A 57,671-nucleotide genomic window follows, 5' to 3' on the forward strand; every position below is an offset into this window, starting at 1 on the left:
AGTATCTCGCCATGCCAAGAGCATACGCCCGGCGGCCGCCCGGACGGCCACTGCGGAGCCCGTCAGCCGACCCGAACGCCCCGCGGTGGAGCAGGGCCGGCCGCTGCTTGTGCACAGACAGTTCTGTCTGATACCTTCGTTCCCGATGTAGACAAACCTGTCTACACCCCACTCATGCAGCTTTGCGGCAACGAACACCGAGAGCGAGAACCGAATGCTGTCAATGGCAGGAAAGACAGTTCTGATCACCGGAGGCACCGGCGGGATCGGCAAGGCCACGGCTCTGGGTCTGGCCGCCCTGGGTGCGCGGGTTGCCATCACCGGCCGCAACGCTGACAGGGCATCTCGGGCAGCTGAGGAGATCCGCGCTGTGGCGTCGGCCCCCGTCGAGGTGTTCACCGCCGATCTCTCCTCCCAGCGGGAAGTCCGCAGGCTGGCCGAGGAGGTGCTGAATACCTTGGACCGCCTCGATGTGCTGGTCAACAATGCGGGCGGATTCTGGAACACCCGCCGCGTCACCGTGGATGGACTTGAGTACACCTTCGCCCTTAACCACCTTGCTCCTTTCCTGCTCACCAACCTGCTCCTTGAACGGTTGAAGGAGAGCGGACCGGCGCGGATCGTAACGGTCTCGTCCGGCGCCCAGGCCATGGCCCGGATGGACTTCGCGGACCTGCTGGCCGAACGGTCCTACTCGGGGCAGCGGGCGTACAACCAGTCGAAACTGGCCAACGTCTTGTTCACTTACGGACTCGCCGCACGTCTCTCCGGCACCCGCGTCACCGCAAATGTGCTCCACCCCGGAGTCGTGGCGACGGCGTTCGGAGCCGAAGATCCGGGCCGGCTGCAAGAGTTCCTGACACCGCTGGTTCAGCGGTGGATGAAAACCCCCGAGCAGGGCGCCCGGACCTCCATCTACCTTGCCTCGGCGCCGGAGCTCGAAAACGTCACCGGCCAGTACTTTGCCAGCAGCACTCCCAAGAAATCATCAAAACGCAGCTACAGCCAGTCCGATATTGACCGCCTCTGGCAGGTCAGCTCGGCTCTGGTCGGCCTCGAATCCGACTCTGAAAGAAGCACGAACCTTCCATGACCCCACAGCGCACACTCGTCCTTGTTGCCCACCCTGACCTGGAAAGCTCGCGGATCACCGCGCACCTCACCTCAGCCATCATGGACCTGGAGCACGTGACGGTGCATGACCTCTCCGCCGCCCACCCGGACCGGCGGTTCGACACCGCCCGGGAACAGGAGTTGCTGCGCGGGCACGACACCATCGTCTGGCAGTTCCCGTGGCACTGGTACTCCGTCCCGGGGGTCCTGAAGGAGTGGATGGACCAGGTGCTCACATACGGCTTCGCGTACGGCGCCGGAGGCGACGCCCTCCACGGAAAGCGGCTCCAGCTGGTGCTGTCGACCGGCGGCCCTGAATCCTCCTACGCGCCGGCAGGACACAACCGCTTCACGATGGAGGAGCTCCTGCGCCCCCTCGACGCGACTGCGCACTTGTGCGGCCTGGAGATGGCCCGGCCACTCATCCTGCATTCGGCACCCCGGGTGGACGCCGACGAACTCGGCCGGCACGCCGCCCGGTACCGCGAACTGCTGGCTCCCGCGGCGGTCGCCGCGCGGTAGCCGGAATCCGGTGCGTCGGATCCGAAGCAACTGGGGGAGCGGCGGTCAGGCGGCCTGGGCAGCGAACATGAAAGCAGACCCGCCGGCCCGGCTCCTCGTAGGCTTTGCCCGGCCGAGTAGCCCGTTGCCGCGAGCAGCAGCACCGCCGGCGTCCAGCGCAGGGCCTCGTCCGCCGTCATGGCCACACAGTCACAACTGCTCGTCGTGGTGGATCCGTTCGCCCAGCTGCCGCAACGGCTCCCCGCTGCCGCTCCACTGTTGGGCGATGAACTCTGCCGCGATGGACACCGCCGTTTCCTCCGGGGTGCGGGCGCCCAGATCCAGGCCGACAGGACTGTGAAGCCTGGACAACTCGGCCCCAGTCAGTCCCGTCTGCCGAAGCCGTGCCATCCTGTCCTCGTGCGTGCGCCGGGATCCCATGGCGCCGATAAAGGCCACGGGGCTGCCGCGCAGGGCCACCTCAAGGACGGGGATGTCGAACTTCGGGTCGTGGGTCAGGACGCAGAGCACAGCCCTGGAATCCAGCAGCCCTTGGGCAAACTGCTCGCTTAGGTACCGGTGTGGCCACGCGTTGACCACCTCGGCGGCGTCAGGGAATCGCGCGGGCGTCGCGAAGACGGACCGCGCATCGCAGACGGTCACCCGGTAGCCCAGGAACGCGCCCAGCCGCGCCAGCGCCGCGGCGAAGTCAATGGCGCCGAAGACGAGCATGCGCGGCGGCGGTGCATAGCTGGCAAAGAAGACGCGCATGCCGGTGTCCAGCCGCTCGCCGTCCACGCCGTAGTTCAGGATGCCCGTCCGGCCGGCGGCGAGAAGACCCTGGGTGTCGTCGCCGACGGCGCGGTTGGTCCGGTCCGAGCCCAGGTCACCCGCGCAACCGTCCGGCCTGACAACCAGGTGCCGCCCCACACGGCCGGCATCCGGGTGTTCGATGACCGTGGCGACGCCCACGCGGCGCCCGGCGGTGATGTCCTGGGCGACGGCGTCGAGTTCGGCAAAGTGTTGCCGGGAGACAGGTTCGACGAAGATGTCGATGATTCCACCGCAGGTCAGGCCCACGGCATAGGCGTCGTCGTCGCTGATCCCGTAGCGCACCAGGGCCGGCTCGCCGTCGTCCTTGACCTGGGTGGCGAGCTCGTAGACGGCGCCCTCGACGCAGCCGCCGGAGACGGAGCCCACGGCCTCGCCGCCGGCCGTCACCAGCATGGCGGCCCCGGGGAGCCGGGGCGCAGATCTGAATGTGCTCACAACGGTGGCCAGGCCTGCCGTGGCACCGCTTCGCCAGTCGGGCAACATGGCCGCGAGGACATCACGCATCGGCGCTCCTCAGAGCCTGCCGCACAGCCGGAGCAGCCGGAACGCCGAACGCCGGCCGGCCCAGTACGCGATGCACGCCACGACGGCGATAACGCCGAGGACCTTCACCGGGCTGGACAATTGCTCCGCCGCGATTCCCTTGGCGAGGCTCAGCGCATCCAGGCTGCCGTCCGGCGCGGCCGCCGCCGATACAGGCACAGGGACCGGTTCCGGCGCCGCCGCCGCCGAGACAGGCACAGGGACCGGTTCCGGCGCGGCCGCCGCCGACGCGGGGACCGGAGCCGGGGTGGGTTCGGGGACCGCCGCAGGGGTCGGTCCCGCAGGGGCTTCCTGCGCAGGGGGTGCTGCCTCAGTGAGCATGGCCTGCAGATTCTTCGCGAAGAGCGACATCATCTGCTCCGTGACGCCGCCGATCACCCCCTTGCCCATGGCCGCTGCCTTGCCGGACAGCGCCAGGTCTGCGCTGACGGAACCCCGTGTGGCCGCTCCGTCCTCGGCCAGCACCAGGGTGACGGTGGCCTCGGCGGTGCCTTGTCCGCGGGTCTCCTGGGCCTTGCCGCCAAGGACCGCACGATGTTCCGGGGCGTTTCGTTCAATGACGTTCAGCAGGCCCTTGTATTGCATCGTGACCGGGCCGAGCTTTACCGTCATGCCCACTTGGTAGGCGTCGTCCGAGAGCTTGTTCAGGATCCTGGCCCCCGGAAGGCAACCCGCCACCCGTTCAAAGTCCATCAGCGTGTCCCACACCTGGCTTATTGGTGCGACCACCGAGAACGTGCTGTCAATGTGCATGGGCTGGTTCCTTGCCTCTCGCTCGTTCGTGCGTGTCCTGTGAAGGCGGCCCCTCACCGCGAATGGCGGCAGCCACCTGCGCCAAGGCCCGGTAGCTGTGGCCGCTGACGAAGGCGTCGCAGTAGGGCAGGGCCGCCGCCATGCCGCCCACGAGGGGCCGGTACTGCGGGGCTGCCTTGCGCGGATTCACCCAGATGATCCGGTGGGCGAGCCGGCGCAGGCGCGCCATCTGCGCCGCGACCTGTTCCGGATCCTCGTAGGCCCAGCCGTCCGAAAACACCACCACCACAGCGCCCCGCGCCAGTCCGCGGCGGCCGTGCTCGTCGACGAAGCGCCGGAGGCATTCGGCGATCCGGGTTCCGCCGGCCCAGTCCGGCGCGGAGACAGCGGCGCGGGCCAGGGCCCGGTCCGGATCACGCAGGGCCAGTTGCCGTGTCAGCCTGGTCAGCCTGGTGGAGAAGACAAAGGCTTCCGCCCCGGCCCGGGTCACGGCGCCCTGCAGGAAGGATACGAAGACCCGGGAGTAGGGTTCCATCGATCCCGAAACATCGCAGAGCAACACCAGTTTGCGGCGCTGCTCGCGCCGGCGGGCATAGAGCAGCAGCGGGGCGTCGGTCCCGGACCGGCGGGCAGCGCGCACTGTCGCCCGGACATCCAGGCTCGCCGTGCTGTGGGCCGACGTGCGCGTGCGGCGGCTCAGGCGCAGCGGCGTCGCGAGCTGCAGCGCCGCCGCCAGCCGCCGGACCGCCGCTACTTCATCGGCGGAAAGCTCGGCGAAGGATGTCACCTGCAGGTGTTCGTCTGCGGAAACCATGGCAAGGACGGCCTCCCGGTCAGTGCGGCCGTCCTCCGCGGAGCCGTCCCGGCCGGGGAAGGCCAGGCGCGGCCGCTGCGGCGTGCCGGGGGCCGGGCCCGGCGTCTGGCTCCCTGGCGCTGCGGGCCTGGTCCGGAGCGCCGGTGCGGGCGGCGCCGCTGCCGCGCCGGGCACGCTGCCCGGCTGGGCGGGACCGGCGTTCCCGCGGAACACGGCCGCGAAGACGGCATCGAACACGGGCACTTCTTCGCGGGCGGACACGAGCACCACGCGGCAGGTCCAGTAGAGCTGCTCAAGCCGGGCCGGGGGGATCAGGTGGAGCGCCTCGGCGAGCCGCGCCGCCCGGTCCGGCGAGGTCGCCAGGCCGGCCCTCCGGATGGCCGTGACGAACGCGGCGGACAAGGCGGCCGCCTCGACCAATGGCGGCTGCGGCGGCTGATCGGTGGCACTGTTGTTCTGGGCGGGGCCGTGGTCTTCAGCCATCGGTGCCGTCCACGAGCCAGGCCGCGCCGCGGGAGCCGACGAGTTCGAGGTCATCGCGGTTCTTGACGATGGAGCCCCACGTCTGCTCGGTGGTGCCGGGGTCGATCCGCTCCACCCCCAGCACGGCCAGGGCCGAGACCCAGTCGATTGCCTCGGAGATCCCGGGCGGCTTGGCGAGGTCCAGGGTGCGCAGCCGGGTGATGACGGCAGCGGCCTGGAGGGCCAGCGGGCCGCTGCTGGCAGGAACCCGGCGGCGCACGATCTCGGCAATCCGGGCGGGTCCCGGGTAGTCGATCCAGTGGTACAGGCAGCGGCGGGTCAGGGCGTCGTGAAGGTCCCGGGTCCGGTTGGAGGTCAGGATCACGATGGGGGGATGGGTGGCGCGGATTGTGCCCAGCTCCGGGATGGTGACGGCGGATTCGGCCAGCAGTTCAAAGGTGAAGGCCTCGAATTCGGCGTCGGCGCGGTCGATCTCGTCCAGGAGCAGCACGGCAGGCCGCGGGCCGGGATGTTCCAGCGCCTGCAGGAGCGGGCGCCGCAGCAGGTACTGGGAGGCAAACAGGTCCGTTTCCGTGACCTCGGTGTCGCGGACTTCGGCCAGCCGGATGCCGAGCAGCTGGCGCTGGTGGTTCCACTCATAGAGGGCCTCACCGGCGTCGATTCCCTCGTAGCACTGCAGCCGGTACAGCGGGGTGTCGAGGAGCTCGGCCAGCGCCTTAGCGGCCTCCGTCTTTCCGACCCCCGCCTCGCCCTCGAGCAGGATGGGCTGCGGCAGGCGGACAGCCAGGAACAGGGCCGTCGCCAGTCCGACGTCGGCCAGGTAGTTGGCCCGGTCCAGCGCGGCCATCAGCGATCCGACATCCGGGACCCGGCGCCGCACGTCCTCCTCCGCGCCAGCCCGCGCCGCCGCCGTCATAGGGCCCCCAGCAGCCCGGCAAGGAGGCGCCGGTAGTCGTCTTCGGTGTCGACGTCCGGGGGGACGGGGCCGGCTGTGCGGACCTCGACGACGTCGTCCGCCCGCTGTGCCAGGAGCTTCCAGACGGCTTTGTCCCCGTGCAGGGCGGCCAGGTCCGGCAGCAGGCGCCGGGCAAACGCCATCGGGTGGCCCACGCCGTCGTCGTAGCGGCACACCGCGATGCCGGCAGTGTGCGCAGGAGTGGGCTGCAGGGCGCCAAGCACTGCGCGGACGCTCGCGGCCCGGACACCGGGCTGATCGCCGAGCAGCAGGACGACGGCGCTGGTGCCCGGATGGAGGGCGGCGAGCGCCGTGGCGATCGAGGACGCGCACCCTTCGCCGAAGTCCGGGTTGAGCACCACATCGCAGCCGCTGGTGTCCACAGTGCGCTCCACGTCGGCCGCTACGCCGCCCAGGGCCAGCACCGTCTGGCCGAAGCCACAGTCCCGGGCAGTCGCCAGGACGGCATCGAGCAGCACTCCGGCGCCGTAGGGCAGCAGCTGCTTCGGCCGGCCCAGTCGCCGGGAACCGCCCGCGGCCAGGATGATGCCGGCGGTCCGGGGCCCGGGGCTTTCTGCCGCCGGCAACGGGTCAGGTCGTAACGGCATAGCGTTCCGGATCTTTGCGGAAGGCGGCCCGGCAGCCGGGCGAGCAGAAGTAGACGGCGGCCCCTTCGTGAACCAGGTGCAGGGACGATTCGAGGGCCGGGACAGACATGCCGCACACCGGGTCGACCGCGCTCGCCGGCCCCGGTGGTGCCGGCTCGGATGGAACTGGCTCCGATGGTACTGGCTCCGTGCCGAAGCTCGTGGCGGCCGCGGCAGCGGACGCCAGGGGCGGGGCGGCGCGCCGCGCCCTGGACCGTTCACCGACCAGCTGGGCGAGGATGGACAGGGCGATCTCCCCGGGGGTCCGGGCGCCGAGTTGCAGCCCGGCCGGTGTGAAAACCCGCCGCCGCAGGGCGTCGTCGACGTCGAGGGATTCCAGGACGGCGGCGCCGCGGGTTCTACTGGCCACGAGGGCAACGTAGGGGACGCCGGCCCGCAGGGCGGCTTCCAGGGCACGCTCTTCCGCTTTTCCGTGCGAGGCGACAATCAATGCCGCGTCGTCCCCGCGGGGATCTGCGGATTCGCCGTCCGTCAGTTCGACTTCGAGGCCGACGCCGGAGCCGAGCGTTTCCAGGGCCTGCGCCACCGGCGTCGTGCCCACCACCACGACACGGGGCGCCGGAATCCGCGGCTGGAGGAAGATCTCGATCGCCCCGCCGCTCAGGCACGGGTTGGTGACCTCGACGGCGCCTTCCTCCGCGGTGCGGGACGGTTCTCCGGGCAGCACCCGCAGCAGGAGGGGTTCCTGGGTGGCCAGGACCTGCCGGCTGTACTCGCGCACCGACTCCTCCACGCAGTTTCCGCCCACAAAGCCGTGGATCTCTCCGCCGGGCAGCACCAGGGCGGTGTCCCCGGCGTGGGCGCTCGTCGGATGCTGGGCGCGGACCACCGTGGCATGGACGAACGGCTCGCGGCGGCTGGCGAGTTCATCGGCCCTGGCGGCCAGGGATCCTGCGGTGGAGGCCATCAGATCGGCGGCCGGGCCCGGCCCTGCATGGCAGCCCAGACGCGGGCCGGGGTGCAGGGCATGTCCATATGTGTGACGCCGAACGGCGCCAGGGCATCGACAATAGCGTTGACGATCGCCGGCGGTGAGCCGACTGTGGCGGACTCGCCGATGCCCTTCGCCCCGATCGGGTGGTGCGGGGAGGGCGTGACAGTGAATCCGGTTTCCCAGTCCGGCACTTCCATGGCCGTGGGGATCAGGTAGTCCATGAAGGACCCGGCGAGGCAGTTGCCGTCCTCGTCGAACTCGATGATCTCCATCAGGGCCATGCCCACACCGTCCGTCAGCCCGCCATGCACCTGGCCTTCGATGATCATCGGGTTGATCCTGGTGCCGCAGTCATCCACCGCGATGAAGCGCCGCACTTTGACCTGCCCCGTGCCGGGATCGATGTCGACGACGCAGATGTAGGCGCCGAACGGGAAGGTCAGGTTCGGCGGGTCGTAGGTGACCTCGGCGTCGAGGTTTCCGTCCACGCCCTCAGGCAAGGCAACGGTGCCGTGGGCGCCCATGGCGATCTCGGCCATGGTCTTGCCGACGCTCGGATCGCCTTTGACGAACCAGCGGCCCTTTTCCCATTCGAGGTCCTCGGGGCGGGTCTCCAGCATCGCCCCGGCGATCAGTTTCGCCTTCTCGCGCACCTTCCGGGCTACAAGGGCCACGGCGCCGCCGCTGACCGGCGTCGAACGGCTGCCGTACGTGCCCAAGCCGAACGGCGTCTGGTCGGTGTCCCCGTGCACCACCTCGATGTCCTCCGGCGGGATGCCGAGTTCTTCCGCCACGATCTGGGCGAAGGTGGTCTCGTGGCCCTGGCCCTGGCTCTGCACCGAGATGCGCACCACGGCCTTGCCAGTGGGGTGGACGCGCAGTTCAGCGCCGTCGGCCATGCCGAGGCCCACAATGTCGAAGTGCTTCCTTGGCCCGGCTCCGACGACTTCCGTGAAGAAGGAAACCCCGATGCCCATGAGTTCCCCGCGTTCGCGTTTCTCGGCCTGCTCGCGGCGGAGGTCCTCGTATCCGGCGAGCTGCATCGAGAGGCGCATGGCGGCCTCGTAGTTGCCCGAGTCGTAGACCCAGCCGGTCTTGTTGGCATAGGGGAACTGCTCCGGCTTGATGAAGTTCTTCAGCCGCAGTTCCGCCGGGTCCATGTCCAGCTTGCGGGCAAGGATGTCGACCATCCGCTCCACGAGGTACACGGCCTCGGTAACCCGGAACGAGCACGCGTACGCGACCCCGCCGGGCGCCTTGTTGGTATAGACGCCGGTGACGGAGCAGTGGGCGGCCGCGAGGTCGTAGCTGCCGGTGAAGATGGAGAAGAATCCGGCCGGGTTCTTGGTGGGCTGGGCCGTGGCGTTGAACGCGCCGTGGTCGGCCAGCACGTGGGTGCGCAGGGCGAGGATCTTGCCGTCCCTGGTCGCCGCGATTTCGCCCTGCATGATGTAGTCCCGGGCGAACGAGGTCGACATCAGGTTCTCGGAGCGGTCCTCCACCCACTTGACCGGGCGGCCGGAGACGATCGAACCGACGACGGCGAGGATGTAGCCGGGATAGATCCCGACCTTGTTGCCGAAACCGCCGCCGATATCGGGGGAGACGATCCGGATCTTGTGCTCGGGGATGCCGGCGACGATCGCGAACAGGGTCCGGTGCGCGTGCGGTGCCTGGGTGGTCTCGTAGAGCGTCAGCTTGCCGTTGACGGCGTCGAAATCGGCGACGGCGCCGCACGTCTCCATCGGTGCGGGATGGACCCGCGGGTAGACGATCTCCTGGCTGACCACAACATCCGCGGAGGCGAACACCGCATCAGTTTCGGCCTTGTCGCCCATCTCCCAGTCGAAGATCCGGTTGTCCGTCCGGCCCTCGATCTCATCGCGGATCACCGGGGCGTCCGGGTCCAGTGCCTTGCGGGCGTCCACCAGCGGGGGAAGGACTTCGTATTCGACGTCGATCAGCTCCAGGGCGTCCCGTGCGGCGTAACGGTCCTCGGCCACGACAAACGCGACTTCCTGCCCCTGGAACCGGACTTTGTCGGTCACCAGCACGGCCTGGACATCCGCCGATAGTGTCGGCGCCCACGCGAGCTTGAGGCCCAGAAGGTCCTTGCCGGTGATGACTGCGACCACTTTCGGATGCGCGAGGGCGTTGGTGGTGTCGATGGACACGAGCCGGGCGTGCGCCACCGGAGCGCGCAGGATGGCGCCGTGCAGCATCCCCGGCAGCACGATGTCGTCCACGTAGTGCCCCTTGCCGCGCACGAAGCGCGGGTCTTCCTTCCGCTGGATGCGGCCATAGCCGATCGGACGGTCCTCATCGCCTGCGGCCGGGTTTGACGGCCGGTCATGGATGACGGTCATGCCTTCACCTCCGTGTCTTCTGTTTCCGCCGTGACATCCGGGACGCGGGCATCCGGGACGGCGGTGTCCGTGTCGGCCAGGCCTTCCTCGGCTGCCGGCGCATCGTCCGCGCCGCCGCCGGCCGGGTGGGCGGCGGCCCACTGCACCGAGCGGACAATCGTGGCGTAGCCCGTGCACCGGCAGATCTGCCCGGAAATAGCCTGCCGGATCTCGGCGTCGTCCGGGTGCGGATTCTTATCCAGCAGCGCGCGGGCCGTGAGCATCATCCCCGGGGTGCAGAAGCCACACTGCAGCCCGTGCTCTTCCATGAAACCCTGCTGGACGGGGTCGAGGGTGCCGCCGCTGGCCAGCCCCTCGACGGTGCGGATGTCGTGCCCCGCGGCCATGGCGGCCAGGACGGTGCAGGACTTCACGGGCTGTCCGTCCATCAGGACCACGCACGTCCCGCAGTTGCTTGTGTCGCATCCCCAGTGCGTACCGGTGAGGCCCAGGACCTCGCGGATGTAGTGGACCAGGAGCACCCGGGGCTCAATCTCGCTCGTGACGTCGGTGCCGTTCACGGTCATGCTGATCTGCATCGGCTTCAGCCTTCCTGCATCTGGGCGGCGCGGGCACAGGCCCGCCGCAGTACCCGTTGGGTGAGCTCATCGGCGAGATGCCGCTTGTAGTCGACGGGGCCGCGCTGGTCAGCCACCGGATCGCAGGCCTCCGCTGCCAGCCTGCCCGCCTCGGCGAACAGCTCCTCCTCCGGATGCCGGCCGCGGAGCACGGCGGCGGCCCCGGCCAGGGGGTGGTCGAGGCCCAGGGCGGTGAGCCCGACGGCGGCGTCGTCGACAGTGCCGTCCGCGGTGAGGGTGACAGCGGCACCGGCGGCACCGACTGCCCAGTCTCCGACCCGGCGTTCGACCTTTTCATAGGCACTGCCCGACCGGGGGCGGATGCCGAACCTGAGTTCGCAGAGCAGTTCATCGTGCCCGACCGCGGTTTCATAGGGTCCGCGGTGGAACTCGGACATGGACAGGATGCGCTCGCCGCCCGGTCCGCGGATCACTGCCTCGGCGCCCAGGACATCACACACCGTGGAGAGGTCCTCGGCCGGGTCGGCCTGGCAGAGCGAGCCGCCAATGGTGCCGCGGTTGCGGACCACGGGGTCGGCGATCACCCGCTCGGCGTCCCGAACGATGGGGAACAGCCCGGCCACCTCGTCCGACTCGAGCAGGGTGGTGTGGCGCGTCAGGGCGCCGACCCTTAGCTTGTTGCCGTCACGGAGGATGAAATCGAGCTCGTATAAGTCATTGATGTCGATCAGCCATTCGGGCCGGGAGAGGCGGAGCTTCATCATCGGCAGGAGGCTATGGCCGCCGGCAACCACCCGCGATTCGGGTCCGTACCGGGCAAGGAGTTCCAGTGCGTTCTCCACCGTAGTGGCGCGCACGTAGTCAAATGGAGCCGGAATCTGCATAGTCCCTACCTCACTCCGAAAGGCCGGCGGCGTGGAGTAGCAGCTGCCTGGCGCCGGATTGAGGTCAGTCTTGCCCCGGCCTGACAGGGCTGTCAATATCGTCATAAGCGAAAGGTTATGAAGCCGTGGCGATGACATTGGGACAGTTGCGGACGTTCGCCCTGGTGGCCAAGCTGGGTTCCCTCCATGCGGCCGCCGTCCAGCTCGGAGTCAGCGAACCGGCAGTATCGACGGCGCTCGCCGCACTCAGGCAGGATCTGGGCGACCCGCTCTTCGTGCGCGCCCATGGCGGGATTGCGCTGACTCCCGGCGGCCGGGCGCTCGCCGAACATGCCCAGGACATCGTGGGACTGGCGGACCGGGCCCGGTGGGAGGTGGCACATGCCCAGACCGAGACCGGGCGCCTGAAAATCGTGGCGACGGCGCCGTTTGCCGAGCACGCGGCGGGGCGCCTGCTCGACCTTTTCACCCGCCGGGTTCCCGGGGCCTCCGTCGATGTGGTGGTGGAGGAGGCCGAGGACATCGCCTCGCTGATGCGGGAACGCGTCTATGACATCGCTTTGGGGGCCAGGCCCGCCGCCCGCAACGGCTCCCTCGCCAACGGTACTGGCGACGTCGGCATCGACTCCGTCCCGTTCCTGCGGTACCAGCGGATCGTCGTGGCGGCCGCCGGGCATCCGATCGCCGCCCTCCACGGGCCGGTCGCGCCGGCCGAACTGGTGCGCAGACCCTGGTTTGCCGGCCCCGCCGGCATTCAGGCGGCCAGCGAGGAGGGCCGGTGGCTGGCTGCCCAGTCGGTGGCGCCGGAGATCGTCCGGTTGAGCAGCGAAACGGAGGCCCTGGCCGCCGTCAGGGCCGGAGAGGGAACCATGCTGGCGCTGGGGCATATTGTCCGGGCTGAAATCCGCAGCGGTTCCCTGGTCCGTGTGCCGGTAGCCGGAACGCCGATCTCCGGACTCTGGTGGGCCAGTACCCTGGACCGCGGCCGGGCCACCACCATGGCGCGGACCCTCCAACGGTTTGCCGGCACCGCCGACGCCACCGCGGCCATGGTGGCCCCCGGCGGTTCCCGAGGGCTGGAACGGCGGGGATCCAAGTTCCACGTGGCGCTCTGGAGCTGAGGGGCCGCCTGCGTGCCACCTGCCGCCTGCCGCTGTGTCGCGTTGCGCAACGCCGGGGGCGGGTGCTACCCCTTGAGGGTTAGACGATCCATTCACCCTGCGAGAAGGAGTAGCAATGACGTTGTCCCGAGACGAAGACAGCTCGCTGCGGCATTGGAGCAGCCGGCTGATCCAGGCGCTGCAGATCCTCGACCTGGAAGTCGACCACGAAAAGATCGTCCAGGTGGCGGAGGAATCGGTCAAAGCCGTCGGGCCGCATGCGGACGCGATCAGTGCGTTCATCGTGGGCTACGCGGCGGGTACTGCGTCCACCAAGGGCCGCAAGGGCACGCAGGAGGCTGTGCACGCCGCGTCGAACAAGGTCATCGAGCTCTGCGAACATGGCGAGTCGGGCGGCCCGGACGAAGAAGGCTGGACCAAGAGGGCCCAGTAGCCCGCCCCGCGAGCACCCTGGAAGCACGCCGGACCTGATGCACAGGGATCACGCCATGCGCGCGGTCCGCAGCCACTGGACATGCTCCGCGGTGGGGGGCGGGCATGGGCATGTTGGTGTTATGTCCACTCGCCGTGGCCGGGGCGGGGCATGTCCGGTGGTGCGGACTGGCCCGGCCCCGGCTGACGGGTGCCTAGCGTGAGGCCACCCGGGCAGGGGCTGTTGCCGCGCCGTCGGGTGTCTGGTCCAGGCTCGGCTCGAGCCGGACGATGACTGCCTTCGAGACTGGCGTGTTGCTGCCTTCGGCCGTGTGGTTCAGCGGCACCAGCACGTTGGCTTCGGGGTAATAGGCAGCAGCGCAACCGCGTGCCGTGGGGTACGACACCACACGGAACTTGCGCACCACGCGTTCCTCACCGTCGTCGTATACGCCGCGGACGTCCACATATTGCCCGTCCGCAAGGCCGAGTTCGGCGATGTCGTCAGGGTTCACGAACACCACATGTCGGCCCTTCTTGATGCCACGGTAGCGGTCGTTGTGCGAGTAGATGGTGGTGTTGAACTGGTCGTGGGAGCGCATGCTCTGCAGGATCAGGGTTCCCTCCGGCCGTTCGACAAGTTCAAGATCATTGGCTGTCAGCACGGCCTTGCCGGTGGGCGTGGGGAAAGTGCGGGAGTCGCGGGGACCGTGGGCGAGGACAAACCCGCCTTCCTGCCGGATCCGCTGGTTGTAGTCCTTGCAGCCGCCCACCACGCGCGAAATATGGTCCCGGATGAGGTCGTAGTTCTTCTCATAGCCGTCCCAGTTGGCCCTGATCTTGTCGCCCACCAGGAGTTTGCCCAGCCGGCTCACGATGGCCGGCTCCGAGAGCAGATGGTGGGACACCGGCTCGACGCTGCCCCAGGACGGGTGCACTGCGCAGACGGTGTCCTCCACCGACACGAACTGGGGACCGGATTCCTGGATATCGATCTCGGTCCGGCCCATCGTGGGGAGGATCAGGGCCTCGCGGCCCGTCACAGTGTGCGAGCGGTTCAGCTTGGTCGAGATCTGGACCGTCATCTCCGTGTTTTGCATGGCAGCCTCGGCGGCGTTCGTGTCCGAGATGGCACCCACCAGGTTGCCGCCCAGGGCGACGAATACCTTGATCTCGCCCGCGCGCATCTTGTTGATGGTCTCGACGGCGTCCGCGCCGTGTTCGCGGGGCGGCTCGAAGTCGAACTCCTCGCCGAGGGCCTCCATGAAGGACTGCGGCATTTGCTCCCAGATGCCCATGGTCCGGTCGCCCTGCACATTGCTGTGCCCGCGGATGGGGGAGGCGCCGGCGCCTGGCTTGCCGATATTGCCGCGCAGCAGCAGGAGGTTGATGATCTCCTTGATGGTGGCAACACCCTTCTTCTGCTGGGTGATGCCCATGGCCCAGGTGATGATGACTTTCTCGGCCTTGAGGTAGCGGGCGGTCAGCTCATCGATGTCCTCGCTGCGCAGGCCCGTGGCCTCAAGCACTGTGCCTTCATCCAGCCCGGCGAGGTGTTCCTTGAGCTCCTCGAGCCCCTCGCAGTGTTCGGCCAGGAAGGCGTGGTCCAGGACCGTCCCGGGGTTCTTGGCCTCGGCGTCGAGCACGCGCTTGGACACGGCCTGCAGCAGCGCCATGTCCCCGCCGATCCGGATCTGGAGGAACTGGTCCGCGATCTGGACGCCGTGACCGACGACCCCGTTGACCTGCTGCGGGTTCTTGTACCGGCGCAGGCCCGCTTCGGGGAGGGGGTTGACGGCCACGATCTCACCGCCGTTGCGCTTGCACGCCTCGAGTTCGGTCATCATCCGGGGGTGGTTGGTGCCGGGGTTCTGGCCCATGATGATGATCAGGTCGGCTTTGGCGTAGTCGTCGAAGCTGACCGTCGCCTTGCCGATGCCGATGGTCTGGCCCATGGCCCAGCCGGAGGATTCGTGGCACATATTGGAGCAGTCCGGCAGGTTGTTGGTGCCGTAGCCGCGGACCATGAGCTGGTAGAGGAAGGCAGCCTCGTTCGAGGTCCGGCCGCTCGTATAGAACGCCGCCTGGTCGGGGGAGTCCAGACCCTTGAGCTTGTCGGCCACGAGCCGGAGCGCCTCGTCCCAGCTGACCCCCTTGTAGTGGTCCTCGCCGGCGGCCTTGTACACCGGTTCGGTCAGGCGGCCCTGCATGCCAAGCCAGTACTCGGTCTGGCTGCGCAGGTCGCTGACGGCATTCTCGGCCCAGAAAGTTTCGGGAACCACCACCGGGGTCGCTTCCCAGGTCACCGCCTTGGCCCCGTTCTCGCAGAACTCGAATGCCTTGCGGTGGTGGGGATCCGGCCACGCGCAGCTCGGACAGTCGAAGCCGTCCTTCTGGTTCATCGCCATGACGGTCTTGCGGGTCCGGTTCAGCCCCATCTGTTCGATGGCCGGCTTCATGGAGTGGTACACGCCCGGGACGCCGGCTGCCCAGCTTTTCGGCCCGTCTCCGACGACGAGATCCTTTTCGGACGGTTCCTCGATGTGAGGAGTCTTGCGAGTCACGTGAACTTCCCTTCTGCAACCACCACCCGGATGGGGCGGCGTGCTGATCTGCCACTCTGCACCTTACCGTCAGGCCTATCAGCTTGATCGGAGCGCCGCAAGCAATTGCCCGGCACACGTCCATGCACTGCGCGCGCCCCCATTAGCAGCACCACCTTGGCGCAAGCTGGGGATCTGCTGTGCACCGGCCTCAGGTAGCGGAGGCCAAAAAACGGGTCCTCGGGGGGTATCCGTTACTCGGCTGTTATTCGTCGACAGTGCGCCCGTGCAGTCGTTCCCGCGTAGGCTGCGGCGGCGCCGTCGAGCACAGGGCGAGTGGCCTAAAGCGTCTGCGCACGTAGCCCCAGAGCATGGTCCGGGTAGCCAGGGGCCACGGATAGCACCGGACTGCGGTCCGGATCGTCAGTTACCGGCCGGTTCCAGTTTTCTCCAAGGAATCACCCAGCACTCTTGCACCATCACTCACTCTAAGAGGCAGGTGTGCAATGAATTTGTTCGCATGCAGGAAGGTCGACGGCCAAAGACGTGTCTTTAGTCGGCCAACCCGCGCAGTAGCCGCAGGGACAGCGATGACCCTGCTCAGTTTCATCGGACTCACCACCACGGCGCTTGGCGCCAACGCCGCACCGGCACCCGTCGGCGCAGGCTTCACCGTTACCCCGGCCGACCTGGCCTACATCCTCAAGCAGATCAAGATCGCCGAGGCCCACGTCGCCAACACGACGTCGGCCACGGGCCCCTGTGGGGCGCTTGTGGGAACAGGCCCCAACCAGATTCCCGACGCCCTCACCTCGTACGGTCTCCGCACGGTTGACGGCTCCTGCAACAACCTGATCAAGGGCCGTGAAACGTTTGGCGCCGCCGATCAGGTTTTCCCGCGTCACACGACGCCGTCGTTCAGCAGCGCGGATAGCGTCCCGGCCGGTTTCGGCCCTGCCGGGACTTCCTCCTACGCGCAAAAGTCGGGCAATGTGTTCGACTCCCAGCCCCGCCAAATCAGCAACCTGATCGTGGACCAGACGGCCACGAATCCCGCCGCTGTGGCCGCTGCCGGGTTCCCGGTCCGGACCCAAGGCAATCCGGGGCTGTTCCCCTGCACCACCGATCCTGATCCGTTGGCGGTACCGCCGGTCGAGGCTGTGCCGGCCGGCTGTGTCCCCACCGGAGACACGCTGTTCATTCCGAACGTCACCACCGACGTCGGACTCTCCCCGCCGTACAACTCGCTGTTCACCCTGTTCGGGCAGTTCTTCGACCACGGTGTGGACCAGACGGTCAAGGGCGGCGGAACGGTGTTCGTTCCGCTCAAGGCCGACGACCCGCTGATCACGGTGGGCCCCGACGGCAAAGCCGGCACGGGCGACGAAGTACCCGCCAACAGCCCCAGCGCATTCATGGTCCTCACCCGGGCACAGAACCAGCCCGGCACCGACGGCATCCTGGGCACCGCGGATGACGTGCAGGACGCCGCCAACACGGACTCGCCCTATGTGGACCAGTCCCAGACGTACACGTCACACCCCTCCCACCAGGTGTTCCTGCGGGAGTACATCAACAACGCCGCGGGCAGGCCTGTCTCCACCGGCAAGCTGCTCGGCGGTCCTGCCGGCCCCACCGCCGGCGGCATGTCGACGTGGAAAGACGTGAAGTCGCAGGCGGCGATCTTCCTGGGCCTCCGGCTCGAGGACAAGGATGTCACCAACATCCCGATGATCGCAGCGGACCCGTACGGCAAGTTCATCCCCGGTCCCGCCCGCGGCCTGCCGCAGTTCGTCACCCAGACCGGCCTGGTCGAGGGCAACACTGCTGCCCCCGTTCCAGTGCCGGCGAACGTGCGGCACTTCGACACGCCGTTCCTGACCGACATCGCGCACAACGCGGACCCGGGAACCGTGGGGCCCTGCACAACTGCCATCGGCGTAACGCCCCGGGTCCCGGCCGGTTGCCTGAGCCCGGACGCTGACACCACGGCGTCGGCAGACTTCGCCAGCCAGCCCGCCGGGACTTACGACGACGAAATGCTCAACGCGCATTTCTGCGCCGGTGACGGGCGTGTCAATGAGAACATCGGCCTGACCGCCATCCACCAGGTGTTCCACTCGGAGCACGACCGGCTCGTGGCGGATATCGAGAACACCCTCACCAACGACACTTCGACCACCGGCGTTGCCGCGCTGGCCGAGTGGAAGCTGGCCGCGGGTGCCAACGGGTGGAACGGCGAGCGGCTGTTCCAGGCAGCCCGGTTTGTCACGGAAATGGAATACCAGCACCTCGTCTTCGAGGAGTTCGGCCGCAAGGTCCAGCCGGCAATCCAGCCCTTCCACGTCTACCACACGGAAATCAACGCGGCGATCCGGGCGGAATTCGCCCACGCGGTCTACCGGTTCGGGCACTCCATGCTGACCGAGACCATCGCCCGTACCAACCCGGACGGCACCGAGAACAACGTCTCCCTGCTCAACGGCTTCCTGAACCCGCCCGAGTACGTCAACAACGGCACTCCTGCCGGGATGACCTCGGAAGAAGCCGCAGGCAGCATCGTCATGGGCATGAGCGACCAGGTCGGCAACGAACTGGACGAGTTTGTCACGGACACGCTGCGCAACAACCTCCTGGGCCTGCCCCTGGACCTGGCGACGATCAACATGACGCGCGCACGGTCTGAAGGCGTGCCGCCGCTCAACGAGCTGCGGCGCCAGATCAACAACGATACGGGCGATGCCCAACTGGCTCCCTACACGAGCTGGGCGGACTTCGGGCAGAACCTCAAGCACCCGGAATCGCTGGTCAACTTCGTTGCCGCCTACGGCACCTACCCGACCATCACCAGCGCAACCACGCTGGCGGCCAAGCGGGCAGCGGCCAAGACGATCGTTGATCCGGGCACCCTGGCAACTCCTCCCACGGCCGACATGTCGGACTTCATGAACAGTGCCGGACCGTGGGCGACGCAGGAGACCGGCCTGAACAAGGTCGACCTCTGGGTCGGCGGCCTGGCGGAGAAGACCAACCTCTTCGGCGGGCTCCTCGGCAGCACGTTCAACTACGTGTTCGAGAACCAGATGACCGACCTGCAGAACGGCGACCGGTTCTACTATCTCCTGCGCACCCCCGGCATGAACCTGCGGGCGCAGCTGGAGAGCAACTCCTTTGCCGAGATGATCATGCGCAACACCGACGCGAACTCGCTCAAGGCCGATGCGTTTGCCACCGCCGACTGCAAGTTCCAGCTGCGCAACCTGGCCGGTACTCCGGCGGGCTACACGGCATCGGGGGCCACAGTCGCGGATGACACGACCACCGAATGCCAGGAGAACCTGCTGCTCCTGCGCAAGCCCGACGGCACCATCCAGTACATGGAGAAGAACACAGTCGATCCCAGCGGCATCAACGGCCAGTCCGTTTACAACGGCACTGCCAGCGACGACCGCGTCACCGGCGGCAATGACAACGACACGTTTCTCGGCAACGAAGGCAACGACGTCATTGAGGGCAACGGCGGTGACGACATCGCGCTCGGCGGCATCGGCAACGACAGGATTACCGACCTGTCCGGCGCCGACGTCCTCAAGGGCGGTCCGGGCAACGACTACCTCAACTCCGGCATCGGCGATGACATCAACATGGGCGGCGACGGCCAGGACTTCACGAACGGCGGCGCGAACGACAACGAAACGTTCGCCGGTGAAGGAAATGACTTCGTGCAGTCCGGTGACGGCGCGGACGCCACGTTCGGCGACGGCGGTGATGACTGGATCCAAGGCGGGTCCGGCCAGGACCTGCTGATCGGCGATCACGGCGCCCCGTTCTTCGATGACCCGGCGCAGACGAAGCCCGGCAACGACATCTTCGTCGGCCAGGTGGGTGAAAACGACTACGACGCCGAAGGTGGCGACGACATCATGACCAGCAATGCCGCCATCGACCGCTACGCCGGTGCTGCCGGCTTCGACTGGGCCACGCACCAGTACGACACGGTGGCAGCCGATGACGACATGAAGATCAACAACAACCTGATCGGCGTCCCGCTCCCCGTCGTGGTCAACCGCGACCGCTGGCAGGAAGTGGAAGCCAACTCCGGTTCGAAGTTTGACGACGTCATCCGGGGCGACGACGCAGTGCCCAGCACCGTAGGTGGTGCAGGCTTCAGTGGCTGCGACGTCCTCGACCAGACGGGCATCAACCGGATCGCCGGCCTGCAGGCCATCCTGCCGGCACCGACCACCCCGCTGGCACCCGTGGCCGCACTCTCACCGATGGGCGTCTGCCCGCTGACCGGCCAGGTCTGGGGCGACGGCAACATCCTCATCGGCGGCCTTGGCAGTGACAAGATCGAAGGCCGTGGCGGCAACGACGTCATCGACGGCGACCGGTACCTGAAGATCCGCATCAGCGTGCGGAACGACGCAGGCGTCGAGATCGGCACCACCGACCTCATGGAGCGCCAGTACCAGACAGGCAACCCGCTGACCCTGGCAGCTGCAGTAGCGGCCGGCGTCGTCAACCCCGGGAACCTGGTGGCTGTCCGCGAAATCGTGACCCCCACCGCCCTCGAAACCGCGGGCAACCGGGACGTTGCGATCTTCGCCGGACCGCGGGCCAACTACACCGTCACCACCACCGGCGGCAACGGCACGATCGGTTCGGCGGGCTCGACCACCACGGTGGTCGACAACGTCGGCGTCGACGGCACGGACACGATCCGCAACATCGAGTTCCTGCGGTTCTCCGACACCGTACTGCCAGGCGCTCCGGTCATCGGCACTGCAACCGCCGGCCCCGGGCAGGCAACGGTTCGCTGGACGGCACCGGCGGTCGGCCCTGCCGATGCCTTCTCTGTGAAGGTGCTCGACGTGACGACGAACCCGGCCGGCGTCCAGGTCGGTGCCCTGCGCACCGCTCCGGCAGGCGCCACCAGCCTGGTGGTAACCGGTCTGACCAACGGATCCCAATACCGGTTCCAGGTGCTCGCCAGCAACGCCCTCGGTGACAGCCCGTTCTCGGCACTCTCCAACACGGTGAGCCCGACGACGGCAACCGTACCGGGAGCGCCCACCATCGGGACGACCACGGCAGGGAATGCCTCGGTGACCGTGAGGTGGACCGCTCCGACGAACACCGGCGGATCGCCCATCACCGGCTACTCGGTGCGGGCCTTCGCCGGAACTGCCCTGATCAAGACGCAGGCAGTCACCGGAAACGTCGGAAGCGTCCTCGTGACGGGCCTGACCAACGGGACGGCGTACACGTTCGACGTCGCCGCAGTCAACGCAGTGGGTACGGGCGGATTCTCAGCCCGCACCGCAGCGGTGACACCACGTACCGAATTCGTGGCTCCCACCCTGACAGCGCGGACACCGGCATCCGGTGCCCGCTCCGTGAGCCAGACGGCGAATGTGACGGCGACTTTCAGCGAGGCGGTGACGGGAGTCAGCGGAACCACGTTCCAGTTGCGGCTCGGCACCACACTGGTTCCCGCCGTCGTGTCCTACAACGTGCTCACCCGGGTTGCGACTCTGGACCCGAGCATCACGCTGACGGCAGACCGGGTGTACACGGCTACCCTCTCGGGGATCCGTGACGTTGCGGGCAACACGATGGCGACGAGCACGTGGCAGTTCACCACGGGCCCGGCGCCCACTGTCACTGCCAGGACTCCCGTCGCGGGAGCCAGGGGGGTGCTGCGCAACAGCAACGTGACCGCCACGTTCAGTGAGGCCATCACCGGGTTCTCGTCGACCACAGCTTGGCTGACCAATCCGGCCGGGGCTCGGGTGACAGCGACCGTCACGTTCAACTCCGTGACAAGGATGCTGACTATCGACCCATCGGCCAGCCTGACCGCGAATACGCAGTACCTTGTCCACCTACAAGGTGGCACCGCCGCGATTCGTGATTTGGCAGGTAACCCGCTGGTCAACATCGGGTGGACATTCACCACGGGAACAGCACTGTAACAGCAGTCTGAGAACGCCGGCTGGCGGGGCCGCTACGGTCCGCCAGCCGGCTTCCTCACTTGTTGGAAAGCCACTTTCCGACACGGTATACAGCACTATTGCCCACTTGGAGGGGCCATGACTACACGACGAGAAATTTTCAAACTGGGCGCTGTCGGCGCCCTCGGCCTTGCCGGTTTCAAAGGCGGCGACGACGACATCCCGACGACGGGCACCACCGCGCCGGCCGCGACGCCGGTCACCGCCAGCCTTCTTGCACCGCAGAACATGCCTGTTCCCTATGCGGGAGTATTCCGCCGGCCGCCGGAACTGGTCCCCTTTCAGACGGGCTTCGACGGCGGCGACCCGGCCCGTCCTTTCGCCCGGTACGCCCTTACCCAGAAGCTCGGCCAGGCCCACTTCCTGCCCGGACTGAACACCACCGTCGCGGGCTACAACGGCATCTTCCCCGGCCCAACCATCCGGGCCACCCAGGGCACCCGGATCGAGGTGCGGATCCGCAACGCGCTGCCCGCCGCCGGGCTGGTTCAGCCGGCCCGCTTTGATACCGTCACCCACCTGCACGGCTCAGCGTCGCTGCCGCAGTACGACGGCTACGCCAACGACATCACCGTCCCGGGAAACGTCAAGAACTACCGGTACCCCAACTTTCAGACGGCTCGGACCCTCTGGTACCACGACCATAAGCACCACATCACCGCCCAGAACGTGTATTCGGGGCTCGCGGCCTTCTATCCACTGTCCGACAAGTTTGAGCGTGCCCAACTGCCGCAGGGCGAATTCGACGTACCACTCATGATCTCGGACGCCATGTTCAACGCCGACGGATCCCTCGCCTACAACGACAACGACGTCAAGGGACTCTGGGGCGACATCATCATGGTCAACGGCGTGCCGTGGCCCACCATGAAGGTCAAGCCCCGGATCTACCGCTTCCGGGTGCTCGACGCCTCGATTTCACGGTCCTACCGGCCCACGTTGTCCACCGGAGACCCCATCTACGTGGTGGGCACCGACGCCGGCATGACGCCCAAAGTGGAGGCCGTGAAATCGTGGCGGCAGGGCACAGCGGAACGCTATGAGGTGCTGATCGATTTCCGGAAATACCGGACCGGCCAGTTGATCGAGCTGCGGAACCTCAGCAACAAGAACAACATCGACTTCGCGAACACCAACAAGATCATGCGCTTCCAGGTAGTGGCCGACTCCGGGTCCGGGGCCGGCTCCATTTCCAGCATCCCGGCCACCCTGGACGACGGCGGCTCCGTCAACGCCTCCAAGGGGGGCATCCCCACCATGAGCCTCACCCCGGCGATGGCCAAGGCGAAGCGCGAGCTGAAATTTTTCCGGGACCACGGACAGTGGACCGTCAACGGCGTCACGTGGGCCGACGTGGAGAAGTCCGGGTTCACCAAGCTGTTCGGCAACCCCCAGCCCTTCGACGTCGAACAATGGACCATCATCAACGCGTCCGGGGGATGGTTCCATCCGGTACACATCCACCTCATTGACGCCAAGATCATCGCGAGAAACACCAACGGCGGCCTGCCGTTTGCCTGGGAAAAGGGCCCCAAGGATGTCTTCTACGCCGGCGAGAACGAGTCCATCACCGCCCTCATGCAGTTCGACACAGGTACCGGCGGGGGCGGGCGTTACATGATCCACTGCCACAACCTGGTCCATGAGGACCACGACATGATGGTGCAGTTCTCCGTGGGCGACCTCCGCACCAACGACCCCATCACTTCCGACCCGCCGACCCTGGACACCACTGCTCTGGACGCGTTCCCGCCGGTGTACCGGCCCGGACTGCCGGCGGGGACCTGAGATGGGCCGCGTTGGGACGCTGGGCGCGGCGGCCCTGCTTGTACTGGCGCTGAGCGCCTGCACAGGCGGACCGCCGGCCCCGGCCCAGCCCTCGCCGACGGCAGCGCCGACCGCCGGAGCCGTGCAGAGCGCCGCGCCCGTGTCCCTGGAGACGGGGACCGACGTCGGCAACGGCCGCCCGGCCGTGAGCCACGACGGGCTGATGGTTCGACGCCGCGCCGTCATTGCCATCCACCCCGCCGCGGGCGGAAAGCCAGGCGCGCCGCGCGCACGGCTCGAGCAGACCGCGGCTGCCGGCGGCATCGTCCTTTCCGACATCCCCCCGGACGTGCTCGAACCAGCGATCCTGGAGCACCTCGCGCCGGAACTGATCCTGGCGCTTCCGCCCGGAAGCACCAGTGACGACGCCGAGAGACTGGCGGAGCGCGCCTTCGGCCCGGAGGGCAGCTACCCCGGAGTGGAGCATGTCCACGTCGCCTCAGTCCTGGTCCACGACCTCCAGTTCAGCGTCGCTGCCGCCGATCCGGCAGTCCTGGCCGCTTCCATCGCCAGGGAAGGCATTCTCTCGGACGCGCTCGGGAACTACGGCACGTCGGTGGATGGCGGAGCCCTGACGGTCACGTACACGGGACCACTGCTCAGCGACTCGCTGGTGGAATCCGTGCGGAACGGCATGGCCCGCGGCGCCGGGGTCCAGCCAGCGGACGTGACGTTGGCTCCCCGTTCAACCACGGGGGAGGGAGTGGACATGTCCCGCGAACCGGAACCGGCGGAGCCTGAACCGTCCGCGGGGGACAGCGGGTCGCACTCGCATGAGGAAGGCGGCGATGATTCGGGCAGCGGCACAACCGCGACGACCCCGGGCCCCGACGATTCAGGACACTGAGGAGTCCGGACACTGAGCGCACCAGTGGCCGGCCGGAGGTAAGCTACCGGCCGGCCACGAGTGTGTCCCGGATCTCGCGGCGCAGGACCTTGCCGATCAGCGAACGCGGCAGCTCATCCACCACGGCAACGCGGCGCGGCACCTTGTAGGCGGCCAGGTTCTCCCGGCCAAACGCCAGCAGCGCCTCCGGGTCCAGGCCGGAGCCCGCGGACGGGACGACGGCGGCAACCACGTCTTCGCCGCCGCCCGGGCGGGGCAGTCCCACCACGCACACGTCCCGGACACCGGGGTACCCGGAGAGGACATCTTCAACTTCCGTGGGGGAGACGTTGAAGCCCCCCGTGATGATCAGTTCCTTGATCCGGTCCCGGACGGTCACGAAATCATCCTTATCTACCGAGACGATGTCACCGGTCCGGAACCAGCCGCCCTCCAGCAGCGCCTCCTCGGTCTCCTTCGGCCGGTTCCAGTAGCCGGCAAAGACCTGCGGGCCGCGGACCAGGAGCTCGCCCTCCTCTCCCGGGGCGCGGTCCAGGAGGACGTTCCGCGGGTCCACCACACGAATGTCCGTCAGGGGAAACGGGACCCCCACGGTTCCCGGTTTCCGGCTGGGACCGAAGGGGTTGCCCAAGGCGATGGGCGAGGTTTCCGTCAGCCCGTAGCCCTCGATCAGGTAGCCCCCGGTCGCCTTCTCCCACGTGTCCACCGTCGCCGTCGGCAGGTTCATCGCCCCCGAGATGGAAAAGCGGATGCTGTCCAGCGCGATACCGCGCTCGGCGGCTGCGGCGGCGATGCGGTCGTAGATCGGCGGCACCGCCGGCAGGAATGTGGCAGGCGACTTCCTGTGTGCCTTCAGCACGAGGTCGACGTCGAACTTAGGGAAGAGCACCAGCCTCGCGCCGATGCTCAGGGCAAACGTCATGCACAGCGTCAGGCCGTAGGCGTGGAACATCGGCAGCACCGCGTACACGGTTTCCCGGCCGTCCTTGAGCCCCGGCACCCAGGCGCGGCCCTGCGCGGCATTGGCCTGCAGGTTGGCATGGGTCAGCATGGCGCCTTTGGGCCGGCCCGTGGTGCCGCTCGTGTATTGGATGACAGCCAGGTCAGTGGCGGCCGGGCGCGGATGCTTTTTCTTCAGGTCGCCTGCGCCAAGGAGGTCTTTCCACGCCAGCACGGTCCGGCGCGCCGGCTGCGCCACGGTCCGGCGCGTGTGCTTGCCGGCGGTCAAGGCGGCGCGGGCGGCGCGGGCCGCCGGCACGGGGAGCCGCAGCGCGACCCGTTGCAGCAGCGGCATCGCCGGAATCAGCTCAACGGAGACGATGCTCTGCAGCCCGACGTCGGCCGGCAGTTGGCGGACCTTGTCCACGGCCTTGTCCCAGACAACGGCGACGGTGGCGCCATGGTCCTCGAACTGGTGGCGCAGCTCACGGTCCGTATATAAGGGGTTGTGTTCGACGACCACGGCGCCCAGGCGCAGTGCCGCGTGGAAAGCGATGATGTGTTGCGGGCAGTTCGGCAGGACCAGCGCCACCCGGTCACCGGCCCGGACGCCGAGCTTCCTCAGGCCCGCGGCCGCCCTGTTGATGGCGGTGCCGAGGTCCCGGTAGCTGGTACGCGCTCCGAAGAATTCCAGTGCGGTCTTCTTCCCGTAGCGCCGGACCGACGAGTCCATCAGGTCAACGAGGGACCCTTCCGGGAGCTTGAGGCTGGCGGGAACCCCGGGGCTGTAGTGGCGGGTCCAGGGGCGGTCGGGACGCCTGGGCCCTGCGGATTTGGTGCTCATGGTGTGTCCTTGCGACTGGGCTGCGCTGTGCTGGGCGGTGCCGGGCTGCCGGCCTCGGGCCCGGCCGGGCCCATCAAGAAATCCTACCGGGGGCGGCCCGCCTGGACGCGTGCCGCGGAGGCCCCGGCGGCGGCCGACGCCGGCCCGGAGGTGACTTTTGGCCCTTGGCACCCGGCAGGCCCGGGCGGAAGCTGGGGCGTACACCGCGAGCCGCGGGTCCGCGCACTTCTCTGGGGTCGTTCAGGACACAGGTTCGCGCTGGTCACAGGTTTGCGCAGGTCACAGGTTCGCGCGCAATTAACGCACAATTTACGCAAGAAGAAGGTCCACGGGGGCGCCATGAAGCAGCAGCAGCCGAGCCTGAACTTCCTTGGTGCCACCGACACCGTGACCGGTTCACGCTACCTGATCGACGCCGGCGGCGGGCGCGTGCTGGTGGACTGCGGACTCTTCCAGGGCTATAAGCGCAGCCGCGAGCGCAACCGGGCGCCGTTTCCGGTGCCGCCGCGGTCCATCGACGCCGTGGTGCTGACCCACGCGCACCTGGACCACACCGGATATGTCCCTGCTCTGGTCAGGGGCGGGTTCGGCGGCCCCGTGTACGCCACGGCCGGCACCACAGACCTATGCAAACTCATCCTGCCGGACAGCGGCCACCTGCAGGAGGAGGAGGCCCGGTATGCCTCGCAGCGGGGGTCATCCGCGCATGATCCCGCCCTGCCCCTCTACACGGCTGCGGACGCCGTCGCGTCCCTCAACAGATTCAAAATCGTCGAGTTTGATGTGCCCCTTGACCTTGGCGGTGGCATGGAGTTGACGTTCGTGCCGGCCGGGCACATCCTGGGGGCCGCCCAAGTGCACGTCCGGGTTGGCTCCCAGTCGGTGCACTTCACCGGGGACCTGGGCCGGGCCGATGACCCGTTCATGTATCCGCCCCGCCCGCTCGGCGAAACCGGCATCCTGGTGACCGAATCCACCTACGGCAACCGGAAACACTCCACTGAGGATCCGGAGAAGCTGCTGGGAGAGATCATCAACCGCGTCGCGAAACGCGGAGGGGTCATCATGTTTGCCGCGTTCGCCGTCGGCCGGGCCGAAACGCTGATGCTGTACCTGTCCCGGCTCTTGCGCAAGGGCGCGATTCCTCGCATCCCTGTCTACCTCAACAGCCCCATGGCCATCGACGCCTCCGAAATGTACCAGCGCCACCCCGAAGAACACCGGCTCAAGCGGGAGGAATACGTGGACATGTACAAACTGGCCAAACTCACCCGCACCGTGGACGAATCCAAGTTGCTGAACCTGCGCGGCGGCCCCATGATCATCATCTCGGCCAGCGGAATGCTGACTGGCGGACGGATCCTGCACCACGTCGCGGCGTACGGCCCCGACCCGAAAAATGCCATCATCCTCAGCGGCTACCAGGCCAGCGGCACGCGGGGGGCCACCCTTGCTGCCGGTGAACGCGAGTTGCGCATCTACGGGGAAGACGTCAAGGTGCGGGCCGAGGTTATCCAGATGGAAAGCTTGTCCGCGCACGCCGACGGCGACGCCATCATCGCGTGGATGAGGACGGCAGAAGTAGCGCCCCGCATGACCTACATCACGCACGGTGACCCGGACGCGTCCGAGGCCCTGCGTATCAGGATCAAACGCGAACTCGGCTGGCGGGCCAGGGTGCCCGAATACCTGGAGACGGTCGACATCGAGGATCCGCGATGAACCCCGAGGCCGTCACCCGGACCACCGTGTTGAAGGAGGTCCACGATCTCGCCCGGCCGCTGAAAACCGATCGGGACCTCAACGGCCTCGTGCGGCGCGCGGCCGACTGCCGTTTTGTCGCCATCGGCGAGGCCTCCCACGGCACCCACGAGTTCTACACCTGGCGCGACACCCTCAGCAGGCGGCTCATCGCGGAGGAAGGCTACAACTGGATTGGTGTGGAAGGGGACTGGCCCGACTGCCGGCGGATCAACCGATGGGTCCGCGGCCAGGAGGGGAAGGACCAGGGCGTCCACGCGCTGCTGGCCGGCTTCGAACGCTGGCCAACCTGGATGTGGGCCAACGAGGAAGTCGCGGCGTTCCTGGACTGGCTGCGCAGCTGGAACCTGGCCAGGCCGCTGGACAAACGTGTCGGCTTCTACGGGCTGGATGTCTACTCGCTCTGGGATTCGCTGCGCGAAATCATCGGCTGGCTGCAGGCGAACGTTCCCGACGCCGTCCCCGCGGCGGAGCGCGCCTGGCAGTGCTTCCTGCCCCACCACGAGGACCCGCACCAGTATGCCTGGAGCACGCGGCTGGTGCCGCAGTCCTGCGAGCCCGACGTCGTGGCCCTCCTGACCGAGGTCAGGAACCGGGCCTTCAGCCCCGGCCGGCAGGAGGAGGACGCCTTCGACGCCGTCCAGAACGCTGAAGTCGCGGCCAACGCCGAGCACTACTACCGCATCATGGTCCGCGGCGACAGGCAGTCCTGGAACGTCCGCGACCACCATATGGCCGACACCATCGACCGGGTCAGCAGGCACCTCGGGCCGGCGTCGAAGGGACTCATCTGGGAACACAACACACACATCGGCGATGCCCGGGCCACCGACATGGCGCAGGACGGCCTGGTCAACGTCGGGCAGCTGCTGCGCGAACGCCACGCGGGCGAAGGCGTGCTGCTGGTCGGCTTCGCATCCCACCGCGGCTCCGTGCTCGCCTCCGACGGGTGGGGCCGCCCCGAACGCATCCTGACGGTGCCGGAAGCGCGCCCGGGCAGCCACGAAGACTTCCTGCATCAGGCCCTGGGGGTGCCCTCAGTGCTGGTGTTCGGCGACGACAGGACCGGGCCGTGGCTTTCTACATGGCTCGGACACCGGGCGATCGGCGTCGTCTACCACCCGGAACGGGACGCCGGAAACTACGTTCCGACCCGGATGGGGGAGCGCTACGACGCCCTCATCTGGCTGGAACACACCGCAGCGCTGCGTCCGGTGCACCATGAAGGCCCGCCCCGCGAACCGGAGTTTGAGACCGAGCCCACCGGATTTTAGGCCGGTGTGCATTCCAGGAAAGCAGGAATCAGCATGAGCAAAGCAATCATCGTCGGCATCAACGGGTCCGCAGGCAGCAGCGCCGCCCTGGCCTGGGCCCTTGACCGGGCCGCCCGGGACAAGCTCCCGGTCACGGTCGTCCACGCGGTGGACGACCGCTGGATGTCACCGGATTTTCAGTACCACGAGATCATCCGGGAATCGGGGATGGACCTGCTTCGGGACGCTGAGACGGCCGCCCGTGAACATGCCCCGGACGTCACTGTCGACATCCAGCTCCGTCATGGCAGCGGCGGCTCGGTGCTCCGGGAAGTCTCCAAGGAGGCAGCCATGATCGTGGTTGGCGGCCATGACAAACATTGGATGGGCGGCGGTCCCATGACGGACCGGGCCCTGCAGGTTGTCTCGGCCTCGGAATGCCCGGTAGCCGTCGTGCCGGCGAAACCGGCCACCGGGGCAAAGGGCGTCGTGGTCGGCGTGGACGGCTCCGAGGAGTCGCTGCAGGCCGTCGCCTTCGCGGCCGCCGAAGCTGATCGGGGTGGGGACGAGCTCACCGTGGTCCTCGCGTTCAAGAGCCCTGCCCGGTGGGTCGAGAAGCAGCTGCCGACCAGTGGTCTCGCCGAGAGCATCGTCGAAGAGGACCGGATTGTTCTCGCCGAGTCGGTCGCCGGGCTCGGCGACAAATACCCCGACCTGGTGGTCCATCAGCGCCTTGAGACGAACACCGAACCGGCGAAGGCCCTCGTGGATATCGCCGCCGACGCCAGGGAGTTGGTGATTGGAAGTCGCGGACGTGGCGGGTTCTCCCGGACCGTGCTCGGCTCCACCGCGCACGCTGTACTCCTGAACGTGCCGTGCCCCACCATCGTCACGAAGGTGCACAAGGTCAAGCACGGCGACTGACCGCCCGGCAAGCAACCCGTGACGGCAAGGTCCCGGAACGCGCCGGAGAGCCCCCTTTTGGAGGGGGCTTTCCGGCGCCGCCAACGGATGGGAGGATGATGCCGTGGACCCCTTCTTCAATTTCATCACTCACTTTTGGTGGCTCGTCTTTCCCCTGAGCGGACTGGCCGGGGGGTGGGCGCGGTCCTGGTCCAAAGCCGCCGAACGCCGTCACCTCCGCCGCGTGGAGCTTTATACGCTCAAGAACCAGGCGGCGCAGGCAGAGCAGGCCAGCCAGGCCGACGTACTGGCCCTCATGAAGGCGCACGACACCGTCAACCAACGCTGGCTGGACTACGAACTCGACGTGGGGAAGCTGATCGACTACCCGGTCATGACGGATGTCCGGGAGCCCCTCACCGTGGCCTTCCTCCGGGCCAAACGCGAGGCCGACGGGCTGCGCCCCGCCGCCCCGGCGGAAGTCAGGACCGCCGCGCGGCTTGCGGAGTACCGGGCGGCCGTGACCAGCTTTGAGCTCGCATTCGACGTCGCCGAACGGGAAGCCAAACGGATCAGGGACAGCAAGTTCACCGGTCCCGAACGCCAGCGGCTCGAGACAGCCCGGAAACTTCTGCGGATAGCGTCGGACGCGGCCGCAACTCCCGCCGAGCGGCAGACGGCCTACCGCCGCGCCCGCCGGGAACTCGACGGGCTCATCGTGCTGCCCGAGGCGACGCTAGCGGCGCTGGAGGACAGGATCGCTTCGATGCTCGGCGCGGGCCCGGCGCCGGACGTTCGCCGGGCCGTCTGAGCTGGGCCTTATCCGGTGGAGCCGGGCGGCGCCTGCTGTGACCAGCACCGCACCGCCACGGTTAATGCCCGTGCCGCACAGGAGGACCGAATTTAGGGTCTTCTGGCACGTTTTGCCCTGCCGTCATTCCCACGTACCATCGATAAGGTTTCAAGCTGCATATGCGACCACCGCGAGTTCGTTCGGATGGACCCCGGATGGACGTGGTGGCCATGCAGCAACGGGGATGTGGAACTGCCGACCGTGAACACTTCAGATTGGGCAACAGGTGGAAATCACCGTAATGGTGGCGCTAGTGATATCGCTGGCGCTGTTCTTCGACTTCACCAACGGATTTCATGACACCGCGAACGCCATGGCTACCCCCATCGCGACCGGCGCCATCAAACCGAAAACAGCAGTTGCCCTCGCGGCGGTGCTGAACCTCGTGGGAGCGTTCCTCTCCACGGAAGTCGCCAAGACCGTCTCGGGCGGCATCATCAAGGAAGGCTCGGACGGGGTCCAGATCACCCCGGACATCATCTTCGCCGGGCTGATGGGCGCCATCCTCTGGAACATGATCACCTGGCTCAAGGGCCTGCCGTCCAGTTCCTCCCACGCCCTCTTCGGCGGCCTGATCGGGGCCGCGATTGCCGGTATCGGCATCCACGCGATCAACTTCGAGTCAATTCTCCAAAAGATCATTCTTCCCGCGGTGTTCGCCCCGATCATCGCGGGCGGCGTAGCCTACTTGTGCACGCGGCTGGCGTACGGCCTGACCGCCCGCCATGACCCCGAAACCGGGGACAAGCTCACGCAGAAGCGCGGCGGATTCCGGACCGGTCAAGTCTTCACGTCCAGCCTCGTGGCGTTGGCCCACGGCACCAACGACGCCCAGAAGACGATGGGCATCATCACCCTGGTCCTGATCTCCGCCGGCCTGCAGCCTGCCGGCTCCGGTCCGGAGTGGTGGGTTATCACCGCCTGTGCCTTCGCCATCGCGATCGGCACCTATTCCGGCGGGTGGCGGATCATCCGCACCATGGGCTCGGGGCTCACCGAAGTGAAGCCCGCCCAGGGCTTTGCCGCCGAGACCAGCACCGCCACAGCCATTCTGGCGTCCTCGCACTTGGGCTTCGCCCTGTCCACCACGCAGGTGGCCTCCGGCTCGGTCGTGGGCTCCGGCATGGGACGCCGCGGCACTACGGTGCGGTGGGGAACCGCCGGCCGGATTGCCATCGGCTGGCTGTTCACGCTGCCGGCCGCCGGAATCATGGGCGCGCTGACGGCTCTGCTCGTGCAGACCGGGGTCGTAGGCGTGATCATCGCGGCAACTGCCGGCACCGCCGCAGTGGCCTACATGTTTGTGCGCTCACGGAAGTCGCCTGTGGGCAGCAACAACGCCGTCGAGATCGAGGAAGTCGGCCAGGCCGTGCAGTTCCGCAAGAAAAAGTCCGCCACCAAGTCGATCAAGAACGGCGGTGCCCAGCGATGAAATGGCTGGAACTGTTCAGCGTGGCGAGTGCCACGCTTGTGTCCGCTGTAACCGTGGTAGTTCTCTACTCCCTCGGCGTCCGGCTCACGGCCATCGCGGGGGACACCCGGACCTCCCCGGCGGCCTGGACCCGACCGCTCGCTTACACGTGCTTCGCTTTGTGCGGCGCCGCCATTCTCTTCGGGCTCTACCTGATCATTCCTTACTTCCACAAATAAGACGTCCCCGCGGCCGTGCAGCCGTTGCGTTCGGGGGATGGGACACCGGCCACCGCAGTGGCTAGGCTGGGGCCATGGTGAGCTTCCAATACTTCGTGGCGTCCTCACTCGACGGGTTCATCGCCACTGCCGACGACAATCTCGCCTGGCTGCTGCAGTTCGACGGCTTTGAGGGCGGACAGGACAGCTATGACGCGTTCATGGCCGACGTCGGCTGCATCGTCATGGGCGGCGAGACGTACGCGTGGCTTCGGGAGCACGAACCGGACACCTGGCCGTATCCGGGCACACCCTCCTGGGTCTTCACCCGTCACGAGCACGCCGCCCCGAAGGGCGCGGATGTGACGTTCGTGCGCGGGGTGGTAGGCGAGTTCGTGGACGACCTCAAAGAAGCGGCCGGCGGCCGAAACGTCTGGGTTGTGGGTGGAGGCGTGCTCGCAGCGCAGTTCGCTGACGCCGGGCTGCTGGACGAACTGATTGTCTCGGTCATTCCCGTGGTCCTGGGCGGCGGCAAACAGTTGCTGCCTATGGCGGGCCCGACGCCGCCGCTCGAGTTGACATCTTCCCGCACCTTGGGCCGGGGCATCGTGGAGCTGCGCTACCGCTTCCCGGCCCGGCCCTAGCCGGATCCGGCGCCGCCGGGCCGGTCGCCCTCCGCGTTATCGCGGACCTAGCGCGCGATATCGCGGATCAGGTTCGTGATCCGGGCGGTGGAGAGCCGCCGGCCGAGTTCGTCGGTCATCACGATTTCGTGGGTGGCGAGCGTCCGGCCGAGGTGAATGGCCGTGCAGGTGCCGGTGACGGTGCCCTCGGAGATCGCCCGGTGGTGCGTCGCCCCGACCTCGATCCCGAGCGCCTGCCGGTCCGGTCCGGCATGCATGCCGGCCGCGAACGAACCCAGGGTTTCGGCCAGGACCACGTGGGCCCCGCCGTGCAGGATGCCTGCCACCTGGGTGTTCCCCGCCACCGGCATGGTGGCCACAGTGCGCTCCGGGCTCATCTCGAGGAAGCGGATCCCCATCTTCACCACAAGGGCTCCGACGCCGTACTGGCCCAGCCAATCGTGCATGTCCTCGGGAACACCGGCCGCAGCGAGCTCGGCCGCGTACGGGCCGGGCGTGAAATTGTCCATCATGGGAACTAGGCTGGCACCTGTGAGTGAAACTACCAAACCGGCCCTTGCCCTCGAGAATGCAGCCTCCCTTTCCGCGGACACTGCCGCAGACCAACTCCTGGCAGCTGAGCCGGATTCAGGGGTTGCGGCCAAGCGTGCCGGAAAATCCAGCCGGGCCGCGGCGTCGGTTTCCGCCACTGAGGCCCCCGTGATTCCCATCACGGACCAGCCGCGGCTACTCGTCCTCGATGGGCACTCCATGGCGTTCCGGGCGTTCTTCGCCCTGCCCGCGGACAAGTTCTCCACCGCCACGGGCCAGCACACGAACGCCGTCCACGGCTTCACGTCCATGCTGATCAACCTGATCAAGGAGCAAAAGCCCACCCACGTGGCGGTCGCCTTCGACGTCTCCGATGACACGACGCACCGCAAGGCCGAGTACAGCGAGTACAAGGGCGGACGCAACGAGACCCCGCGGGAAATGAGCGGCCAGATCGACCTCATCGACAAGGTCATGGGCGCCTGGGGCATCAAGACCATCAAAATGCCCGGTTGGGAAGCTGACGACATCCTGGCCACCCTCGCCGCAATGGGGGAAAAGGCCGGTTACGAAGTGCTGCTGGTCTCAGGCGACCGCGATGCCTTCCAGCTCATCACCGACAACGTTTTCGTCCTGTACCCCAAGAAGGGTGTCAGCGATATTCCCCGCATGGACGCGGACGCCATCCAGGAGAAGTACTTCGTCAGCCCGGCCCAGTACTCGGACCTCGCCGCCCTGGTGGGGGAATCCGCGGACAACCTCCCCGGTGTTCCCGGCGTCGGCCCCAAGACGGCAGCGAAATGGATCAACCTTTACGGCGGACTGGAGGGGGTCCTGGAGAACCTCGACGCGATCGGCGGGAAGGTGGGGGACTCCCTGCGCGAATACGTTGACGACGTCAAGCGCAACCGGCGCCTCAACAGGCTGCACACCGACCTGGATCTGCCAGTGACGCTGGACGAGCTCGCGGACCCGCGGCCTGACCAGGCAGCCCTCGAGGAGCTGTTCGACGCCCTGGAATTCAAGACCATCCGGACCCGGCTCTTCGCCCTCTACGGCAGTGAAGTCACCGAAGCCGAGCGGGAAAGCCTCGACATCCCGGACTTCGTGATCCCGGCGGACGCAGCCGAACTCGGCGCGTTCCTCGAGGCCGGTGCCGGCAAGCGCTCCGCTGTGGCGGTCGACGTTGTGCCCGGCCGGATCGGCGAGGACGCCGCAGCGGTGGCGATCGTCCGCGACGACGCCGCCGTCTATATCGACCTGGCCAGCCAGGACGCCGCCGCCGAAAACGTTCTGGCCGCATGGCTGCGCGACGCCCACGCACCGAAGGTCATGCACGGGTTCAAGGCTGCCCTGAAGGCCCTGACCGCGCGCGGCCTGGAACTGGAAGGCGTGGTGGATGACACCTCGATCTCCGGCTACCTCATCCAGCCGGACCGCCGCAGCTATGAACTCGCCGAGCTGGCACAGCATCACCTCAACATCGCGGTTTCCACGGAGGCCGCCAAGGAAGGCCAGCTTGAGCTGGCGTTCGACGGCGACGACGCCGCCGCTGCGGGCGCGCTGGTCCACGTCGCCGCCGTCGTGCAGGCCCTGAGCCGCTTCCTCGAATCAGAACTGACGGAACGCAAAGCGCAGGACCTGCTGACCACCCTCGAACTGCCAGTCAGCCGGGTGCTGGCCGATATGGAACTGGCGGGAATCGCCATCGACATGCCCCGCATGGACGAGCAGCTGTCAGATCTCGCCAAGGTGATCGACAACGCCCAGGAGCTGGCGTTCGCCGCGATCGGCCACGAGGTCAACCTTGGTTCGCCGAAGCAGCTCCAGACCGTGCTGTTCGACGAACTGCAGTTGCCGAAGACCAAGAAGATCAAGTCCGGCTACACCACCGACGCCGCGTCACTCAAAAACCTGCTGGAAAAGACCGGGCACGAATTCCTGGTCCAGCTCATGGCGCACCGGGAGTCGTCGAAGCTGCGCCAGATGCTGGAGTCGCTGAAGAAGTCCGTCACGGAAGACGGCCGGATCCACACCACGTACGCGCAGAACGTCGCAGCCACGGGCCGGATCTCCTCCAACAACCCCAACCTGCAGAACATCCCCATCCGCAGCGAGGAAGGCCGGCGCGTCCGCGGCATCTTTGTGGTCAGCGAGGGCTACGAGTGCCTGCTCTCCGCGGACTACTCGCAGATCGAAATGCGCATCATGGCGCACCTCTCGGGCGACGCCGGCCTGATCCAGGCCTACAAGGACGGCGAAGACCTCCACCGGTTCGTGGGCTCGAACATTTTCCATGTGCCCACCGACCAGGTGACCAGCGCCATGCGGTCCAAGGTCAAGGCGATGTCCTATGGCCTCGCGTACGGGCTGACCTCGTTCGGTTTGTCCAAGCAGCTGGAGATCTCCGTTGACGAGGCGCGGACCCTCATGAAGGACTACTTCGACCGGTTCGGCGCCGTCCGCGACTACCTCCGCGGCGTGGTGGACCAGGCCCGGATCGACGGCTACACCGCCACCATCGAGGGGCGCCGGCGCTACCTCCCGGACCTGACCAGCACCGACCGCCAGCTGCGTGAGAATGCGGAGCGCATCGCGCTGAACTCGCCCATCCAGGGATCGGCGGCTGACATCATCAAGCGCGCCATGCTGGGTGTGCACGCGGAACTGGCGGCACGGGGCCTGAAATCGCGCATGCTCCTGCAGGTCCATGATGAACTTGTCCTCGAAGTCGCCGCGGGTGAGCGCGAGGCCGTGGAGAAGCTGGTGACCGAGCAAATGGGCTCGGCCGCGGACCTCAGCGTTCCGCTGGACGTCCAGATCGGCATCGGCTCCAGCTGGTACGAGGCGGGGCACTAAAGCTGGACCGGAACCGGCAAGGTTTCGGTCCGTCAGTATTCGTTCCGGCTATGCCGGACCGGGATTCTCAGGGGGAGAAGTACGTGGCAGATAAGTACGAGCTCAGGCGGTTCCGCGCGGTCGCGAAGGACGAGGCGGGTTACGCGCAAGGCACGGCGTGGCTGCGCGGGGTCGGGATCGGCTTCTACGACGAGCCGCGCAAAGACGACTTCGCGGACAAGATCATGGCCATGTATCGCGTGGACAACCGTGAAATGACCGGCGTTTACCAGGCAGACGGCGTCGCGGCCCACTCGCTGGCTGTCGACGTCCCGGTGGCGACCTTCGCCACCCTGCGCAAGGACCTGAACATCGGCTACGGCCGTCAGCTCGAAGCCCAGCTGGTCACGGCCGTCACGGTGCGCGGGACCCACCGCCGGCAGGGACTGCTGCGGCGGATGATGACCGAGGACCTTGCCGCGGCGAATGCGGACGGCGTCGCGCTGGCGGCACTGACCGCCTCGGAGGCCTCGATCTACGGGCGGTTCGGTTACGGTGTGGCCACCTTCGAGCGCAGCATCAAGGTCGACACCGGGCCGCGCTTCCGGCTGCGCCATGCGCCCGCCGGCACCGTGGAGATTGCGGACCGCAAGGTCCTGCTGGAACTGGCCCCCGAGGTTTTTGGCCGGGTCCACGCGTCCATGCCCGGATCGATCTCGCGGCAGGAAGCGTACCGGCTGCGGTCTTCGGGCATGCTCGGCCGGGACGGCAGCGAGGACGAGGCAATCCGCTGCGCCCTGCACTACGACGCCGCCGGAACCGTGGACGGCTACGTGTCCTATAAATTCGCCGGGTGGGACGCCAAGCCGTACACCATGGAGATCGTGGACCTCGTGGCCGCGAATGACGCCGCGTACCTGGAACTCTGGCAGTTCCTGGGCAGCATCGACCTCGTGGACAGGATCAGCTGGCAGGATGCACCGGTGGACGACCCCCTGACCTGGGCGCTGGAGGACCCGCGATGCGTCGAGGCATCGGACCACCGCGACATGCTGTGGCTGCGCGTCCTGGACCCGGCCCGGGTGCTGGGGGCCCGGCGCTACTCGGCCGACGGGACGGTCGTTCTCGCGGTCAGGGACAGTCTCGACTTCGCGGCCGGCACCTTCGCGCTCACGGTCAGCGGGGGAGAGGCCACGGTGCGGCCGGCTCCGGAGGCTGAGCCGGACCTGTCCCTTGATGTCGCGGACCTCGGCTCCATCTATCTGGGCGCCGTTTGTCCCGTGACGCTGAAAGCTGCCGGCCGGATCACCGAGCACACCGCCGGGGCGGCGCTGACGGCGCGGCTCATGTTCGCCGTCGAACGTTCACCGCACTGCCTCACGCACTTCTAGGCCTCCGGTCCGATTTCGGCGCCGAAGGCGACACGGACGGCCCCGTGCGCTTTGACCGGCGTTCGCGTAAACGACTAGACTAAACAGGCGCGTACTACGTGCGCGCATCTACAATCCACAAAATCAGGATGACCCGGCGGAACGCTTGCTGTGACGCCGTGCTCTTGGCCTGCATTCCATAATGCCGGCGAAGCGGTTTGCCTGACCGACTCACTATCCACAACGGAGCCCCTACTACATGACCATCACCTCCACCGAGAAGCCCGGTACCCCCGTAGTCGCCATTAACGACATCGGTACCGCTGAGGACTTCCTCGCAGCTGTCGACGCCACCATCAAGTACTTCAACGACGGAGACCTCGTCGAAGGTACCGTCGTCAAGGTCGACCGCGACGAAGTCCTGCTCGACATCGGTTACAAGACCGAAGGTGTCATTCCCTCCCGCGAGCTTTCCATCAAGCACGACGTTGACCCCGGAGACGTCGTCTCCGTTGGCGATCAGGTCGAAGCCCTGGTGCTCACCAAGGAAGACAAAGAAGGCCGCCTGATCCTCTCCAAGAAGCGTGCTCAGTACGAGCGTGCCTGGGGCGACATCGAGAAGGTCAAGGAAGAAGACGGTGTTGTCACCGGTACCGTCATCGAGGTTGTCAAGGGTGGTCTTATCCTCGACATCGGTCTGCGCGGCTTCCTGCCCGCATCCCTCGTCGAGATGCGCCGTGTGCGCGACCTCGCTCCGTACATCGGTCAGCAGATCGAAGCCAAGATCATCGAGCTGGACAAGAACCGCAACAACGTTGTGCTGTCCCGCCGTGCATGGCTCGAGCAGACCCAGTCCGAGGTCCGCTCCACGTTCCTCAACAAGCTGGAAAAGGGCCAGGTCCGTCCCGGCGTCGTTTCCTCCATCGTCAACTTCGGTGCCTTCGTGGACCTGGGCGGCGTAGACGGCCTGGTTCACGTTTCCGAGCTGTCCTGGAAGCACATCGACCACCCGTCCGAGGTTGTCGAAGTTGGCCAGGAAGTCACCGTCGAGGTTCTCGAGGTCGACCTGGACCGCGAGCGCGTCTCCCTGTCGCTCAAGGCTACGCAGGAAGATCCGTGGCAGACCTTCGCCCGCACCCACGCCCTCGGCCAGGTTGTTCCGGGTAAGGTCACCAAGCTCGTTCCGTTCGGCGCGTTCGTTCGCGTTGAAGACGGCATCGAAGGCCTGGTCCACATCTCCGAGCTCGCCGTGCGCCACGTTGAGCTGGCCGAGCAGGTTGTCTCCGTTGGTGACGAGCTGTTCGTCAAGGTCATCGACATCGACCTCGAGCGCCGCCGCATCTCGCTCTCCCTCAAGCAGGCCAACGAGGGCGTCGACGCCGACAGCACCGAATTCGATCCGGCTCTCTACGGCATGGCCGCAGAGTACGACGAAGAGGGCAACTACAAGTACCCGGAGGGCTTCGACCCGGAGTCCAACGAGTGGCTTGAAGGCTACGAGAACCAGCGCGCAGCCTGGGAGCAGCAGTACGCTGACGCCCAGACCCGCTGGGAAGCACACAAGAAGCAGGTTGCCCAGCACGCTGCCGACGACGCTGCAGCTGCAACGTCCGGTGAGAGCGATTCCGGCACCACCAGCTACTCCTCCGAGCCGGCTGCAGCCGAGACCGGTGCAGGCACGCTTGCTTCGGACGAGGCTCTTGCCGCTCTGCGCGAGAAGCTGACCGGCAACTAATTGCCCGTGATCCTCAAGGAGTCAGCTCCCTGAGGCCAGGCAGTTTGTAGCTTGAAGGTGGCCGTCCCCTCGGGGGCGGCCACCTTTTTGTGTGCCCCGAGGGGACATGCCCATTTTTGAAGCCCTCCCTCCGGGGACATGCCCATTTTTCGAGCCGGCCCGTGGACATTTGTGGATTGGGCCCAGTCCTGGCCCTGGGCGCGGGACATATCCAGTGCGGGGAGGACGGCGCCATGCCCTGGTGCCGGACATGCCCCGCGGTTGCCCGGACCACCGGACATGCCCATTTTTGAAGCCCTCCCTCCGGGGACATGCCCATTTTTCGAGCCGGGCCGTGGACATTTGAGGATTGTGCCCAGTCCTGGCCCTGGGCGCGGGACATGTCCAGTGCGGGGAGGACGGCGCCATGCCCTGGTGCCGGACATGCCCCGCGGGCGCCCGGACCACCGGACATGCCCATTTTTGAAGCCCTCCCTCCGGGGACATGCCCATTTTTCGAGCCGGGCCTTGGACATTTGTGGATTGTGCCCAGCCCTGGCCTCCGGCGCGGGACATGTCCAGTGCGGGGAGGCCGGCGCCATGCGTTGGTGCCGGACATGCGCATTCCTGGCACTAGGCACCGGGCTGCCGTTGCACGCGCTTCCTGCATGTCAGAACAAGCACCGGGCCGCGCCATGGAATGTAGGCTCCGTGACGGCAGCCAGGCGCTGACAACGGAGGGCATGTCCAACGGTGGAAGGGAGCCCGGACCGGGCCCAGGATGCCATGCCTTCAGCGCAGCGGGATCTTCGCTATGACCGGCACCGTCTGTGTCTGCGAGGCGGCACCGGTCACCAGTTCGGCGCCCGCGTACTTCAGCAACGCGAGGGCTCCCACGTTGCCGGCCGTCGTCTCGGCTACCAGGACGGCTGCCCCGGTCGACGCGGCGCGAGCCCTTACGAGGCGCAGCGCCTCGCGGCCCACACCCCGGCCGCGGAAGCTCCGGGCGAGCCAGATTCCGGTCTCCAGCGCCCAGCCGCCACCCCCCGCAACGGCCCCGGCGCCACCACCTGGCCCAGCCCCGGCGGCACCAACGGCCCCGGCGGCACCAAAAGCCCCGGCGGCACCAACAGCCCAGCCGTCACCACGGGCCCAGCCCTCATCCGCTGCTGCCGGCTCCGTGTCCATCCGCCTGAGCCGCACGGACCCTGCCATCTGCCCGTCGCAGCTGATGGCCCACGTCTTCTGCCCCGAGGGACCGTCCAGGCCGGCTGCGGCGGCGCGGTGGAATTCGCGGAACCAGCTGATCCGGTCGGTGTTCCAGCCGGCGGTTGTGCCCAGCGGCGGGGTGACCTCGTCGGCGTCGGCGTCCCGGAGCGCAAGTTCCAGGAGCTGTTCGAGAACGTCCTCGCTGACGTCAAGCAGCGCGACCGCGGGCACGGGCTCAGCTGATGGGCACATCGATCCACTCCGTTTCTCCGGGCAGCAGCGACGCGCTGCCAGCCGACATGGCGGCCACGCGGTCCGCGGCCCGGGCAAGTTCTTCCGGATCATCCGGCAGCGCCAGCCTCAGGACAGTAGTCTGCGCCTCGTAACGGGTTACGGCCATGACATACCCCGCGGCGCGCAGATCGTTCTCGAGCCGGCCGGCGACGGCGTGCTGTACGGGTACCGAGCAAATGCGCAGCCGACGGCGCCGCACGAGGGGAGCCAACTCCAGCGCTCCGGACACCGATTCGGAATAGGCCCGCACCAGGCCGCCGGCACCCAGGAGAATGCCGCCGAAATAGCGCACGACGACGACGGCGACGTCGCTGAGATCGGCGACGCCGGGTGCGGTCTCCCGCTTCAGCAGCGCCTCGAGCATGGGGATGCCCGCGGTGCCGGACGGCTCGCCGTCGTCGTTGGAACGCTGGATGCCCCGGTCGGGGCCGAGCACGAAGGCGAAGCAGTGATGCCGGGCGTCATGGAATTCCCGGCGCAACCCGCCCAGGACGGCCCGGGCGGCGTCCTCGTCCGCCGAGCGGGCCAGCACGGTGATGAAACGGGACCGCTTGACCTCGATTTCGTGCCGAAACCCGGGCCCCGCTGCGAGGGTGGTGTAGACGGCCGTCCTGCTCTCGGGGGATTCCGCCGCATCTGCCACCGGTTCAGTTTAGTCTGGTGAGGTGTTGAAGATCGGGTTGACCGGCGGAATCGCCTCGGGGAAGTCCATGGTTGCCGCGCGCCTGCGCGACCTTGGAGCAGTGCTTGTCGACGCCGACGCGCTGGCCCGGGAGGTCGTGGAACCTGGTACGCCCGGACTGGCCAGTGTGGTGGAAGCCTTCGGTGCCGCCGTCCTGACCCCGGAAGGCCGGCTGGACCGGGCCCGGCTCGGTGCCCTGGTCTTCGGTGATCCGGAGCGCCTGGCCGCGCTGAACGGCATCGTCCACCCCCTGGTGCGGGAGCGCGCCGCGGCGATGGTCGCCGCCGCCCCGGCCGGCGCCGTCGTGGTCCAGGACATCCCGCTCCTGGTCGAAACCGGGCAAGGGAAGAACTTCCATCTGGTGGTCGTGGTGGATGCCCCCGACGACGTCCGGGTCCGCCGCATGGCCGAACACCGCAACATGACCGCCGACGAGGCGCGCGCCCGGATGGCAGCCCAGGCGGGCCGCGAGGACCGGCTGGCCGCCGCGGACGTCGTGCTGGACAACTCCGGCACCCCGGAGGACCTCCGGCACGCGGTCGACGCGCTGTGGGAGGAGCGGCTGACGCCGTTCGCACTGAACCTCAAGGAGCAGAGGATCGCCCCGCGGACGGCGGGGCCGGTCCTCGCCCCGGCCGATCCGGCCTGGGCCGCGCAGGCCGCCCGGCTGATCGCCCGGCTGCGGGCAGCGGTCCCGCAGGATGTCCTGGCCGTCGACCACCTCGGGTCCACGGCCGTCCCTGGCCTCGACGCCAAAGATGTGATCGACCTCCAGCTCAGCGTCCGGGACCTCGACACCGCGGACCGGATCGCGCCGCTGTTGGCCAACGCAGGATTCCCGCGCTGGCCCGGCATCATCGCCGACAACCCGAAACCCTCGCACCCGGACCCTGCCGACTGGGGCAAGCGGCTGCACGGCAACGCCGACCCCGGCCGGCCGGTGAATCTCCACCTCCGCGCGGCCGGCTCGCCGGGCTGGCGGTACGCGCTGTGCTTCCGCGACTGGCTGCGCGCCGATCCCGAAGCCCGGGCGGACTATGTGGCCGAAAAGCAACGGGTCGCCGGGCTGCACGGCGTCGACAAGTCCACCGCCGGCTACGCGGCCGACAAGGAGGGCTGGTTCACCGGGTATGCCTGGCCCCGGATGGAAGCGTGGGTGAAGCGCACGGGATGGCAACCGCCGTCGTACGCGGACGACGCCGGAGCAGACGCCGCCGATGCAGACGACGCCGGCACCGTCGGCGGCGCCACCGCAACGGCACCTGCCGCCGGCCCCGGTACCGCCCAAAGCTGAATCAGGGCATCCTGTCACAGCCCGGCGGTAGATTAGGTACATGAGTCTTGCCCAGGAAATCAACCGCGTCGTGGCGCCCTTCGAGGTCATCAGTGAGTTCCAGCCGGCGGGTGACCAGCCGGCCGCCATCGCAGAGCTGACCGAGCGCATCCAGAACGGCGAAAAAGACGTCGTGCTGCTTGGCGCCACCGGTACCGGTAAGAGCGCGACCACGGCCTGGCTGATCGAGCAGGTCCAGCGGCCCACCCTGGTGATGGTGCAGAACAAAACCCTCGCCGCGCAGCTGGCCAACGAATTCCGCGAACTGCTGCCGAACAACGCGGTGGAATACTTCGTGTCCTACTACGACTACTACCAGCCGGAGGCCTACGTCGCCCAGACGGACACCTTCATCGAGAAGGACTCCTCCGTCAACGAGGAAGTCGAACGGCTCCGCCACTCCGCCACCAACGCGCTGCTGACCCGCCGCGACGTGATCGTGGTTGCCACCGTCTCCTGCATCTACGGCCTCGGCACCCCGGAAGAATACATCGCCGGGATGGTGACCCTCCGCAAGGGGGCGGAGATGAACCGTGACGACCTGCTCCGGAAGTTCGTCTCCATGCAGTACACCCGCAACGACATGGACTTCCACCGCGGCACGTTCCGGGTCCGCGGGGACACCGTGGAAATCATCCCGATGTACGAGGAACTGGCGATCCGGATCGAGTTTTTCGGTGACGAGATCGAAAATATCCAGACCCTGCACCCGCTGACCGGCGAAGTGCTCCGGGACGAGAACGAAATGTACGTCTTCCCGGCCTCGCACTACGTCGCCGGTCCGGAACGGATGGGCCGGGCGATCAAGCGGATCGAAGACGAACTGGCCGAGCGCCTCGCCGTGCTGGAAAGCCAGAACAAGCTGGTCGAGGCCCAACGGCTCCGGATGCGCACCACTTATGACCTGGAAATGATGCAGCAGATGGGGTTCTGCAACGGCATCGAGAACTATTCCTCGCACATCGACGGCCGGGCCCGCGGAACCGCGCCGCACTGCCTGATCGACTACTTCCCGGACGACTTCCTCCTGGTGATCGATGAGTCCCACGTCACCGTGCCGCAGATCGGCGCCATGTACGAGGGCGACATGTCCCGCAAACGGAACCTCGTGGACCACGGCTTCCGGCTGCCCTCGGCGATGGACAACCGCCCGCTCAAATGGGACGAGTTCCAGAACCGCGTGGGCCAGACCGTCTACCTGTCCGCGACGCCGGGCAAGTACGAGCTCGGCAAGTCCGACGGCTTCGTCCAGCAGATCATCCGCCCCACCGGCCTGATCGACCCCGAGGTCGTCGTCAAGCCCACGAAGGGGCAGATCGATGACCTGCTGGGCGAAATCCGGACCCGGACCGCGAAGAACGAGCGGGTCCTGGTCACCACCCTGACCAAGCGGATGGCCGAGGACCTGACGGACTACCTGCTGGGCCATGGCGTGAAGGTGGAATACCTGCACTCCGACGTCGATACCCTCCGCCGCGTGGAACTCCTGCGCGAACTGCGGATGGGTGTCTTCGACGTCCTCGTCGGCATCAACCTGCTCCGTGAAGGCCTGGACCTCCCGGAGGTGTCGCTGGTCAGCATCCTGGACGCGGACAAGGAAGGCTTCCTGCGCTCCTCGACGTCCCTGATCCAGACCATCGGGCGTGCCGCCCGAAACGTCTCCGGCCAGGTGCACATGTACGCGGACCGCATCACCGATTCGATGGCCCATGCCATCGACGAGACCAACCGCCGCCGCGCCATCCAGGTGGCCTACAACACGGAGAACGGGATCGATCCCCAGCCGCTCCGGAAGAAGATCGCGGACATCACCGACCAGCTGGCCAAGGAAGACGCGGACACCCGCGAGCTGCTGGCCGCGGCCGGGAAGAACCGCGGCAAGGGCAAGGGCACCTCGCTCATCCGTGCGGACGGGCTCGCCGCCGCGCCGGCCGAGGACCTCGTCGGGCTGATCGAACAGCTGACCGAACAGATGCACGCCGCAGCCGGGGAGCTGCAGTTCGAACTGGCCGCCCGGCTGCGCGACGAGGTGGGGGATTTGAAGAAGGAACTGCGGCAAATGCAATCCGCGGGGCACGCCTAGGGTAAACTCGGTCAAACGTAGGGGAGTATCCCAAACGCTACGATCGTCAACACGCACGGCTACGATGCCGCGCCGGGCGTAGCGGGCAGCCAGGCAGCGTCATGCGCCGGCGGTCGGAGAGACTTACACCGCTGAGCTGTACCCTACGAAAGGTATTTCCCCCGTGCCCGAGCTTCCCCTGTGGTTCGAGATCGGCTCGTTTGTCGTCCTCGGCGTCATTCTGGCCATCGACCTGCTGATGGTCCTCAAACGCCCGCATGAGCCCTCCATGAAAGAAGCCGGACTGTGGGTCGCGTTCTACGTGGCCCTGGCCCTGGTCTTCGCCGGCGCCATGTTCGCCTTCACCGGCCCGGAATTCGGCGGCCAGTTCATCGCCGGCTGGGTGACCGAATACAGCCTGAGCATCGACAACCTGTTCGTCTTCATCATCATCATGGCGCGCTTCTCGGTACCGAGAAAGTATCAGCAGGAAGTGCTCATGGTGGGCATCATCATCGCCCTGATCCTCCGCGGCATCTTCATCATGCTCGGCGCGATCGTGATCGAGCAGTTCAGCTGGGTCTTCTACATCTTCGGCGCCTTCCTGCTCTGGACCGCCTGGAAGCAGGCCCAGGACGAGGGCGAGGACGAGGAAGACAAGGAAAACCCGCTGATCGCCCGGATCCGCCGGGTCCTGCCGATGTCCGAGAAGTTCGACGGCGGCAAGCTCCGCACCGTCGTTGACGGCAAGAAGGTGTTCACCCCGATGCTGATCGTCTTCGTGACCATCGGCATGACGGACCTGCTCTTCGCTGTCGACTCCATTCCGGCCATTTTCGGCCTCACACAGAGCGCCTTCATCGTCTTCACCGCCAACATCTTTGCCCTCATGGGGCTGCGCCAGCTGTACTTCCTGCTCGGCGGCCTCATGAACCGGCTCATCTACCTCAAGCACGCCCTGTCCGTGATCCTGGCGTTCATCGGTGTGAAGCTGGTCCTGCACGCCATGCACGTCAACGAGCTGCCCTTTATCAACGGCGGCCAGCACATCGAATGGGCCCCCGAGATCCCCACCTACGTCTCGCTCGGTGTGATCATCGGCACCATCGTCGTCGCGGTGGTCGCCAGCCTCATGAGCTCCAAGGCGTCCAAGTCGAAGCTGGATGCCCGGCTGGAAGAGGACTCCCGCAAGAGCCTGAGCGACGTCGACTAGTACCAAACCGCCGGGGTGAGAGTGCAGGACACACCCCGCGGCGCATAGCAGTACGGCGCTGGACCCTCACGGGTCCGGCGCCGTACCTGTTTAAGCAGTACCTGCCAAGCCGGGCGCCATCGGCCCGGGCCCTTTGCCTGGCCGCGGCCGGGTCACCGTCGGGCGGAACGGGCCATCCCCAGCAGGCGCCCGAAGATCGCCTCGCCGTCGTCCGCGATGCCGTCGTGGTGGAAGTCGCCGGTTTCCCAGACCTGCAGGCCCCGGACCGCGGCCGCCGTCTCCAGAGACAGCTCCCGGTCCACGTAGATGTCGTCGGTGTAGACGGCCGCGGCGACGGGCACGGTGTTCAACGCCAGTCGCTCCGGGTCGTAGAGGGGTGCCCAGCCGTCCATTTCGGCCAGGAGCCGGGCCACGTCCTGCAGCGGGTGCAGGGCCGGGTCCTGCTCGAAATACCAGGGGTGCACCATTTCCCCGGTCAGAAGCGGTTCGCCGGCGTCGGGGCGGAACTCGGGGAATTCCTCCAGCACGCGCCAGGCGGCCCAGTTGGTGGCACCGTCCTGGGCGTAAATGGATTCGTGCATCAACGCGTACAACGGGTTCGCGGCCCGGGACACGAGGCCCCGGACCTGCTCCAGGAAGGTGTCCGAGAGACGGTCGCCGTCCGGTGTGGCCACGAAGGCGTCCTCGAGCAGGTGGTGCAGTGCGTCCACCCGGGTGTTCCCGCCCAGGAACGAGCCCACCATCTGGAACCGTTCCACCGTGAGCCGGCCGCCGTCGGGCAGCACCTCCTCCGTTTCCCGCAGGTGCCGGGCGATCCGGGTGACGGCGGCCCGGTCCTCGGGATACCAGTCAAAGTATTCGGCGTTCCGGGCCGCGACCCGCTGGAACGTGGCCCGGTACACACGGTCGGCGGAGCCACCCAGCGGGGCCAACCCGCCCGTCACGAGGACCTCGCGCAGCCCCCCGGGGGCGAAGGAAAGGTAGCTGAGCGCGCAGAAACCGCCGTAGCTCTGGCCGTAGATGGTCCAGGGGGCGGCGTCCAGGGCTGCCCTGATCGCCTCGGCGTCGGCAACGATCGAGTCGGCGCGGAAGTGCGTCAGGTAGTCAGCCTGCTCCGCGTCGGTGCCGCGCAGCGGCAGCGTGTTGCGGTCGACGGGCGAGGACAGGCCGGTGCCGCGCTGGTCCAGCATGAGGATCCGGAAGTCCTTCGCGGCGGCCTTGCTCCAGCCGCCCAGCGACGGGAACCGGTTTCCACGCCCGCCGGGACCGCCCTGCAGGAAAAGCAGCCAGGGCAGCCCGGCGGCCTCTGCCTCGCTGTGTTCGGTGGACACGTACTCGCGGGCGAACACGGAGATGGTTTCGCCGCGGCGCCCCGCCTCGCTGAAGTGGTCCAGGGGGACCTGGAAGTAATGTTCCGCGGTCCGCATTCCCCGGTAGGTGTGGCGTGCCCGGACGCTGTGCGGAACTTTTCGCCCGGCGCTGGTTGCAGTCTCCAGCAGGGAGGCTCCCATGAGCCCCGTCATTGGGAGATCAGCCACGGGTGGCCGCCTCGCGGGAACCGGAGCTGGAGCCGGCAGGGGAGCCGGCGCCGGCAACTGCCGGGCGGCTGCCGAAGGCCGTCAGCGCCGCTCCGGTGAGGCGGAAGGTGGACCATTCCTCCATCGGCGAAGCGCCGAGGTTCTTGTAGAAGTTGATGGAGGGCTCGTTCCAGTCCAGGACACTCCATTCGACGCGCGCGTAGCCCCGGTCGACGGCGGTCGCTGCCAGGTGCTGCAGCAGCGCCTTGCCGTGGCCCTCGCCGCGGGCCTCCGGCCGGACGTAGAGGTCCTCGAGGTAGATCCCGTGGACGCCCTCCCACGTGGAGTAGTTCAGGAACCAGAGGGCGAAGCCGCGGACCTCGCCCGCGGAGTTCTCCGCCATGGTGGCGAAGACCTTGGGATGCTCGCCGAAAAGGACCTCGGTGAGCATCTCGGGGGTGTTCCGGACGGCGTCCGGTTCCTTCTCGTAGAGGGCGAGGTCGTGGATCATCTGCAGGATGGCAGGGACGTCATGCGCCGTGGCAGGCCGGATTACACTCATTGTCCGAGTTTACCCGCGGCGCGAAGGCCCCGGCTGGTGCGACGGCGCCGGCCCAGGCCCTGCGTCCCGCCCCTGTGCCGACCAGCCCCCGTGCCGTCCCGCCTAGAGCCGGTTGACGTCCGTGACGCGGACGACGGCGGTCCCGGACTCGTCCGAGGCCGCCAGGTCCACGTCGGCGGAGATGCCCCAGTCGTGGTTGCGGGCGGGGTCATCGAAGATCTGCCGCACCTTCCACACCCCGGGTTCCTCGGTGATGATCAGCAGCCCGGGACCGCGGGCGTCCGGTCCGGTGCCGATGTCGTTGTGCTCATCAAAGTAGTCATCGAGGGCATCTTCCCAGCGCTCGGCGTCCCAGCCGGAGCCGGCGTCGAGCTCGCCCAGGGCGGTGGCGGCCTCATCGGCGAACAGCTCCACGCGGCGGAACATCTCGTTGCGCACCATCACCCGGAAGGCCCGGATGTTGGAGGTCAGCGACGGCGGCGGGGGCGGCGGAGCGTCGTGCGGTGTGGGCGCCGCGCCGGATGTGAGCTCTTCCCATTCGTCCAGCAGGCTGGAGTCCACCTGCCGGACCAGTTCGCCCAGCCAGGCGATGAGGTCCTCGAGGTCCTCACGGAGGGCATCCTGCGGGACCGTCTGCCGGAGCGCCTTGAAACCGTCGGCGAGGTAGCGCAGCACGATCCCCTCCGAGCGGGCGAGGCCGTAGAACTGGACGAACTCGCCGAAGTTCATGGCACGCTCGTACATGTCCCGGACCACGGACTTGGGCGCGAGCTCGAAGTCGCCGACCCAGGGCGCGGCCTTGCGGTAGACGTCGAACGCCTCGCCGAGGATCCCGGCGAGCGGCTGCGGGTAGGTGACCTCCTCGAGCATCGCCATCCGCTGGTCGTACTCGATGCCGTCGGCCTTCATCGCCGCGATCGCCTCGCCGCGCGCCTTCTTCTGCTGTGCCGAGAGGATCTGCCGCGGCTTCTCCAGGGTCGCCTCGATCACCGACACCACGTCCAGGGCGTACGACGGCGACTCCGGGTCCAGCAGCTCCAGCGCCGCCAGCGCGAACGGGGACAGCGGCTGGTTGAGGGCAAAGTTTGCCTGCAGATGGACCGTGAGCCGGACCGTGCGGCCGTCAGCACCCTGCTCCCCGGCCGGGATCCGCTCCACGACGCCGGCCGCGAGCAGCTCGCGGTAGATTCCCAGGGCCTTCTTCATGAGCCGCAGCTGGGCCGGACGGGTCTCGTGGTTTTCGGTGAGGAGGCGGCGGGCGGCCTGGAACGGGTCGCCGGGGCGTTCCATCAGGTTCATCAGCATCGCATGCGTCACGGTGAAACTCGACGTCAGCGGATCCGGAACGGACTCGACCAGCCGCTTGTACGTCGGTTCGCCCCAGGACACGAAGCCTTCCGGGGGCTTCTTCTTGACCACCTGTCGCAGCTTCTTCTGGTCGTCGCCGAACTTGGCCGTGGCCTTGGCCATCGCCTTCACGTTTTCCGTCACGTGCTCCGGGGCCTGGACCACCACGGTTCCTGCGGTGTCATAGCCGGCGCGGCCGGCGCGCCCGGCGATCTGGTGGAACTCACGGGAGTTCAGCAGACGGGTGCGGACGCCGTCGTATTTGCTCAGTGCCGTCAGCAGCACGGTGCGGATGGGCACGTTGATGCCCACCCCGAGCGTATCCGTGCCACAGATGACCTTCAGCAGACCGGCCTGGGCAAGCTGTTCGACCAGCCGGCGGTACTTCGGCAGCATGCCGGCGTGGTGAACGCCGATCCCGTGCCGGACCAGGCGGTTAAGGGTCTTGCCGAAGCCTGCGGCGAAGCGGAACCCCGCAATGAGCTCGGCGATCTTGTCTTTTTCCTCGCGGGTGCAGACGTTGATGCTCATCAGGTTTTGGGCCCGGTCGATCGCCTCGACCTGGCTGAAGTGGACCACGTAGACCGGGACCTGCTTGGTGGCGAGCAGCTCCTCCAGCGTCTCGTGGACCGGAGTCTGCTCGTAGTAGTAGTGCAGCGGGATGGGGCGTTCCGCGGAACTGACGGTCGTCGTCGTGCGGCCGGTCAGGTCGCTGAGGCCGTCCTCGAACCGGCTGACATCGCCGAGCGTCGCCGACATCAGCAGGAACTGCGCCTGGGGCAGTTCAAGCAGCGGCACCTGCCACGCCCAGCCGCGCTGCGGGTCCGAGTAGAAGTGGAACTCGTCCATGATCACGGCGCCGAGCTGCGCCGCAGAACCTTCACGCAGGGCGATGTTGGCCAGGATCTCGGCCGTGCAGCAGATGATTGGGGCGTCCTGGTTCACGCCGGAGTCGCCGGTGATCATGCCGACGTTGTCGGCGCCGAAGATCTCACAGAGGGCGAAGAACTTTTCCGAGACGAGGGCCTTGATCGGGGCGGTGTAGTAGCTCCGCTGCCCGCGGGCCATGGCCTGGAAGTGCGCGGCAATGGCCACGAGGGATTTCCCGGACCCGGTCGGGGTGGCCAGGATGACGTTTGAGCCGGTGGCCAGCTCCATGATGGCCTCGTCCTGGGCGGTGTACAGGGCCAGGCCGCGGGTCTCGGTCCACTCGACAAACCGGGTGTAGAGCTCGTCCGGGTCCAGGCCCGTCCTGCCGGGGATACGGGCGGCCGGGGCGGGGAGCTGATCAACGAGTTTCATTGCTGTCCAGCTTAGTGCCCGCGTGGTAGCCGCGGCACCGCACGCAGTGCGGGCGCGCGCCGTGAGCCGCCCGCAGCGCAGGCGTGCTTCCTTGGCTGGCCCACGGGCCGGGACTAGGCTTCGGTTAGGACAACGTGCCGGGAACTGGAGGCAGCCATGAAGTGGGATCCGGAGAAATATGTGCAGTTCGGGGACTACCGGGACAGACCATTTTTTGATCTGACCGGTCGGATTCACGCCGAAGCCCCGCGGCACGTGGTGGACCTCGGCTGCGGTCCCGGCAACCTGACCGCGACGCTCGCGGACCGCTGGCCGGGCGCGCAGGTGGTGGGTCTGGATTCGTCGCCGGAAATGCTGGCCACTTCCAAGGACCACGCAGCCGCGGCGGCCAATCTTTCCTACGAGCTGGCCGACATTGAGCACTGGCTGCCGTCCGGGGACACGGACGTGGTGGTCACCAACGCGGCCCTGCAGTGGGTGCCCGGCCACCGAAAGCTCCTGCCCCTATGGCTCGATGCCCTCAAACCGGGCGCCTGGTTCGCGCTGCAAGTGCCGGGGAACTTCAATGCACCGTCGCACACCCTGATGCGGGAGCTGGCCGATTCTCCGGCCTGGGCGGGGCGGCTCGCCGGGGTGCTCCGCCACGACGACGTGGTGGGGGAGGCAGCGGAATATCTGGAGATCATGCTCGACGCCGGTTGTGCCGCCGACGCCTGGGAGACCACGTACCTTCAGCTGCTCCCGGGCGCCAACCCCGTTTTGGAGTGGGTCCGCGGAACCGGACTCAGGCCGGTCCTCGCGGCCCTCCCCGACGACGAGGCCAGGGAGTTCGAGGCCGAGTATTCGGCACGGCTGGACGACGCATATCCGGCAGGCCGGCACGGGACGGTCTTCCCGTTCCGCCGCACGTTCGCGGTGGCGCAGAAGACCGGGTAGGCGGCGTGTCAGCCGCATGACACGAAGCACTCCGGAATGGGGCTTACAATGACGTGGCGGTGTGGGGCGGCCGTTAGGCTGATCACCATTCCGGGCCCTGGGCTAGTAATGGAGGTTCAGTGCTTATAGGCCTGATGTCGCGGCTGTTGTCCGCGCATAAAGGGACCGTGCTGGCCATCGTTGTGCTGCAGCTCGTGCAAGCCACCGCCAACCTGCTCCTGCCCACCCTGAATGCCGCGATCATCGACGACGGCATCATCGGCGGGGACACCGGGGAGATCCTCCACCTCGGGGCCTGGATGGCCGGAATCGCTGCCGTCCAGGTGATCACGGCCGTCGCGGCCGGATATCTGGGCGCCGTGGTCGCCATGGAAATTGGCGGCCAGCTGCGCGGGGAGCTCTTCGCGAAGGTGCAGTCCTTCTCCTCCCAGGAGGTGGGCCTTTTCGGTGCGCCCAGCCTCGTGACCCGTGCCACCAACGACGTCGCCCAGATCCAAAACCTCGCCGTCCTGGTGTTCATCATGCTGATTGCCGCACCGGCGATCTTCATCGGCGGCATCGTGCTGGCCGTGCACCAGGACGTGGTGCTGTCCTGGATTGTGGTCGTGGTGATCCCGGTCCTGACGGTGATCATGACGGTGATCGTCCGCCGCCTGATTCCCCTGTACCGCCAGGGCCAGGGCCTCCTGGACCGGATCGGCCGGGTGCTGCGGGAGCAGATCATCGGCGCGAATGTCATCCGCGGCTTTGTCCGGCAGGACCACGAGGTCCGCCGGTTCGATGAAGCCAACAAGGACCTCACCCGGAACAATCTGCAATCCGCCCTCCTGGTGGCGGCGATGATGCCGATGATCATGTTCGTGGTCAACATCTCCTCCGTGTTCGTGGTGTGGTTCGGCGGCCATCGCATCGACGCCGGCGAAATGCGGCTGGGGGCGCTGACGGCGTTCATCGCCTACATCCTGCAGATCCTGATTGCCATCATGATGGCGATGTACGTCTTCATGACCGCCCCCCGGGCGGCGGCCTGCGCGGAACGGATCCGCGAGGTGCTGGACACGGAACCGGCCATCGCGGATCCGGCCGTTCCCGCCGGGGCCACCCCTGCCACCATTCCGGCCGGCGGGGCCAGTGCGGCGGGCACCGCCGGTGCGCCCGCCGTCGCCGGCGCCCCGGGCCGCTCCGGCGCTGTCGAGTTCCGGAACGTGTCCTTCGCTTACCCCGGCGCCGAAGCACCCGTGCTGGACGGCGTCTCCTTCACCGCCAGGGCCGGTACCACGACGGCGATCATCGGCGCGACCGGCAGCGGCAAGACGACACTCCTGAACCTGCTGCCGCGTTTCCTCGACGCGACGGCCGGAGAGATCAGCATCGGCGGGGAGAACGTGCGGGCGATGCCCCTGGACGACCTGCGCGGCCTGATCGCAATAGTCCCGCAGCAGTCCTACCTGTTCGCGGACACGGTCGCGGGGAACCTCCGGTTCGGGGCGCCCGCCGCGAGCGAGCCCGAAATATGGCAGGCGCTTGAAGCTGCCCAGGCCGCCGACTTTGTCCGCGCCCTGCCGCTCGGGCTCGACACGCCCGTAAGCCAGGGCGGCACGAACTTCTCCGGCGGCGAACGGCAGCGCCTGTGCATCGCGCGGGCCCTGCTCAAGCGGGCCCCCGCCTACCTCTTCGACGACAGTTTCTCGGCTCTGGACTACGGCACCGACATCAGGCTCCGGGCGGCGATCGAGCCGCTGCTGCGCTCGGCGACCGTGCTGATCGTGGCCGAGCGGGTGTCAACAATCGTGGACGCCGGGCTGATCCTAGTACTGGAGAGCGGCCGGGTGGTCGCGCAGGGCACGCACAGCGAACTCATGGAGTCCTCGCCCAGCTACCAGGAAATTGCCGCGTCCCAGCTGGTGCTGGAGGAAGCCCCGTGAGCCGCGCGCGGGCACACCGCGCCGGGACCGTTGCGGGACCCGGCGTGCCGGAGCGCATCAAATGGCACACCGCCGCCCGGCTGCTTGGCCTGCTGTTGCCGCTGAAGTGGCGGATGGCCGGCGTCATCGCCGCGACCTGCGCGTTCGTGACACTCAACGTGGCGGCGCCCAAGGTGCTGGGCGACGCCACCGACGTCGTCGTCGACGGCTTCCTGGGCGGCTCCCTCGACGAGCAACAGCTGGCCGGGCGGCTGCTGGCCGTTTCGGCCATGTACGTCGGGGCGTCGCTGTTCAGCTGGATCCAGGGCAGCCTGACCGCCACCGCGGTGCAGCGCCTCAGCTACGGCCTCCGCGGCTCCGTGGAACAAAAACTCCATGTGCTGCCGTCCAGCCATTTCGAGGAGCAGCGCCGCGGCGACGTGCTCAGCCGGGCCACGAACGACGTCGACAATATCTCCCAGGCGCTCAACCAGCTCCTCAACCAGCTGATCATGGCCGTCCTGATGCTCTCGGCCGCTCTCGCCATGATGCTGTGGCTCTCGCCGCTGCTGGCGCTGATCGCGATCCTCTCGGTGCCTGTGTCCACGATGATCACCGTGCTCGTGGCCCGGCACTCCCAGGCGCACTTCAAGGAGCAGTGGAGCAGCACGGGGGCGCTGACTGCCCAACTCGAGGAGTTCTTCACCGGGCATGAAGTGGTCAAGGCCTTCGGCCGGCAGGAAGAGTCGGCGGCGAGCTTCCGGGAGCGCAACGAGAAGCTCACCCGATCGAGCACCCGCGCCCAGTATTTGTCCGGCATCGTGCAGCCGCTGCTGGTGTTTGTCGCCAACCTCAACTACATCGCAATTGCTGTTGTGGGGGCGCTGCAGGTCACCGCGGGGCTCTTGACGATCGGCGGCATCCAGGCCTTTGTCCAGTTCTCCCGTCTCTTTAGCCAGCCGGTGAGCCAGATCGGCGGCATGCTGACTCTCGTGCAGTCCTGCCTGGCCTCGGCGGAGCGTGTGTTTGAGCTGCTGGACGCCCCGGAGATCCCTGCGGACAGCGCCGTGCCGGCCGTTTCGGCGAACGGCGCCGGCAAGCTGCAAGGCTTCACGGCCGCGCGAAAGCTCCATGTCCCGCGCAAATCCTCCAACGGACGCAAAGCCCCTGCCCCGGGCACGCCCGGCGACCTGCTGGATCCCAGCGCAGTGGCGGGCCGGGTCACGTTCGAGCACGTCAGCTTCAGCTACAGCCCCGGCACCCCCGTGGTGAAGGACCTCTCCTTCACGGTGGACCCGGGACAGACCGTGGCGATCGTGGGACACACCGGTGCCGGCAAGACCACCGTGGTCAACCTCCTGATGCGCTTCTACGAACTCGACTCCGGCCGGATCCTGGTGGACTCCACGGACATCGCCACCATCCCGCGGGACGAGCTGCGGCGCGCCTTCGGAATCGTCCTGCAGGATGCCTGGCTGTTTACCGGCAGCATCCGGGAGAACATCGAATACGGCCGGCCCGGCGCCGCCGAAGCCGATATCGTCGCGGCGGCCCGCGCCAGCCACGTGGACCAGTTTGTCCGGTCCCTGCCGGCCGGCTACGCCACGATGCTCGGCAACGACGGCGATTCCCTGAGCCGGGGCCAGCGCCAGCTCGTCTCGATCGCACGGGCGCAGCTCGCCGGGCGCAGCATCATGGTGCTGGACGAGGCGACGAGCTCCGTCGACAGCCGCACTGAGGTGCAGATCCGGCATGCCATGGAGCAGCTGCGGGCCGGTCACACGAGCTTCGTGATCGCGCACCGTTTGTCCACGGTCCGGGACGCTGATCTAATTCTCGTCATGGACCACGGACGAATCGTTGAACACGGCACCCACCAGCAGCTGGTGGCCCGGCAGGGGCTCTACAAGGATTTGTACGAGGCCCAGTTCGCCGGCCGCGAACAGGTCCCGGCCGTCCAGGAGGCCGAACAGTGAGGCCCGCGGACGCCGTGGGGGAGCGTTTTCCCGGATCCTGGCGGACCAATCCGGCCAGCTCCGTCCCGCTCTTCGAACAGCTGCGGCTCTTCGTGATCGAGCGCGCCGACAACGGCACACTCGCGCCGGGCACCAGGCTTCCGGCCGTGCGGACCCTCGCCGGCGAACTGGGCGTGGCCCCGCACACCGTGGCGCGGGCCTACAAGGAACTCGAGGCCGCCGGCGTCGTAGTGACGAAGGGCCGCAACGGGACCGTTGTGTGTGCCCGCGATGCCGCCTGGAGTTCGCTGTCCGCCGCCGCCGCCGAGTTCGCCGCGGCCGCCAAAGCCCAGGGCGCCAGTTTCGCCGAGGCCGTGCAGCTGCTGGCCGCCGCCTACGACCGCCAATAGCACATCCGGCGCCGCCCGTGGCGCGCGGAATAGTTTTTCGAAGAAGTTTTCGATTAGCATTAGATTCGTGCCTAAAGCTGTAGCTGAAGATCCAGCCGTTGAAGTCCATTCCGCCGTCGAGCCGCTGGCAGTCCGGGATGCGGCCCCGTCCCGCCCCGTCCTGAAGCGTCCGGACATGACGCGCCTCGTCGTCAAGGGCGCCCGCGAGCACAACCTGCGCAACGTGGACCTGGACCTGCCGCGCGATGCCATGATCGTGTTCACCGGCCTGTCCGGCTCCGGAAAGTCCTCCCTCGCGTTCGACACCATCTTCGCCGAGGGCCAGCGCCGCTACGTCGAATCCCTCTCCGCCTACGCCCGGCAGTTCCTGGGCCAGGTGGACAAGCCCGACGTCGACTTCATCGAGGGCCTCTCGCCGGCGGTGTCCATCGACCAGAAGTCCACGTCCAAGAACCCTCGCTCGACCGTGGGCACCATCACCGAGATTTACGACTACATGCGCCTGCTCTGGGCCCGTGTGGGCCGGCCGCACTGCCCCGTATGCGGGGAGCCCGTGACCAAGCAGACCCCGCAGCAGATCGTCGACCAGCTGCTCGAGCTCCCGGACGGCACCCGCTTCCAGGTGCTGGCACCCGTGGTCCGCGGCCGCAAGGGCGAATTCGTGGACCTCTTCAAGGAACTCACCGCCAAGGGCTACTCGCGGGCCCGGGTGGACGGCGAGCTCGTCCACCTGAGTGATCCGCCGAAGCTGGGCAAGCAGTTCAAGCACACCATCGAAGTGGTGGTGGACCGCCTCGTGGTCAAGGAAGGTATCAGCCAGCGCCTGACCGACTCGGTCGAAACCGCCCTCGGACTGGCGGAGGGCCGCATATTGGCCGAATTCGTCGACCTCGAAGCAGACGATCCCGAGCGGATCAGGGCGTTCTCAGAACACCTCGCCTGCCCCAACGAGCACCCCCTGGCGATCGACGAGATCGAGCCCCGCTCCTTCTCATTCAACAACCCTTTCGGCGCCTGCAGCGCGTGCAGCGGCATCGGCACCAAGCTGGAGGTCGACGAGGAACTCCTCATCCCCAACCCCGAGCTCTCGCTCTCCGAGGGGGCCATTGCGCCGTGGTCCCTGGGCACCGCCACCACGGAGTACTGGAACCGGCTGCTGGCCGGTCTCGCCGAGGAACTCGGCTTCTCCATGACGACGGCGTGGGAGAAGCTCGACACCGACGTCCGGCAGACCGTCCTGCACGGCAAGGACCACAAGGTGGTGGTGCAATACCGCAACCGCTTCGGCCGGGAACGCAAGTACAGCACCGGTTTTGAGGGCGTCGTGCAGTACGTCCACCGCAAGCATGGCGAGACCGATTCCGACTATGCGCGCGACCGCTACGAGGAATACATGCGCCAGGTCCCGTGCCCGGCCTGCAACGGTGCCCGGCTGAACCCTGCGTCGCTCTCGGTGCTGATCAACGGCAAGTCA

Annotated in this window: 43 protein-coding genes (2 of these 43 only partly in view); 25 read left to right on the top strand and 18 right to left on the bottom strand. The window is 67.5% G+C overall.

Annotated features, from left to right (window positions below; all coding sequences use genetic code 11):
* Positions 1 to 13: the start of an L-threonylcarbamoyladenylate synthase gene (locus AC1DBX_RS10935; RefSeq protein ID WP_079549522.1), read on the bottom strand. Its footprint begins 608 nt before the window's first position; only the first 13 of its 621 coding nucleotides appear in the window; it begins with the start codon at positions 11 to 13; its stop codon lies off the left edge, out of view.
* Positions 14 to 223: 210 nt separating this feature from the next.
* Here AC1DBX_RS10935 and AC1DBX_RS10940 point away from each other — a divergent pair, with 210 nt between their 5' ends.
* Entirely contained in the window at positions 224 to 1,093 is an 870-nt protein-coding gene (locus AC1DBX_RS10940) for an SDR family NAD(P)-dependent oxidoreductase (protein ID WP_476871520.1), read from the top strand.
* Positions 1,090 to 1,635 (top strand): NAD(P)H-dependent oxidoreductase, encoded by a 546-nt coding sequence (locus AC1DBX_RS10945; RefSeq protein WP_476871521.1) that lies wholly within the window; start codon positions 1,090 to 1,092, stop codon positions 1,633 to 1,635. Before AC1DBX_RS10940 ends, AC1DBX_RS10945 begins: the two co-directional genes overlap by 4 nt.
* Positions 1,636 to 1,824: 189 nt before the next feature.
* Here the strand turns inward: AC1DBX_RS10945 and AC1DBX_RS10950 are convergent, their stop codons facing one another.
* Genes AC1DBX_RS10950 through AC1DBX_RS10990 form a run of 9 tightly spaced genes read right to left on the bottom strand, consistent with a single transcriptional unit; the run spans position 1,825 to position 11,426 of the window.
* Positions 1,825 to 2,952 (bottom strand): XdhC family protein, encoded by a 1,128-nt coding sequence (locus AC1DBX_RS10950; RefSeq protein ID WP_476871522.1) that lies wholly within the window; start codon positions 2,950 to 2,952, stop codon positions 1,825 to 1,827.
* Positions 2,953 to 2,961: 9 nt separating this feature from the next.
* The gene (locus AC1DBX_RS10955; RefSeq protein WP_476871523.1) at positions 2,962 to 3,744 is read right to left on the bottom strand and encodes an SRPBCC family protein; all 783 of its coding nucleotides are present in this window, start codon (positions 3,742 to 3,744) and stop codon (positions 2,962 to 2,964) included.
* Positions 3,734 to 5,041, bottom strand: a complete 1,308-nt coding sequence (locus tag AC1DBX_RS10960; protein WP_476931743.1) for a vWA domain-containing protein — start codon at positions 5,039 to 5,041, stop codon at positions 3,734 to 3,736. The genes AC1DBX_RS10955 and AC1DBX_RS10960 overlap by 11 nt, the downstream gene beginning before the upstream one ends.
* A complete protein-coding gene (locus AC1DBX_RS10965; protein ID WP_476849588.1) occupies positions 5,034 to 5,957 on the bottom strand; it encodes an AAA family ATPase in 924 nt (307 codons plus the stop codon). The genes AC1DBX_RS10960 and AC1DBX_RS10965 overlap by 8 nt, the downstream gene beginning before the upstream one ends.
* A complete protein-coding gene (locus AC1DBX_RS10970) occupies positions 5,954 to 6,604 on the bottom strand; it encodes a nucleotidyltransferase family protein (RefSeq protein WP_476871525.1) in 651 nt (216 codons plus the stop codon). The genes AC1DBX_RS10965 and AC1DBX_RS10970 overlap by 4 nt, the downstream gene beginning before the upstream one ends.
* On the bottom strand, positions 6,588 to 7,571 hold the full coding sequence (locus AC1DBX_RS10975) for an XdhC family protein (RefSeq protein WP_476849590.1): 984 nt from the start codon (positions 7,569 to 7,571) through the stop codon (positions 6,588 to 6,590). The genes AC1DBX_RS10970 and AC1DBX_RS10975 overlap by 17 nt, the downstream gene beginning before the upstream one ends.
* A complete protein-coding gene (locus AC1DBX_RS10980; protein ID WP_476871526.1) occupies positions 7,571 to 9,964 on the bottom strand; it encodes an aerobic carbon-monoxide dehydrogenase large subunit in 2,394 nt (797 codons plus the stop codon). The genes AC1DBX_RS10975 and AC1DBX_RS10980 overlap by 1 nt, the downstream gene beginning before the upstream one ends.
* Positions 9,961 to 10,542 carry a (2Fe-2S)-binding protein gene (locus AC1DBX_RS10985; protein ID WP_476871527.1) on the bottom strand — a complete coding sequence of 194 codons (582 nt, stop codon included), beginning with the start codon at positions 10,540 to 10,542 and terminating at the stop codon, positions 9,961 to 9,963. Before AC1DBX_RS10985 ends, AC1DBX_RS10980 begins: the two co-directional genes overlap by 4 nt.
* Before the next feature lie 5 nt (positions 10,543 to 10,547).
* Positions 10,548 to 11,426, bottom strand: coding sequence for an FAD binding domain-containing protein (locus AC1DBX_RS10990; RefSeq protein ID WP_476871528.1), 879 nt, complete (start codon positions 11,424 to 11,426; stop codon positions 10,548 to 10,550).
* A gap of 131 nt (positions 11,427 to 11,557) precedes the next feature.
* Here AC1DBX_RS10990 and AC1DBX_RS10995 point away from each other — a divergent pair, with 131 nt between their 5' ends.
* Complete coding sequence (locus tag AC1DBX_RS10995; RefSeq protein WP_476871539.1) at positions 11,558 to 12,547, top strand: LysR family transcriptional regulator; 990 nt, start codon at positions 11,558 to 11,560, stop codon at positions 12,545 to 12,547.
* 115 nt (positions 12,548 to 12,662) lie between these two features.
* Positions 12,663 to 12,980 (top strand): DUF6457 domain-containing protein, encoded by a 318-nt coding sequence (locus AC1DBX_RS11000; protein ID WP_476871529.1) that lies wholly within the window; start codon positions 12,663 to 12,665, stop codon positions 12,978 to 12,980.
* A 193-nt stretch (positions 12,981 to 13,173) separates the two neighbouring features.
* Here AC1DBX_RS11000 and AC1DBX_RS11005 read toward each other — a convergent pair whose 3' ends face one another.
* Positions 13,174 to 15,522, bottom strand: a complete 2,349-nt coding sequence (locus AC1DBX_RS11005; RefSeq protein ID WP_476931744.1) for an FdhF/YdeP family oxidoreductase — start codon at positions 15,520 to 15,522, stop codon at positions 13,174 to 13,176.
* Positions 15,523 to 16,091: 569 nt separating this feature from the next.
* On the opposite strand from AC1DBX_RS11005, the gene AC1DBX_RS11010 reads away from it, so the two are divergent.
* The 3 genes from AC1DBX_RS11010 (at position 16,092) to AC1DBX_RS11020 (ending at position 24,192) form a co-directional block, all read left to right on the top strand.
* Positions 16,092 to 21,479 carry a peroxidase family protein gene (locus AC1DBX_RS11010; protein WP_476931745.1) on the top strand — a complete coding sequence of 1,796 codons (5,388 nt, stop codon included), beginning with the start codon at positions 16,092 to 16,094 and terminating at the stop codon, positions 21,477 to 21,479.
* A 117-nt stretch (positions 21,480 to 21,596) separates the two neighbouring features.
* A complete protein-coding gene (locus tag AC1DBX_RS11015) occupies positions 21,597 to 23,306 on the top strand; it encodes a multicopper oxidase family protein (RefSeq protein WP_476931746.1) in 1,710 nt (569 codons plus the stop codon).
* Between the two features lies 1 nt (position 23,307).
* Positions 23,308 to 24,192, top strand: coding sequence for a hypothetical protein (locus AC1DBX_RS11020; RefSeq protein WP_476931747.1), 885 nt, complete (start codon positions 23,308 to 23,310; stop codon positions 24,190 to 24,192).
* A 43-nt stretch (positions 24,193 to 24,235) separates the two neighbouring features.
* On the opposite strand, the gene AC1DBX_RS11025 is transcribed toward AC1DBX_RS11020, so the two are convergent.
* Positions 24,236 to 25,975, bottom strand: coding sequence for a long-chain-fatty-acid--CoA ligase (locus tag AC1DBX_RS11025; RefSeq protein ID WP_476858622.1), 1,740 nt, complete (start codon positions 25,973 to 25,975; stop codon positions 24,236 to 24,238).
* Between the two features lie 339 nt (positions 25,976 to 26,314).
* Here AC1DBX_RS11025 and AC1DBX_RS11030 point away from each other — a divergent pair, with 339 nt between their 5' ends.
* From AC1DBX_RS11030 to AC1DBX_RS11060, 7 genes are all read left to right on the top strand, one after another.
* Positions 26,315 to 27,697, top strand: a complete 1,383-nt coding sequence (locus tag AC1DBX_RS11030; RefSeq protein ID WP_476931748.1) for an MBL fold metallo-hydrolase — start codon at positions 26,315 to 26,317, stop codon at positions 27,695 to 27,697.
* A complete protein-coding gene (locus tag AC1DBX_RS11035) occupies positions 27,694 to 29,010 on the top strand; it encodes an erythromycin esterase family protein (protein ID WP_476931749.1) in 1,317 nt (438 codons plus the stop codon). The genes AC1DBX_RS11030 and AC1DBX_RS11035 overlap by 4 nt, the downstream gene beginning before the upstream one ends.
* A gap of 33 nt (positions 29,011 to 29,043) precedes the next feature.
* Positions 29,044 to 29,913 (top strand): universal stress protein, encoded by an 870-nt coding sequence (locus AC1DBX_RS11040; protein ID WP_476931750.1) that lies wholly within the window; start codon positions 29,044 to 29,046, stop codon positions 29,911 to 29,913.
* A 103-nt stretch (positions 29,914 to 30,016) separates the two neighbouring features.
* A complete protein-coding gene (locus AC1DBX_RS11045; RefSeq protein ID WP_476931751.1) occupies positions 30,017 to 30,703 on the top strand; it encodes a hypothetical protein in 687 nt (228 codons plus the stop codon).
* Positions 30,704 to 30,971: 268 nt separating this feature from the next.
* A complete protein-coding gene (locus AC1DBX_RS11050) occupies positions 30,972 to 32,177 on the top strand; it encodes an inorganic phosphate transporter (RefSeq protein WP_230010221.1) in 1,206 nt (401 codons plus the stop codon).
* The gene (locus AC1DBX_RS11055; protein ID WP_028276822.1) at positions 32,174 to 32,395 is read left to right on the top strand and encodes a hypothetical protein; all 222 of its coding nucleotides are present in this window, start codon (positions 32,174 to 32,176) and stop codon (positions 32,393 to 32,395) included. The genes AC1DBX_RS11050 and AC1DBX_RS11055 overlap by 4 nt, the downstream gene beginning before the upstream one ends.
* 74 nt (positions 32,396 to 32,469) lie before the next feature.
* Positions 32,470 to 33,018 (top strand): dihydrofolate reductase family protein, encoded by a 549-nt coding sequence (locus AC1DBX_RS11060; protein WP_476871537.1) that lies wholly within the window; start codon positions 32,470 to 32,472, stop codon positions 33,016 to 33,018.
* A 47-nt stretch (positions 33,019 to 33,065) separates the two neighbouring features.
* On the opposite strand, the gene AC1DBX_RS11065 is transcribed toward AC1DBX_RS11060, so the two are convergent.
* On the bottom strand, positions 33,066 to 33,530 hold the full coding sequence (locus AC1DBX_RS11065; RefSeq protein WP_476849603.1) for a hotdog fold thioesterase: 465 nt from the start codon (positions 33,528 to 33,530) through the stop codon (positions 33,066 to 33,068).
* Between AC1DBX_RS11065 and polA the strand changes: the two genes are divergently transcribed.
* From polA to rpsA, 3 genes are all read left to right on the top strand, one after another.
* Positions 33,529 to 36,408, top strand: a complete 2,880-nt coding sequence (gene polA / locus AC1DBX_RS11070; protein ID WP_476931752.1) for a DNA polymerase I — start codon at positions 33,529 to 33,531, stop codon at positions 36,406 to 36,408. The genes AC1DBX_RS11065 and polA overlap by 2 nt on opposite strands.
* Before the next feature lie 83 nt (positions 36,409 to 36,491).
* Positions 36,492 to 37,778, top strand: coding sequence for a GNAT family N-acetyltransferase (locus AC1DBX_RS11075; RefSeq protein ID WP_476931753.1), 1,287 nt, complete (start codon positions 36,492 to 36,494; stop codon positions 37,776 to 37,778).
* Between the two features lie 238 nt (positions 37,779 to 38,016).
* On the top strand, positions 38,017 to 39,492 hold the full coding sequence (rpsA, locus tag AC1DBX_RS11080) for a 30S ribosomal protein S1 (RefSeq protein ID WP_018773018.1): 1,476 nt from the start codon (positions 38,017 to 38,019) through the stop codon (positions 39,490 to 39,492).
* 771 nt (positions 39,493 to 40,263) lie between these two features.
* Here the strand turns inward: rpsA and AC1DBX_RS11085 are convergent.
* Both AC1DBX_RS11085 and AC1DBX_RS11090 read right to left on the bottom strand, forming a co-directional pair.
* Entirely contained in the window at positions 40,264 to 40,911 is a 648-nt protein-coding gene (locus AC1DBX_RS11085) for a GNAT family N-acetyltransferase (RefSeq protein WP_476931754.1), read from the bottom strand.
* A 4-nt stretch (positions 40,912 to 40,915) separates the two neighbouring features.
* On the bottom strand, positions 40,916 to 41,617 hold the full coding sequence (locus AC1DBX_RS11090) for an IMPACT family protein (RefSeq protein ID WP_476931755.1): 702 nt from the start codon (positions 41,615 to 41,617) through the stop codon (positions 40,916 to 40,918).
* A gap of 22 nt (positions 41,618 to 41,639) precedes the next feature.
* On the opposite strand from AC1DBX_RS11090, the gene coaE reads away from it, so the two are divergent.
* The 3 genes from coaE to AC1DBX_RS11105 all read left to right on the top strand — a co-directional run bounded on the left by coaE (position 41,640) and on the right by AC1DBX_RS11105 (position 46,264).
* Positions 41,640 to 42,950: a dephospho-CoA kinase gene (coaE, locus tag AC1DBX_RS11095; RefSeq protein ID WP_476931756.1), complete on the top strand. Its 1,311-nt coding sequence runs from the start codon at positions 41,640 to 41,642 to the stop codon at positions 42,948 to 42,950.
* A 40-nt stretch (positions 42,951 to 42,990) separates the two neighbouring features.
* On the top strand, positions 42,991 to 45,072 hold the full coding sequence (uvrB, locus tag AC1DBX_RS11100) for an excinuclease ABC subunit UvrB (protein ID WP_476931757.1): 2,082 nt from the start codon (positions 42,991 to 42,993) through the stop codon (positions 45,070 to 45,072).
* 163 nt (positions 45,073 to 45,235) lie between these two features.
* Positions 45,236 to 46,264: a TerC family protein gene (locus tag AC1DBX_RS11105; RefSeq protein ID WP_028276830.1), complete on the top strand. Its 1,029-nt coding sequence runs from the start codon at positions 45,236 to 45,238 to the stop codon at positions 46,262 to 46,264.
* A gap of 152 nt (positions 46,265 to 46,416) precedes the next feature.
* Here the strand turns inward: AC1DBX_RS11105 and AC1DBX_RS11110 are convergent, their stop codons facing one another.
* The 3 genes from AC1DBX_RS11110 to AC1DBX_RS11120 form a co-directional block, all read right to left on the bottom strand.
* Positions 46,417 to 47,775: an alpha/beta fold hydrolase gene (locus AC1DBX_RS11110; protein WP_476931769.1), complete on the bottom strand. Its 1,359-nt coding sequence runs from the start codon at positions 47,773 to 47,775 to the stop codon at positions 46,417 to 46,419.
* A 19-nt stretch (positions 47,776 to 47,794) separates the two neighbouring features.
* A complete protein-coding gene (locus AC1DBX_RS11115; protein WP_476931758.1) occupies positions 47,795 to 48,343 on the bottom strand; it encodes an N-acetyltransferase family protein in 549 nt (182 codons plus the stop codon).
* 102 nt (positions 48,344 to 48,445) lie between these two features.
* The gene (locus tag AC1DBX_RS11120) at positions 48,446 to 50,992 is read right to left on the bottom strand and encodes a DEAD/DEAH box helicase (protein WP_476855940.1); all 2,547 of its coding nucleotides are present in this window, start codon (positions 50,990 to 50,992) and stop codon (positions 48,446 to 48,448) included.
* A gap of 156 nt (positions 50,993 to 51,148) precedes the next feature.
* Between AC1DBX_RS11120 and AC1DBX_RS11125 the strand changes: the two genes are divergently transcribed.
* The 5 genes from AC1DBX_RS11125 to uvrA form a co-directional block, all read left to right on the top strand.
* Entirely contained in the window at positions 51,149 to 51,928 is a 780-nt protein-coding gene (locus AC1DBX_RS11125; RefSeq protein ID WP_079549556.1) for a trans-aconitate 2-methyltransferase, read from the top strand.
* A 134-nt stretch (positions 51,929 to 52,062) separates the two neighbouring features.
* Entirely contained in the window at positions 52,063 to 53,853 is a 1,791-nt protein-coding gene (locus AC1DBX_RS11130; protein ID WP_476872652.1) for an ABC transporter ATP-binding protein, read from the top strand.
* Between the two features lie 113 nt (positions 53,854 to 53,966).
* A complete protein-coding gene (locus tag AC1DBX_RS11135) occupies positions 53,967 to 55,808 on the top strand; it encodes an ABC transporter ATP-binding protein (RefSeq protein ID WP_308288862.1) in 1,842 nt (613 codons plus the stop codon).
* Positions 55,805 to 56,197: a GntR family transcriptional regulator gene (locus AC1DBX_RS11140; protein ID WP_476931759.1), complete on the top strand. Its 393-nt coding sequence runs from the start codon at positions 55,805 to 55,807 to the stop codon at positions 56,195 to 56,197. The genes AC1DBX_RS11135 and AC1DBX_RS11140 overlap by 4 nt, the downstream gene beginning before the upstream one ends.
* Positions 56,198 to 56,264: 67 nt before the next feature.
* Positions 56,265 to 57,671 carry the 5' portion of an excinuclease ABC subunit UvrA gene (gene uvrA, locus AC1DBX_RS11145; protein ID WP_476855939.1) on the top strand. 1,542 nt of this gene lie beyond the right edge of the window, so only the first 1,407 of its 2,949 coding nucleotides appear in the window; its start codon is at positions 56,265 to 56,267; its stop codon lies beyond the right edge, outside the window.

The organism is Arthrobacter sp. 10N44_2 (genome assembly GCF_056394385.1).

What these genes read in the sequence shown, in the direction of transcription:
- AC1DBX_RS11130 (WP_476872652.1), top strand. Translation starts at nt 52,063, where the DNA reads ATGTCGCGGCTGTTGTCCGCGCATAAAGGGACCGTGCTGGCCATCGTT.
- rpsA (WP_018773018.1), top strand. Translation starts at nt 38,017, where the DNA reads ATGACCATCACCTCCACCGAGAAGCCCGGTACCCCCGTAGTCGCCATT.
- AC1DBX_RS11065 (WP_476849603.1), bottom strand. Translation starts at nt 33,530, where the DNA reads ATGATGGACAATTTCACGCCCGGCCCGTACGCGGCCGAGCTCGCTGCG.
- AC1DBX_RS10975 (WP_476849590.1), bottom strand. Translation starts at nt 7,571, where the DNA reads ATGGCCTCCACCGCAGGATCCCTGGCCGCCAGGGCCGATGAACTCGCC.
- AC1DBX_RS11115 (WP_476931758.1), bottom strand. Translation starts at nt 48,343, where the DNA reads ATGAGTGTAATCCGGCCTGCCACGGCGCATGACGTCCCTGCCATCCTG.
- AC1DBX_RS10985 (WP_476871527.1), bottom strand. Translation starts at nt 10,542, where the DNA reads ATGCAGATCAGCATGACCGTGAACGGCACCGACGTCACGAGCGAGATT.
- AC1DBX_RS11135 (WP_308288862.1), top strand. Translation starts at nt 53,967, where the DNA reads ATGGCCGGCGTCATCGCCGCGACCTGCGCGTTCGTGACACTCAACGTG.
- AC1DBX_RS10955 (WP_476871523.1), bottom strand. Translation starts at nt 3,744, where the DNA reads ATGCACATTGACAGCACGTTCTCGGTGGTCGCACCAATAAGCCAGGTG.
- AC1DBX_RS11060 (WP_476871537.1), top strand. Translation starts at nt 32,470, where the DNA reads ATGGTGAGCTTCCAATACTTCGTGGCGTCCTCACTCGACGGGTTCATC.
- AC1DBX_RS11030 (WP_476931748.1), top strand. Translation starts at nt 26,315, where the DNA reads ATGAAGCAGCAGCAGCCGAGCCTGAACTTCCTTGGTGCCACCGACACC.
- AC1DBX_RS10965 (WP_476849588.1), bottom strand. Translation starts at nt 5,957, where the DNA reads ATGACGGCGGCGGCGCGGGCTGGCGCGGAGGAGGACGTGCGGCGCCGG.
- AC1DBX_RS10980 (WP_476871526.1), bottom strand. Translation starts at nt 9,964, where the DNA reads ATGACCGTCATCCATGACCGGCCGTCAAACCCGGCCGCAGGCGATGAG.
- AC1DBX_RS10950 (WP_476871522.1), bottom strand. Translation starts at nt 2,952, where the DNA reads ATGCGTGATGTCCTCGCGGCCATGTTGCCCGACTGGCGAAGCGGTGCC.
- AC1DBX_RS11120 (WP_476855940.1), bottom strand. Translation starts at nt 50,992, where the DNA reads ATGAAACTCGTTGATCAGCTCCCCGCCCCGGCCGCCCGTATCCCCGGC.
- AC1DBX_RS10970 (WP_476871525.1), bottom strand. Translation starts at nt 6,604, where the DNA reads ATGCCGTTACGACCTGACCCGTTGCCGGCGGCAGAAAGCCCCGGGCCC.
- AC1DBX_RS11035 (WP_476931749.1), top strand. Translation starts at nt 27,694, where the DNA reads ATGAACCCCGAGGCCGTCACCCGGACCACCGTGTTGAAGGAGGTCCAC.
- polA (WP_476931752.1), top strand. Translation starts at nt 33,529, where the DNA reads ATGGGAACTAGGCTGGCACCTGTGAGTGAAACTACCAAACCGGCCCTT.
- uvrB (WP_476931757.1), top strand. Translation starts at nt 42,991, where the DNA reads ATGAGTCTTGCCCAGGAAATCAACCGCGTCGTGGCGCCCTTCGAGGTC.
- AC1DBX_RS10940 (WP_476871520.1), top strand. Translation starts at nt 224, where the DNA reads ATGGCAGGAAAGACAGTTCTGATCACCGGAGGCACCGGCGGGATCGGC.
- AC1DBX_RS10960 (WP_476931743.1), bottom strand. Translation starts at nt 5,041, where the DNA reads ATGGCTGAAGACCACGGCCCCGCCCAGAACAACAGTGCCACCGATCAG.
- AC1DBX_RS11015 (WP_476931746.1), top strand. Translation starts at nt 21,597, where the DNA reads ATGACTACACGACGAGAAATTTTCAAACTGGGCGCTGTCGGCGCCCTC.
- AC1DBX_RS11055 (WP_028276822.1), top strand. Translation starts at nt 32,174, where the DNA reads ATGAAATGGCTGGAACTGTTCAGCGTGGCGAGTGCCACGCTTGTGTCC.
- AC1DBX_RS11125 (WP_079549556.1), top strand. Translation starts at nt 51,149, where the DNA reads ATGAAGTGGGATCCGGAGAAATATGTGCAGTTCGGGGACTACCGGGAC.
- AC1DBX_RS11040 (WP_476931750.1), top strand. Translation starts at nt 29,044, where the DNA reads ATGAGCAAAGCAATCATCGTCGGCATCAACGGGTCCGCAGGCAGCAGC.
- AC1DBX_RS11010 (WP_476931745.1), top strand. Translation starts at nt 16,092, where the DNA reads ATGACCCTGCTCAGTTTCATCGGACTCACCACCACGGCGCTTGGCGCC.
- AC1DBX_RS11110 (WP_476931769.1), bottom strand. Translation starts at nt 47,775, where the DNA reads ATGGGAGCCTCCCTGCTGGAGACTGCAACCAGCGCCGGGCGAAAAGTT.
- AC1DBX_RS10995 (WP_476871539.1), top strand. Translation starts at nt 11,558, where the DNA reads ATGACATTGGGACAGTTGCGGACGTTCGCCCTGGTGGCCAAGCTGGGT.
- AC1DBX_RS11020 (WP_476931747.1), top strand. Translation starts at nt 23,308, where the DNA reads ATGGGCCGCGTTGGGACGCTGGGCGCGGCGGCCCTGCTTGTACTGGCG.
- AC1DBX_RS11025 (WP_476858622.1), bottom strand. Translation starts at nt 25,975, where the DNA reads ATGAGCACCAAATCCGCAGGGCCCAGGCGTCCCGACCGCCCCTGGACC.
- AC1DBX_RS11000 (WP_476871529.1), top strand. Translation starts at nt 12,663, where the DNA reads ATGACGTTGTCCCGAGACGAAGACAGCTCGCTGCGGCATTGGAGCAGC.
- AC1DBX_RS10990 (WP_476871528.1), bottom strand. Translation starts at nt 11,426, where the DNA reads ATGCAGATTCCGGCTCCATTTGACTACGTGCGCGCCACTACGGTGGAG.
- AC1DBX_RS10945 (WP_476871521.1), top strand. Translation starts at nt 1,090, where the DNA reads ATGACCCCACAGCGCACACTCGTCCTTGTTGCCCACCCTGACCTGGAA.